Here is a 56,358-nt window from a genome sequence, read left to right on the forward strand (position 1 = left end):
CGGTCCGGCCTGCCCTTCGGGCCCGACGAGACCGGCTACGGGCAGGAGCCGGCCGAGGTGGCGGCGCTCGCCGCGGTGCCGGCCGCGCTGCTCGCGGAGTACGCCGACGCCGTGCACCGGCAGACGCTCGCCCTCCTCGACACGCTCGGCGACGAGGACCTCGAGCGCGTCGTCGACGAGCAGTGGGATCCGCCGGTGACCCTCGGGGTGCGGCTGGTCTCGGTGATCGACGACGACACGCAGCACGTCGGCCAGGCCGCGTACGCGAAGGGTCTCGCCGAGCGCTCGGCGCGCTGAGCCCGGCCTCTACGCTGGCGGGATGCGCGCGCTCCGGACCCTGCCCGCGAGCGCGGTCCTCGCCCTCGCCACCGCGCTGACCCTCGTCGGCTCCTGGATCCCCTCCTACTGGAACGACGAGGCCGCGACCCTCCGCCTGGCGCGGCTCCCGGTGGGGGAGCTCCTCGCCTTCGTGCAGGAGAAGGACGCGGTGCACCTGGTCTACGGCCTGCTGATGCACGGCTGGATCGCGATCGCCGGGGAGTCGGAGCTCTCGGTGCGCGCGCCGTCCGCTCTCGCCACGGGAGCGGCGGCGGCGGGCGTCGTCGTCCTGCTGCGATCGTTCGACCGGCCCCGGGCAGCACTCCTCGCCGCCGCGGTGCTCGTGCTGCTCCCGCGGTCCTCGTTCTCGGGGACCGAGGCGCGATCCTCCGCTCTGGCCACCGCGCTCGTGGTGGGAGCGGCGGTCCTCGTCGTGCGGGCGGCCCGCTCCGGAGGCGCCCTGCGCTGGACCGCGTTCGCGGCCGTCGCAGGTCTGGCGAACGCCGTGTTCCTCTACTCCGTGCTGGTGCTGCCGGCTCTCGTCGCTCTCGCCGCGGCCGCGGCGCCCCGGGGTGCCGTGCGGGCTCTCCCGGCGAGCGCCCTCTCGGCACTGGGCGCCGTGCCGGTGCTGCTCCTCGCCGCAGGGCAGAGCGGCCAGGTCGGCTGGCTCCGCTTGCAGCCCGTGACCGCGTTCACCGTCCTGGTCGAGCCGTTCTTCGGATCCGCGTGGTGGCTGGCCGGGATCGCCGTCGCGCTCCTCGCGGTCGCCGCGGTGCGGGGCGGCCTGCGCGGGCCGCTCCTGCCGGCCCTCGTCCTCTGGATCGTGCTGCCGACGGCGGTGCTGGTGCTCGGGACCCTCCTCGTCGAGCCGATGTTCACTCCGCGCTACCTCGCGTCGAGCACGCCCGCTCTCGCCGTCCTCCTCGGCCTCGCGCTCGACTCGTTCAGGGCCCGGACGGGCGTCGCCCTCCTCGCCCTGATCGCGGTGGCCGCCCTGCCGGTCCTGGTGCAGATGCGCACGGTCACCGGGAAGCCGGCCGGGCAGGATCTCCGCGGTCTGGCGGCCGCCGTCGAGGAGCGGGCCCGTCCGGGCGACGCCGTCCTCCTCGGCTCCTCCGGGACGGTCTCGCTCCGGCCCCGGCTGGCGCTCGCCGCCTACCCGGAGGCGTTCGCGGGCGTGGACGACGTCGCCCTCGCCGCTCCGTACGGGACGACGGGGACGTACTCCGACGTGCTCCTGGAGGGCGAGGCCCTGCTCGCCGCGCTCGCCGGGGAGGACCGGGTCTGGCAGGCGCTGCCGGAGGGCGAGGCGGACACGGTGCTCGCTGAGGCGGGGTTCGTCGCGCGCGAGCGGATCCGGGTGCCGACAACGGTGCTGACGCTGTGGGAGCGCCCGGAGGGCCGATGATCCGGAGCGCTCGGGGCGTCGCAGCCCCGGAGTGGAGAGACGCCGGAGTGCCCGGAGCCCCGCCGACGGTGAGCCGCTACCCTTGTCCCCGGCGCCGTCGCAGAGCGGTGGCGTCCGCGGAGCGAGGACCGCGCCACCGAGAGGACCCGAACGTGACGTTGCCCGAGACCACCACCACCGCCATCGCGAAGCGGAAGGGGCGCGACGTCGCCCCCGAGATCGCGCGCTCCTGGCTGCTGGTGAACGCCACCCGCACCGAGACGTTCGACGCCGCGCACGCGTCCCGCGCCGACCAGATCGTCCTCGACATCGAGGACGCGGTCGACCCCAAGGCGAAGCCCGACGCGCGGACCGACGTCGCGGAGTGGCTGACCGGCGAGAAGCGCGCCTGGGTCCGCATCAACGACCACTCCACCCCGTTCTGGTCCGACGACGTCGACGCGCTGAAGGGCCTGCCCGGCCTCGCCGGCGTCATGCTCGCCAAGACCGAGGCCGCTGAGCACGTCACCGAGACCTTCGATCGCCTCGGCGGCTCCACCCCGGTGCTCGCCCTGGTCGAGTCCGCCCTCGGCATCGAGGAGGCGGTCTCGATCGCCCGCGCCCGCGGCACCTTCCGCCTCGCGTTCGGCAGTGGCGACTACCGCCGCGACACGGGCACCAGCGCCGACGACCTCGCGATGGCCTACCCGCGCTCGCGCCTGGTCGTCGCCTCGCGCATCGGCGACCTGCCCGGCCCGATCGACGGCCCGACCGTCTCGAACAGCCACCCCGTGCTGCGCGAGCAGTCCGCGCTCACGGTCTCGCTCGGCCTCACCGGGAAGCTCTGCCTCGACACCGAGCAGCTCGCCGTGATCAACGAGGTCATCAGCCCGACGCCGTCCGACGTCGCCTGGGCCCGCGACTTCCTCGATGACTTCGAGGCCCGCGGCCGCGTCATCCGCGACGGCAGCGACCTGCCCCGGCTGGGCCGCGCAAAGAAGATCGACAAGCTGGCCACGGCGTTCGGCGTCAACCCGCTGTGATCCGTCGCGGGGAGGGCGCCACCGCGGCACACTGAGGGAGCCGCGGAGACCCTCCCGCGCAGGACGGAGACTCCGATGGGCGCGGTCAGCACCTTCCTCTGGTTCGACGACGGCGCGGGGGAGGCGGCGCGCTTCTACACGGAGCTGGTGCCGAACTCGCGGATCACCGGAAGCCAGGTGCTGCCGGAGGGCTCCCCGTCGCCCGGCGAGGTGCTGTCGGTGACGTTCGAGCTCGACGGGCAGCGGTTCCAGGCGATCAACGCCGGGCCGCGGTTCCCGTTCACCGAGGCCGTCTCGATCGTCGTGACCGTCGGCGACCAGTCCGAGCTCGACCGGCTGTGGGACGCCCTGATCGCGGACGGCGGCGAGGAGAGCCGGTGCGGCTGGCTCCGCGACCGCTGGGGGCTGTCCTGGCAGATCGTGCCGGAGGTCCTCCCGCGTCTGCTCGGAGGCGCCGACCCCGAGGCGTCCGCGCGCGCTCTGCAGGCGATGCTCGCGATGAGCCGCCTCGACATCGCGGAGCTGGAGCGGGCCCATGCCGGCGCGTGACTCCGCCCGCCCGCGCCGCTCGACCTCGCTGCGGCGCGCGTACCTCCGCGACTACCGCTACGCCTACGGCTCGCGCTTCGTGCACCTGCGGGAGGGCTGGGACGTGTCGCGGTATGCGTCCGGCGACGGCGCTCCGGTGCTGCTCATCCCCGGGATCTACGAGACGTGGCAGTTCCTCCGGCCCATCGCCGAGAGGCTGCACGCGGCGGGCCATCCGATCCACGTGCTGCCCGCGCTCGGCTACAACACGCGGCCGATCGTCGCGTCGGCCGGACTCGGCCAGGACTACCTGCGCGAGCACGATCTGCGCGGAGTCGTCGTCGTCGCGCACAGCAAGGGCGGCCTGATCGGCAAGCACATGATGGTCGTCGACGACCGCGAGGACGGGCGGATCGAGCGGATGATCGCCGTCTCGACCCCGTTCAACGGCTCGTCGCTCGCACGGATCGCCCCGGCGCGGGCGCTCCGGGAGTTCGCGCCCCACCGCCCGCTGATCCGCACCCTGCTGGCCGAGCGCGAGGCCGACGCGCGCATCACGTCGATCTACGGGATGCGCGACCAGTACATCCCCGGAGGGAGCCGCCTCGCCGGGGCGCGCGAGAACATCGCGGTCTCGGTGGTCGGCCACTTCGCGCTGCTCTCGAGCCCGAAGGTGCTCGACCTCATCGCGGCCCGGGTCTGAGGCCGGACGGGATCCGCTGGGCTCGCCGCCCACGTGAGGCGCCTGCCGTGCGGCGCGACCTCGACCGGAGGACGGCCGCCTCAGCGACGGGCCGAGCCGCCCGCCGCACTCAGGACCAGGGAGTGAGCAGCACGAGCGGGATCTGCCGCTCGGTCTTCGTCTGGTACTCGGCGTAGTCCGGCCACGCGGCGACCGCGCGCTCCCACCAGGCCGCGCGCAGATCGCCCTCGAGCACGCTCGCGGCGTAGTCCTTCTTCACGGGCCCGTCCTGCAGCTCGACGTGCGGCTCCTTGAGCATGTTGCCGTACCAGACGGGGTGCTCGGGCGCGCCGCCCTTGGACGCGACGACCACGTACTCGCCCTCGTGCTCGACGCGCATCAGCGCGGTCTTGCGGAGCTTCCCGCTCTTCGAGCCGACGGTGGTCAGGACGATGATGGGGCGGCCGCGGAGGAGGTTCCCCTCGGCTCCGCCGGTCCGCTCGTAGAGCTCCGCCTGCTCGCGGGCCCACTCGGACGTGCTGGGTTCGTACTCTCCGGTCAGCGGCATGCCTCCGATCGTACGGCCGCGGCGGCCCCGGTGGCCGACCCGCGTGCAGGAGGATGGAGCGGTGTTCTCCGCAGACCCGTTCGACCGAGCCCGCATCGCCCTCCTGCGCGACGATCTGATCCGCGCCCGCTACGGCGTGGACGCCGTGCGGGGGCTCTGGGGCGACGAAGCGGCCGAGGCGCTGCACCGCGGCGATCGGGTCCCCGCCCGCCGCGCCCTCGAGCGCAGCGGCGACCACGACGCGCTGGCCACCCTCGCCCGCCTGTTCCTCCTGGCCGATCCCGTCTCGGCCGACGACGCGGGCGAGGCGTTCGGCGCTCTCGCGCTGGAGGGGGCGGTGGAGCTCGGCCTGGTGCGCGTCGAGGCCGGAGCCGTCGTCACCGCGGCCCTCGACCTGCGCCCCTACGACGTGGTCGACCAGCGCGGCGCGGCCTCCTGGTGGATCGCCTCCGACCTCGGGGAGCTCGCCCTCGGCCGCGCGCTCGACGAGGACCACGTGCTCGGCGTCGGCGGCGCGAGCCTCACTCTGACCGGCCTGATGATCCAGCGGCCCGTCGGCCGCGTGCTCGACCTGGGGACCGGCTGCGGGATCCAGGCGCTGCACGCCTCCCGCCACGCCGAGCAGGTGGTCGCCACCGACATCTCCGAGCGCGCGCTCGCGCTCGCCTCCTTCACCGCGGCGCTCAACGGGATCGAGAACATCGAGTTCCGCCTCGGCAGCCTCTACGAGCCGGTCGCGGGGGAGCGCTTCGACCACATCGTCACGAACCCGCCGTTCGTCATCACGCCGCGAGTCGAGGGCGTCCCCTCCTACGAGTACCGCGACGGCGGGCTGGAGGGCGACGAGATCGTGCGCCGCGTGATCCTCGGAGCAGCCGAGCACCTGGTGCCCGGCGGTGCCGCGCAGCTCCTGGGGAACTGGGAGTACCGGGAGGGCGCGGACGCCTTCGACCGGATCGCGGACTGGCTCGCCGACGCCCGCAGCCCGCTGGAGCAGGCGCTCGAGGCGGGGCCCGAGGGGCTCGACGCCTGGATGGGCGGGACCGCCTCTCCTCTGGACGTCTGGGTCGTGGAGCGCGAGCGTCAGGATCCGGCGGTCTACGCCGAGACCTGGATCCGGGACGGCGGCACGACTCGCGGCCCCGCGTTCGACGCGCTGGTCGACGCCTGGCTGACCGACTTCGAGCGGCGCGGGGTGACCGGCGTCGGCTTCGGCTACGTCACCCTCCGCCTGCCCGAGCAGCCCCGCCCGCCGATCCGCCGCTTCGAGCGGATCACCACGCCGGTGGCGACCGCGGGCCTGGGCGGCCACCTCGCCGCCTGCCTCGACGCGGCCGAGGCCCTCGCGTCGATCGACGATCGCGCTCTGGCGGGTCTCGCCCTGGTCGTCGCCGGAGACGTCACGGAGGAGCGGCACTACTGGCCGGGCAACGACGATCCGACGGTGCTGCGGCTGCGCCAGGGCGGCGGCTTCGCCCGGGTCGAGGAGGTCGACACGGCGCTCGCCGCCGTGGTCGGCGCCTGCGACGGCGAGCTCTCGGTGGCGGCGATCGCGGCGGCGGTCGCCTCGCTCCTCCAGGTCGAGGAGGAGGCGGTGTCCGACTCGGTGCTGCCGCGGGTGCGCGAGCTGGTGGCGACGGGGCTGCTGCGGCTGCCCCAGGGGGAACGCGGCTAGAAGAGGGTGGCGGAGTCCTCGACGGGGGGCGCAGCGGCCGCGGCAGGCACGGCGGCGGCCGTCGGCCATCCGGGTCCGGCGTCGACGGGCTGCCGGCGCTGGTAGGCGGTCGCGGCGCTCCGGGCGCGGACGTCGGCGGCCTCGTTCATCCGGTGGTTGGCGTGCCCCTTCACCCACTCGAAGGTGACCGCCCGGCCCTGCAGCTCCTCGTCGAGCGCCTTGATGATCTCGACGTTCATCACCGGCTTGCCGTCGGCCTTGCGCCAGCCCTTCCGCTTCCAGCCCGGCAGCCACTCGGTGCAGGCCTTGATGGCGTACTGGCTGTCGCAGAGGATGTGCAGCGGCTCCTCCTCCTGCGCGGTCGCGCGCAGCAGCTCGAGCACCGCGGTGAGCTCGCCGATGTTGTTCGTGCCGTGCGACCAGCCGCCCGCGGCCCAGCGCTCGTCGTCGACGTACCAGGCCCAGCCGGCGGGGCCGGGGTTGCCCAGTGCGGACCCGTCTGCGGCGGCGATGATGCTCACGTGCGTCTCTCCTCGTGCTCTCGGTGCTCGCGCCGGTGCGGCGCCCTCCGAGGGTAGTCGGCGGGCGGGGCGGTCCGCGGCGCGCGGCGCGGAGTCAGGCGGAGGAGGAGCGGCGCGCGATCGTCACGCGCGTCGAGTACGGCATCGCGACGGTCCCGCTCCCGCCCGACTCCTCGTCCACCACGGCGTCGACCGCCGCGAGGACCGCGGCGCGCTCCTCGTCGGGCATCGCGATGACGGAGCTGCGGGACGCGAACATGTCCCGCACCCCGGCTCGGTCCAGCTCGAAGGACCACTCGAAGGCCGCGAACGCCACCCGCTCGAGAGCGGAGCCGAGCGGCGGCCGGAGTGTCTCGAAGCGCTCGGCGGTGGAGGCTCCGGCGACCTCGCCGAGCCGGCGCACCCAGGGGACCGACTCGTCGCGGATGTTCCACACCAGCGCGAGCACGCCCTCCGGCACCAGGACGCGGGCGACTTCGGCTCCCGCGCGCTCGGCGTCGACCCAGTGCCACGACTGCGCGGCGGTGACGAGCTCCGCGGAGGAGTCCGCGGCGGGGATCGCCTCGGCCGTCCCCTCCTCGGGGCGGACCCCCGGCAGATTCGAGGCGAGCCGCGCGAGCATCTCCGCGTCGGGCTCGACCGCGGTCACGGCGAGGCCGCGGGACGCGAGCGACGCGGTGAACTTGCCCGTTCCCGCGCCGAGGTCCACCGCGCGCAGCCGATCGGAGGCGTCGGCTCCCGCCGCGCGGGCCCGCTCCGGGATGAAGGCGCCCGCCACTGGCGCGGGGGCGTGCCCCACGATCCAGTCGACGGCGTCGTCGGGGTAGCCGGGCCGCCCGCGGTCGTAGGCGTCGACCGCGCTGCCGAAGGAGCGTCCGAGGCCGCTCATCGCTTCTCCGCCGCTCGCGCGAGCACGTCCACCGCGTAGCCGTAGCCGGCGATCCCCGCGCCGACGATCACGGCGATCGCGACGTCCGAGAGGTAGGAGTGCTGCCGGAACGGCTCGCGCCGGTGCACGTTGCTCACGTGGACCTCGACCATCGGCAGCTCGGTCGCGAGGACGGCGTCGCGGATCGCGATCGACGTGTGCGTGTACGCCCCGGCGTTGAGCACCACTCCCGAGACGGAGCCGCGAGCCGCGTGCAGCCGGTCGACGATCGCGCCCTCCGAGCTGCTCTGGAAGGTCTCGACCGTGAAGCCGTGCCGCTCGGCCGCCTCCGCCGCCAGCGCCTCGGCGTCGACGAGGGTGTCCGAGCCGTAGAGCTCGGGCTCGCGGGTGCCGAGCAGGTTCAGGTTCGGGCCGTTGAGGACGAGGATCGGCAGCTTCACGCTCCGACCCTAGCGCCGGCCGTCCCCGCGAGCGGGAGCGGCGGCAGCGCCGCGCGCAGGAGGATCAGCTCGCGCGCATGGGCGTCCAGACGCCGGTCCTCCTCGGTCCGCGGCTCGAGAGGCGGGACCGGCTCGGCCGCCCCGTCGGAGCCCCGCACCACGAAGACGCTCCGGCACTGCGTGGTCAGCTCCAGCTCGCCGGTCCGCGGGTCCCCGGAGCGCACGTGCACCGCCAGGTGCATGCTCCGGGCGCTCGTGTGGATGAGGCGCGCCTCCACCTCGACGAGATGCCCGATGCGCACCGGACGGTAGAAGTGGATCCCCCCGGAGTAGACGGCCACAGAGTCGCGGCCGGTCCAGCGCTGCGCGACCGCGTCGGCCGCCTCGTCGATCCAGCGCATCACGATCCCGCCGTGGGCGTTGCCGCCCCAGTTGACGTCTCCCGGTGCCGCGAGGAAGCGGAACACGATCCGCGGACCGGTGCCCTCCTCGGTGTACTCCTGGGCGCGCATCACGTCGTGCAGCCTCCGGCGGCCCTCGATGCGCGCGGCGGCGCCCTCGGCGAGGGACAGGTCCTCGATCGAGCGGGGCCGCCACTCCGGGACCGACCGCGGCCTCTTCTCGTCGTCGACGGCCACGAACACGAGGAGGCAGTGCGTGGCGTCCTCGTAGAGGCCGGTCCGCGGATCCGCCTGCGCGACCTGCACCAGCACGTGCATGCTCGTGCGCCCGGTGTGGATGACGCGGGCGGTCGCCTCGATCAGGTTGCCGACCGAGATGGGCCGGGTGAAGTGGACGTTGCCGACGTACGCCGTCACGCAGTAGCCGCCGCTCCAGCCCACGGCGCAGGCGTAGCCGGCCTTGTCGATCCACTCGAGGACGCGGCCGGCCTGGGCGCTGCGGCCGTCGGCGGTGGCGTCCTGCGGGGCGGCGAGGAAGCGGAGCGTGATGCGGTCGGTCATGGTGCCCGTCGACGTGGGAGCGGAAGGGGGGAGTGGACCCGCGGGGGTGCGAGGAAAGGGGGATGATCCGCCCGCGGGCCACAGGGGTGTCCGGCAGGAGCCGGCTCGGTCAGGGGGATCAGGCCGCCAGCGGCAGCTTCTCGGCGAGGAGCCGGAGCCGCAGGGCCTGGAGCTCGGCGGTCAGCTCGGGCGGCAGCCGGTCGCCGAACCGCGTGAAGAACTCCTCCGTGAGCGCGCACTCCTCCAGCCACGCCTCCACCGGGACGGAGAACAGCTCCTCCTTCTGGGCCGCGGAGAGCCGGAGCCCGTGCGTGTCGATCGCGACCGGCAGGTCGCCGAGGGGGCTCCGCCGCGCCTCCGCCAGCCCCTCCAAGCGGCGGACGAGCCACTGCAGCACCCGCGCGTTCTCGCCGAAGCCGGGCCAGAGGAACTCGCCGTCCGCGTCCTTCCGGAACCAGTTGACCTGGAACACCGCCGGCGCCGCATCGCCGAGCTCAGCGCCGATCGCGAGCCAGTGCGCGAAGTAGTCGGCCATGTTGTAGCCGCAGAAGGGGAGCATCGCGAACGGATCGCGGCGCAGCTCCCCGACCGTGCCCTCCGCGGCCGCGGTCTTCTCGGAGGCGACGGTCGCACCCAGGAAGACGCCGTGCTGCCACGAGGTGGCCTGCGTGACCAGCGGGACGTTGCTCGCCCGTCGGCCACCGAAGACGATCGCGTCCAGCGGCACGCCCTCGTGGGCGTCCCAGTCGGCGGAGAGCGACGGGCACTGCGCGGCCGGCGCGGTGAAGCGGGAGTTGGGGTGCGCGGCGGGCGTGCCGGACGCCGGCGTCCACGGCTGCCCGCGCCAGTCGGTCAGCCGCTCCGGGACCTCGTCGGTCAGGCCCTCCCACCACACGTCGCCGTCCTCGCGGAGCGCGACGTTGGTGAAGATCGTGTTGCCCCAGAGCGTCTGCACGGCGTTCGGGTTCGAGGTCTCCCCGGTGCCGGGAGCGACGCCGAAGAAGCCCGTCTCGGGGTTCATCGCCCAGAGGCGTCCATCCTCCCCGCGGCGCATCCAGGTGATGTCGTCGCCCAGCGTCTCGACCCGCCAGCCGGGGATCGCGGGCTGCATCATCGCGAGGTTGGTCTTGCCGCACGCGCTCGGGAAGGCGGCGGCGACGTGGTAGCGCCGTCCCTCGGGCGAGACGATGCGGATCAGCAGCATGTGCTCGGCGAGCCAGCCCTCCTCGCGCCCCATCGCCGAGGCGATGCGCAGGGCGAAGCACTTCTTCGCCAGCAGGGCGTTGCCGCCGTAGCCGGAGCCGTACGAGACGATCTCGCGCGTCTCCGGGAACTGGGTGATGTACTTCACGGGGCTGCACGGCCAGGCGACGTCCTCGCGGGTGACGCCGTCCGCGTCGCGGAGGGGCAGCCCCACGGTGTGCACGCCGCGGACGAACGGGGTCTCCTCGGTGAAGGCGGCCAGCGGCTCGGAGCCCACGCGCGCCATGATCCGCAGGTTCAGCACCGCGTAGGCCGAGTCGGTGACCTGGACGCCCAGCTGCGAGAGCGGACCGCCGACGGGCCCCATCGAGAACGGGACGACGTACATCGTCCGTCCGCGCATCGCTCCGTCGAGGAGGGGAGCGAGCTCGGCCCTCATCGCGGCGGGCTCGCGCCAGTTGTTGGTCGGTCCCGCGTCGGCCTCGTCGGTCGTGCAGATGAAGGTGCGGTCCTCGACCCGGGCGACGTCGTCCGGGTCGGTGCGGGCCAGGAACGAGCCGGGCCGCCACTCCGGATTGAGCGGGAGGAGCGTGCCGGAGGCGACGAGCCGCTCGGTGAGGCGGTACCACTCCGCGGGGGAGCCGTCGCTCCACTCGATCGCGTCGGGCTGGAGGATCGCGGCGGTCTCGCGCACCCAGCGGCGGAGGGCGAGGGGCGCCGGCGGCACGACGGGCGCGGGGACGGACGTCGGCGCGGTCATGGTGCTCGGCTCGAGTCGGACGGTGTTGCTGTAGATGCTCATGCTGGCTCCGCTTTCGGTGGTCGTCGTCGACGGGGGTGGGGAGTCGCCGGCCGCAGCCGGGAAGAGGCCGGCCGGGCCGGGAGGGGCGCTCAGTGGCGCCTGAAGCCAGGATGGAGGAGGATCGGGAGGTATTCCCGGCGCTCAGGCGGTCAAGAAACCGCCTTTTTGCGCTTCCGTCACAACCGATCGCTGGAGCTCGCCGTGACCGATCCCTCGACGCCCGCCCCGGGCTCCGACGCCGTGCTGCTCGGGCAGCGCCTGCGCCACTTCCGCACCCGGCGCGGACTGACCCTCGGGCAGCTCGCCGAGCGCGTCGACGTGTCGGGGAGCCAGCTCTCGCTGATCGAGACGGGGCGCCGCGAGCCGCGCCTCTCCCTCCTGCAGCGCCTCGCGGCCGCGCTCGGCGTCGAGCTGGCGGCGCTGCTCTCGGACGAGCCGCCGAGCGAGCGGGCCGCGCTCGAGATCGAGCTGGCGCGCGTGCAGAAGGGGTCGCTGTACCGCTCGCTCGGCCTGCCCGAGTTCAAGGTCAACAAGGGGCTGAGCACGCCCGTGCTGGAGGCGTTCCTCGGCGTCTACCGCGAGCTCGCCCGTCGCCGGAGCGAGGCGAGTGCCACACCGGAGGAGGCGCGCCGGGCCAACACCGCCCAGCGGCTCCAGCTGCGCGAGCGCAGCTCCTACCTGCCCGAGATCGAGGAGGTGGCGGGCGAGATGCTCCGGACCGTCGGGCACCGCGGAGGAGCACTGACCCACAGCTCCGTCTCGAAGATGGCCCGGCACCTCGGCTTCGAGATCATCCACGTCGGCGACCTGCCGCACTCCGCCCGCTCGGTGATCGACCTCGCGAACGGCAGGATCTACCTCCCGCCCGCCTCGATCCCCGGGGGGCACGGCCTGCGGGCGCTGGCGCTGCAGGCGATGGCGCACCGCCTCCTCGGGCACGAGCGGCCGGTGACCTACGCCGACTTCCTCCGCCAGCGCCTCGAGATCAACTACTTCGCCGCCGCGTGCCTGATGCCGCTGGAGCCGGCGGTCGCGTTCCTCCAGGAGGCGAAGCGCGAGCGGGACATCTCGGTGGAGGACTTCCGCGACGGCTTCGGCGTCACCCACGAGGCCGCCGCCCTGCGCTTCACGAACCTGCTCACCTCGCACCTCGACATCCGGATGCACTTCCTGCGGGTGCTGGGAGACGGCTCGATCCAGAAGGCCTACGAGAACGACGGGCTGCCGCTGCCGACCGACGTCACCGGGGCCGTCGAGGGCCAGGTGGTCTGCCGCTACTGGTCGGCGCGCTCCGCGTTCACCCGGACCAACCGGACGACGGAGTACTACCAGTACGTCGACACCCCGGCGGGGACCTTCTGGTCGGCGTCGCAGACCGGCACGACCGCCACCGAGGAGTTCTCGATCACCGTGGGCGTCCCGTTCGCCGAGGCCCGTTTCTTCCGAGGCCGCGACACCGACCGCCGCGAGCTCTCCCGCTGCCCCGACGAGTCCTGCTGCCGACGCGCCCCGTCGGAGCTCGCCGCGCGCTGGGACGGCAACGCCTGGCCGAGCGCGCGCCTGCACGCGCACGTGCTCGCGCCGCTCCCGTCGGGGACCTTCCCGGGCATCGACGACGCCGAGGTCTACGAGTTCCTCGACGCGCACGCCCGCGAGTCCTGACCGCTCCCGCGAGACGCCGCTCCGGTGCGCCTGTGTCGGCGTGCCGCGTACCCGAGTGGCGTCCCGCGGAGGGGGCGGGAGGCGTCAGTCCGAGATGAGGGCGCGGGCCGTTCCCTCGTCGAGGATGAGGTCGGTGATGAGGCCGGCCGCCAGGGCGCCGCGCAGGCCCGGCAGCTTCGAGGCGCCCGAGACAACGCAGATCCGGCGCGACGCGCGGCGCACGGTGGAGAGGTCCGGACCGCTTGCACGTTCGTTCATGGGGATGTCGTCCCAGCTGCCGTCGGACCGGTAGAACACCGTCGCGACGTCGCCGACGACCCCGGAGCCGCTGAGCGAGGTGAAGTCGCTCGGCTCCAGGTAGCCGCCGATGTAGACCTTCGAGGGGACCGCCGCGAACGGCGACCCGAGCCCGAACAGCGCCACGTCCATCCTCTGCTGCAGCTCCAGGACCCGTCGGGTGGAGCGCTCGCGCCACACCGCCTGCTTGGTGGTCGGGTCGTCGAAGAACGCCGGCACCGGGAACTGCTGGACCTTCGCCGCGTAGGCGTCACCGAAGCGGCGGAGGATCTCGCTCGAGTAGTTGATGCCCGTGGTCTCGGTGTTGCCGGCGCCGTTCAGCTGCACGATCTGCGTGTTGTGCGTCTCCTTGGCGATCAGGTGGCGGCTGATCGCGCTCATCGTGGAGCCCCAGGCGATGCCGACGATCATGTTCGAGTCGATGAACTGCCCGAGGATCCTCGCTGCGGACAGGGCGACCCGCTCGAGCCGGTCGATCTCGCTGGTGTGGTCCGGCACCGGCACGATGTGCGCCGTGATGTCGAAGTGGGACCGCACCTCGGCCGAGAGGGCGCTCGCCCGGTCGAGGGGGGAGCGGATCTGGATGTCGACCAGGCCTGTCGCGCGGGCGTGCGAGAGCAGGCGCGAGACGGAGGAGCGCGACGTGTGCAGCTCGTGCGCGATCGCGTCCATCGTCAGATCCTGCATGTAGTACAGCTGGGCCGCACGCAGCGCGTCCCGCGTCTTGTCGGGATGGGTCGCGTGGGTCGTCTCGTCGAGTTCGACGACCGGTCTCACCGGGGTCATAGCACTCCCTGCACGGATTTCCACCCGTCTTGACCGGATGTGTTGTCGGGTCAAGGATGGCTGTATTCCTCCGCGAAATCAATCGGTCATCTCCCCGGTGCACGCTGGTGCGGAGGCCTCGACGACACCCCTACGACACGAAGGCGAGTACGAAGTGGCACAGTCCGACGGAACTCCCGGAAACTCCGCTCTGCGCGAGAGCGTCGCTGCTCTCCGCGACAACCCCCGCGCCACGGTCCTGGTCATCGGCGGTGGCATCAACGGCATCGGGACCTTCCGCGAGCTCGCGCTCAACGGCGTCGACGTCGCCCTCGTCGAGCGCGGCGACTACGTCTCCGGTGCCTCGAGCGCCTCGAGCCACATGATCCACGGCGGCATCCGCTACCTCGAGAACGGCGAGTTCCGACTCGTCAACGAGGGCGTGCACGAGCGCAACGGCCTGCTGAAGATCGCTCCCCATTACGTGAAGCCGCTGCAGACGACGATCCCGATCTACTCGACGTTCTCGGGCATCCTCGCGGCTCCGCTGCGCTTCCTGACCCACAAGTCGGGCAAGCCGCAGGAGCGCGGTGCGCTGCTGATCAAGGTCGGCCTCACGATGTACGACTTCTTCTCCCGCGACGGCGGCACGGTCCCGCGCCACCAGTTCCACGGGCGCAAGCGCTCGCTGAACGAGCTCCCCAAGCTCGACCCGAAGATCAAGTACACCGCCACCTACTTCGACGCCTCCGTGCACGAGCCCGAGCGCCTCGCGCTCGACGTGCTCCACGACGCGCTGATCGGCGGCAGGAAGGCCCGCGCGGCCAACTACGTCGAGGCCGTCGGCGCCGACGAGAAGGGCGTCGTCCTCCGCGACCGCGAGTCCGGCGAGGAGTTCACCTTCGCGGCGGACGTCGTCGTCAACGTCTCCGGACCGTGGACCGACTTCACCAACACGGCCCTCGGCACGTCCACGAAATTCATGGGCGGCACCAAGGGCTCGCACATCGTGCTCGACAACCCCGAGCTGGTCGAGGCCTGCGAGGGTCGCGAGATGTTCTTCGAGCACAGCGACGGACGCATCGTCCTCATCTACCCGCTCAAGGGCCGCGTGATGGTCGGCACGACCGACATCGACGCCGACCCCACGAAGCCGGCGGTGTGCACGGAGGAGGAGATCGACTACTTCTTCGAGCTCGTCAACCACGTCTTCCCGGCCATCCGCGTGGACCGTTCGCAGATCGTCTTCAAGTTCTCCGGCATCCGCCCGCTGCCCCGCCACGACGACGAGGCCCCGGGCTTCGTCTCCCGCGACTACCGCATCGAGCCCTCGACGCTCCCCGGCAACGGCTCGCCCGTGCTCAGCCTGGTCGGCGGCAAGTGGACGACGTTCCGCGCCCTGTCGGAGCACCTCTCGAACGAGGTCTTCAAGCGGATCGGCGTGACCCGTCGCGTCTCCACCGTGAAGACCCCCATCGGAGGCGGCAAGGGCTTCCCGCGCACCGACGCGTCCCGCGCGCAGTGGATCAGCCAGCACCGCTCCGGGCTCTCCTCGGCCCGCACGGGCCAGCTGCTCGAGCGCTACGGCACCCGCGCGCAGGAGGTCATCGAGGCCCTGGCCGACGGACACGACGAGGCGCTCGACTTCGACAAGGACTTCACCACCGGTGAGATCCGCTACCTCGCCCAGCGCGAGAGCGTGGTGCACCTCATCGACCTGGTGATGCGCCGCACCAACCACGCCTTCACGGGCGGCCTGAGCCGCGAGCTCCTCGAGGAGCTCGCCGAGCACACGGGCGCCGTGCTGGGCTGGGACGACGCCGCCCGCGCGTCGGAGGTCGACGCGACCATCGCGCACCTCAAGGAGTACAACGGCGTCGACGTCGGGGGCACCTCGGTGCAGACCCCGACGGCCGTGCCCGCCTCCTGATCGGCGATCAGGCGCGGATCGACGGAAGCCCCGGACCGAGGACCACCTCGACCGGGGCTTCCGTCGTGACAACGCACAAACGTGCACGCGCCGTTCCTTGTCGCTAGGACAGGGCGCCGATAACTTCACACCGTCGGGCATCGAAGCCCGCCGCGGACGCATATGCGCGTCCGTCTTACGAAAAGGAAAAGGTCAACGTGGACAATCTCGGAGTGGTCTTCCTCGCCGAAGTCGTGGGAACGGCCATGCTCGTGCTCCTCGGCTGCGGTGTCGTCGCCAACGTCGCGCTCGTGAAGAGCAAGGGTCTCAACGGCGGAACCCTCATGGTCAACATCGGCTGGGGCTTCGCGGTCTTCGCCGGTGTGATCGTCTCGTACAACTCGGGGGCGCACCTCAACCCCGCGGTCACCCTGGGCCTCGTCGCGAGCGGAGCGACCGAGTTCGGATCCGGCGTGCCCGTCAACATCGTCTCGATCCTCGTCTACATCCTCGCCCAGATGATCGGTGCGATCCTCGGTGCCGTCTTCTGCTGGCTCGCCTACAAGCAGCACTTCGACGAGGAGCCCGACGCGGCGAACAAGCTCGGCGTCTTCTCGACCGGCCCGGCGATCCGCTCGTACGGCTGGAACTTCGTCACCGAGGTCATCGGCACCTTCGTCCTCGTCTTCGTCGTCATCGGCTTCGGCGGCGGACGTCAGGGCGACGGCGGTCTGGCCGCGCTCGGCGCGCTGCCCGTCGCCATCCTGGTGATCGCGATCGGCGCCTCCCTCGGCGGCCCGACCGGCTACGCCATCAACCCCGCCCGCGACCTCGGCCCCCGCATCGCGCACGCTCTCCTGCCGATCAAGGGCAAGGGCTCGAGCGACTGGAGCTACGCCTGGGTGCCCGTCGCCGGCCCGATCGTCGGTGGAGTGCTCGCGGGCCTCGCCTCGCTCGTGCTGCTCCCGGTCCTCTAGACCGCCGCGCTTCCTTTCACCCCCGTTACGAAGGAGTAATCATTCATGGCTGACTACGTCATCGCTATCGACCAGGGGACCACGTCGTCCCGCGCGATCATCTTCGACAAGAAGGGATCGATCGTCTCCACCGGCCAGAAGGAGCACGAGCAGATCTTCCCGCGCGCCGGCTGGGTCGAGCACGACCCGATCGAGATCTGGAACAACGTCCGCGAGGTGATCGGCCAGGCTCTCTCCCGCGCCGACCTGACCCGCCACGACATCGCCTCCGTCGGCATCACCAACCAGCGCGAGACCGCTGTCGTCTGGGACAGGACGACCGGCAAGCCCGTCTACAACGCCATCGTCTGGCAGGACACCCGCACCCAGTCGATCGTCGACCGCCTCGCCGGCGACGAGGGCGCGGACCGCTTCAAGTCGATCGTGGGCCTCCCGCTCGCGACCTACTTCTCCGGCACCAAGATCGTCTGGATCCTCGAGAACGTCGAGGGTGCTCGCGAGAAGGCCGAGGCGGGCGACCTGATCTTCGGCACGACGGACACCTGGGTCCTCTGGAACCTGACCGGCGGCATCGACGGCGGCGTCCACAAGACCGACGTCACCAACGCCTCCCGCACCCTGTTCCTCGACCTCGAGACCCTCGAGTGGCGCGACGACATCCTCGAGGCCTTCGGGGTCCCGAAGTCGATGCTCCCCGAGGTCTGCTCCTCCTCCGAGGTCTACGGCCACGTCGAGTCCTCGTCGCTGCTGCGCGAGGTCCCGATCGCCGGCATCCTCGGCGACCAGCAGGCCGCGACCTTCGGCCAGGCGGCGTTCGACCCGGGCGAGGCGAAGAACACCTACGGCACCGGCAACTTCCTGATCTTCAACACGGGCACCGAGATCGTCCACTCGAAGAACGGTCTGCTCACCACCATCGGCTACAAGCTCGGCGACGGCGAGGTGCACTACGCGCTCGAGGGCTCGATCGCGGTCTCCGGCTCGCTGATCCAGTGGCTGCGCGACAACCTGGGCCTCATCGGCTCGGCCCCCGAGGTCGAGGCGCTGGCCGCCACGGTCGAGGACAACGGAGGCGCGTACTTCGTCCCCGCCTTCTCTGGTCTGTTCGCCCCCTACTGGCGCTCCGACGCCCGCGGAGCCCTCGTCGGCCTCACCCGCTACGTCAACAAGGGCCACATCGCCCGCGCCGCGCTCGAGGCGACCGCCTTCCAGACCCGCGAGGTCCTGGACGCGGTCAACGCCGACTCCGGCGTCCCCCTGCAGGAGCTCAAGGTCGACGGCGGCATGATCGCCAACAACCTGCTCATGCAGTTCCAGGCCGACATCCTCGGCGTCCCGGTCGTCCGACCGGTCGTCGCGGAGACCACTGCGCTCGGAGCGGCCTACGCAGCCGGACTCGCGGTCGGCTTCTGGGAGAACCTCGACGACCTGCGCCAGAACTGGCAGGAGGACTCGCGCTGGACCCCGCAGATGGACCAGGACGAGGCCGCCCGCCAGTACCGCCTCTGGAAGAAGGCCGTCACCAAGACCTTCGACTGGATCGACGAGGACGTGCAGTAGCCTCCTCCGCGGCAGTCCCTGCCTGCCGCGGCGCGGTCGGCTCATCGAGGTGGTCGCGTCTCGGGGAGCGGGTCGCGTCCGGCTAGGGGACGACGCTGACACGCGTCCTCCCCGTTCGCCTTGCGCAACGAGCGGATGGCGTGAGTCCGTTCACGTGAAGCGCCCTGTCCGACCCTCGGGTCGGGTGGGGCGCTTCGTCGTTCCGACGACGGCGCAACGAGTATCGCAACGGGGTGGTTCGGGGACACCCATGCTGGTCGAGTCTTCGCCGCAGCCGGCTCATCGAGACCCGGCAATTCGGACCTGCATGCTGGTCGCGTAGTCGCTGCAGGCGGCTTATCGAGACCCGGACCGGGCGGGGCCTCAGTCCGCCGACAGCCCGAGCTGCGCGTCCAGCTCGTCCAGGGAGCCGATCCGGCGCACGCCCAGCTCGACCGCCTCGGGCGGCAGCTCGCGGCCGTGCTCGGGACCGCCGACGCGGTCGAGCCAGACGCCGCGCAGGCCCGCAGCGGCCGCTCCGACGGCGTCGGTGCCGAGCCGGTCGCCGACGTAGAGGGCCTCCTCCGGAGAGACCCCGAACCGCTCGCAGGCGATCGCGAAGATCCGCGCGTCCGGCTTGGCGACGCCGACGTCGCCGGAGGCGATCACGTGCTCGAAGCGACCGGAGAGGCCCGTGCCCTCGATCTTCCCCCGCTGGAAGTCGAGCACGCCGTTGGTGATGACGCCGAGGCGGACTCCGGCGGCGTCGAGCCGGTCGAGGACGGGCAGCGCGTCGTCGTGGAGGGTCCAGGCGGCGACGTAGTGCTCGAGGTACCCGCGGAACCAGGAGCTCGCCTCCTCGGGAGTCAGCCCGACTCCGGCCTCCGCGGCGAAGTCCGTGGCGCGCGCCCGGCGCTGGCCCTCGTAGTCGAGCTCGCCCGCGAGGTAGCGGTGGTAGTGCTCCTCCTCGAGCAGGTGCCAGCGGCGCTGCACGTCGGCCGGCTCGCCGGCGTAGGCGGCGCCGAGCGAGGCGGCGTACGCGACGATCCCCTCCCGCACAGCGCGGGCATGGGCGAAGAGGGTGTCGTCGAGGTCGAAGAGCGCGAGCCGCAGCACGGCCGCCTCAGCGGACGCGGCGGAGGAGGCCGACGGAGTCGTAGACGGCGGCGAGCGTGCGCTCCGCGGTCTCGGACGCGCGGTCGGCGGCGAGGGAGAGGACCCGGTCGAGCTCGGCCGGGTCGGCGAGCAGCTCCGCGGTCCGCGCTCGGATCGGGTCGAAGGTGGCGGCGACCACCTCGACGAGGCCCTTCTTGAGGTCCCCGTAGCCGCGGCCCGCGTACTCCTGCTCCAGCGACTCGACGGAGCGGTCGGCGAGGACCGAGTAGATCGTCAGCAGGTTCGAGACGCCGGGCTTCGCCGCCCGGTCGAAGCGCACCTCCGACTCGGTGTCCGTCACGGCGCGCATGATCTTCTTCGCGGTCGCCTTCGGCTCGTCGAGCACGCTGAGCAGGCCCGCATCCGACTCCGCCGACTTCGACATCTTGGCGCCCGGGTTCTGCAGGTCGAAGATCTTCGCGGTCTCGCGCACGATGTGGGGCTCCGGCACGGCGAAGGTCTCGCCGAAGCGCGAGTTGAAGCGCGCGGCGAGATCGCGGGTGAGCTCCAGGTGCTGGCGCTGGTCCTCGCCGACCGGCACCGCGTCCGTCTGGTACAGCAGGATGTCGGCCGCCATCAGGATCGGGTAGGTGAACAGGCCCACCGAGGCGGCCTCAGCGCCCTGCTTCGCCGACTTGTCCTTGAACTGCGTCATCCGGCTGGCCTCGCCGAAGCCGGTCAGGGTGTTGAGGACCCAGGCGAGCTCGGCGTGAGCGGGTACGTGGGACTGGATGAAGAGGGTCGAGCGCGTGGGGTCGATGCCCGCGGCGATGTACTGCGCGGCGGTCGCGCGGGTGCGCTCGCGGAGCTGCTGCGGGTCCTGCGGGACCGTGATCGCGTGCAGGTCGACGACGCAGAAGTAGGCGTCGAAGTCCTCCTGCATCGCGACCCACTGGGTCAGCGCGCCGATGTAGTTGCCGAGGTGCAGCGACCCGGAGGAGGGCTGCATGCCGGAGAAGATGACGGGCTTGGCGCCCGGGGTGCTGGGAGTCATGGGTGGCCTCGAGGGGTCGGTTCGCGGGGGAGAGGGTCAGAGCTCGTAGTCGACGACCACGGGGGAGTGGTCGGACCAGCGGGTGTCGTAGGAGGCGGCGCGGTCGACCTCGTAGCTGCGGGCGAGGTCGGCGAGCGCGGGCGTGGCGAGCTGGTAGTCGAGGCGCCAGCCGGTGTCGGTGTCGAAGGCCTGGCCGCGCTGCGACCACCACGTGTACGGTCCGGGCACCTCGCCCGCGAACCGGCGGCCGAGGTCGACCCAGCCCAGTCCGGCACCGGCGTTGTAGTCCGGGTCGCCCTCGGCGCCGACGAAGCGGTCGACGTAGGCGCGCTCCTCCGGGAGGAAGCCTGCCTTCTTGACGTTGCCCTTCCAGTTCTTGATGTCGAGCGTGCGGTGGCCGACGTTGAGGTCGCCCATCACCACGGCGAGCTCGCTGTGCGCCCGGATCTCGGGCAGGCGCGCTTCCATCGCGTCGAGGAAGCGGTACTTCTCGACCTGCTTGGGGGTGCCGACCTCGCCGGAGTGGACGTAGGTGGAGACGACGGTGAGCGAGCGGCCGCCGACCTCGTAGTCGGCCTCGAGCCAGCGTCCGGCCGAGTCGAGGTCGTCGGCGCCGAAGGTCACGCGGTGGATCGTGGCGCGCCTGCGCGAGGCGAGAGCGACTCCGGCGCGCCCCTTGGCGGTCGCCTCGTCGTGCAGCACGTCCCACTCGTCCCCGAGGAGCCCCGTGAGGTCGTCCGTGGAGGCGCGGACCTCCTGCAGGGCCAGGACGTCGACGTCGCGAGCGGCGAGCCAGTCGCCCATCCCCTTGCGGTAGGCGGCGCGGACGCCGTTCACGTTGACGGAGGCGATGCGGAGGGTGCTGCGAGTCACCGGAGCAGTCTATTCGGAGCCGCGGAGCGGGCCGCCCGGCCGCGCTCGCACCCCGGAACGCGGAAGCCGGCGGCCGCCTCGCGCCACTCCCTCGGAGAGGGGGAGGAGCGCGGAGGCGACCGCCGGCGGGACCGCTCAGGACGGTCGGTCGGAGGGGATCAGGCGGGGACGGCCTGCGCGGTGGCGGGCTCGGGCACCTCGGCGACCACCGGGGCGCGCTTGATGCTCTTCGCGATGATCACGCAGACGGCCGTGACGACCATGCCCACCAGGATGGCGACCAGGTAGAGGATCGGCTGCCCGACGAGACCAGTGACCCAGACGCCGCCGTGCGGGGCGCGGAGGGTGGAGCCGAAGAGCGCGACGAGCGCACCCGTGACGGCCGAGCCGACCATGGCGGACGGGATCACGCGCAGCGGGTCGACCGCGGCGAACGGGATGGCCCCCTCCGAGATGAAGGACGCGCCCAGCAGGTAGGCGGCCTTGCCGTTCTGGCGCTCGGCGTCGGTGAACAGGCGCTTGCGGAGCGTCGTGGCCAGGGCCAGACCCAGCGGCGGGGTCATGCCGGCGGCCATGACGATCGCCATCACCTTGAACTGCACGGAGTTCGGGTCGCCGTCGGCGGGGACGGAGGCGAGGCCGGTGGTCGCGAAGGCGTAGGCCACCTTGTTGACCGGACCGCCCATGTCGAACGCCATCATGAGGCCGAGGATGATCCCCAGGATGATCAGGTTGCCGCCCGAGAGGCCCGAGAGCCAGGACGACAGGCCCTCGCTCAGTGCGCGGAGCGGCGCTCCGAGCACCACGAACATCAGGAAGCCGGTGATGAAGGTGGCGATCAGGGGGATGATCACGACGGGCATCAGCGACTTGAACGCCGCGGGGAGCTTGATCCGCGAGATGTAGAGGGCCGCGTAGCCGGCGATGAAGCCGGAGGCGAGGCCGCCCAGGAAGCCCGCGCCGACGGTGACCGCGACCGCGCCGCCGAGGAAGCCCGGCGCGATGCCGGGACGATCGGCGATGCCGAAGGCGATGAAGCCCGAGAGCACCGGCACCAGGAAGGCGAAGGTCGCGCTTCCGATGAGGAACATCACTCCGGCCCAGTCGGTGATGTTCGCCACGTTGAAGCCGTCGTCGATGATCTGCTGGGCCGTGAAGTCGACGATCCGGTAGCCGCCGAACAGGAACGACAGCGCGATCAGCAGACCGCCCGCCGCGACGAACGGGATCATGTAGGAGACGCCGGTCATCAGGTTCTGGCGGATGCGTGTTCCGACGCCGACCTTCTTCGGCGCGGCGGGGGCCGCGGCCGGAGTCGAGCGGGCGGGGGCGGACGCGGCGGAGCCGGAGCCGCGGAGGGCCAGAGCGCGGTCGAGGACCTCGTCCGGCTTGGACAGGGCCTCGGCGACGCCCACCTGGAGGATCGGCTTGCCGGCGAAGCGGTCCTTGCCGCGGACCTCGAGGTCGGCGGCGAGGATGACGACGTCCGCGGCGGCGATGTCGGCCGCGGTCATCTCGTCCGAGCCGGCCGCGCCCTGGGTCTCGACGTGGATCGGGTAGCCGCGCTTCTTCGCGGCCTGCTCGAGCGCCTCCGCCGCCATGTACGTGTGGGCGATGCCCGCGATGCAGCTGGTCACGGCGACGAAGCGCGGGCCGGAGGCGGGGCTCGCGGCGGGCGCGTCCTGCACCTTCGCGACGGCGCGGTCGATGACGTCGGCCGCCTTCGCGAGCGCCTCCGACGTGCCCACCTCGAGGGTGGGCTTCCCGGCGAAGCGCTCCTTGCCGCGGACCTCGAGGTCGGCGGCGAGGATCACGACGTCGGCGTCGGCGATGGTCCGGTCCGACATGGGATCGGAGCCCGCGGCGCCCTGGGTCTCGACCTGGATCTCGTACCCCTTCTTCTTCGCGGCCTGCTCGAGGGCCTCGGCCGCCATGTAGGTGTGCGCGATGCCGGCGATGCAGCTCGTGACGGCGACGATCCTCATGAGACGACGACCTCTCGGGCGATGATGTCCGCGACCTCCTGGCCGCTGGCGGCGGCGCGGAGGGAACCGGTGAAGGACTCGTGGATCAGCTTGCGGGCGAGCTGGGCGAGGATCTTGAGGTGCGCCTGGTCGGCGCCGTCCGGAGCCGCGATCAGGAAGATCAGGTCGGCCGGGCCGTCGGGGGCGCCGAAGTCGACGCCCTGCTTCGCGATGCCGACCGCCACGCTGGGCGAGACGACGTGGGAGGAGCGGGCGTGGGGGATCCCGATGCCGCCGGGCATGCCGGTCGCCATCTGCGACTCGCGGTCGCGGACGTCGGCGAGGAAGCCGTCGAGGTCGGTGACGCGGCCGGCGTCGGCGAGCGTCTTCGCGAGCTGCGCGGTGGCCTCGTCCTTCGTGGCGGCGGTGAGGTCGACGATGACCGTCGACGCCTCGGTGAGAGCAGTCATGCGCTCAGTTCTCCAATCGGGAGGGTGGGGTCGGGGTTCTCGACGACGGAGACGTCGTCGAGGCGGAGGGAGTCGGGACCCGGGGCTTCGCTGCCCGGGAGCTGGACGGCGGCGGTACCCCACGCGACTGCTGTCGCGAGGCGCTCCGCCTCCGTGGCGTCGACGGCCGAGAGGTAGCCGGCGAGCGTGCTGTCGCCGGCGCCGACGGTGCTGAGAGGCACGACGGCGGGGGCGCCCGCCCACCACGACGCGTGCGCCGTGACGAGGAGGGCGCCGTGCTCTCCGAGGCTGACGAGCGCTCGCGCGTCGGGCAGCTGCAGGAGTTCACGGGCTCCGGCGACGACGTCTCCGACCGTCGTCAGGGAGCGGCCGAGGAGCTCTTCGAGCTCCTCGAGGTTGGGCTTCACCAGGGTGGCGGTGCCGGCCGCGATGATCGCGGTCAGGGGGGCTCCCGAGGTGTCGACGGCGAGGGGGACGCCGAAGTGCAGGGCGAGGCGGCCGAGCGCGGGGTAGAAGTCCGCTCCCAGTCCCGGGGGGACGCTGCCGCAGGCGACGAGCCAGCGGGGCGAGGCCGAGACGTGCTCGCCGATCAGCTCGGAGAGGGCGTGGGCCTCCTCCTCCGTGACGGCGGGGCCGGGCTCGTTGATCTTGGTGGTGCGGCCCGTCTTGTCGTCGACCACGGTGATGTTGGTGCGGATCGGGTGGGCGATCGCCGCACTGGCCGAGCGGACTCCGGCGACCCGGAGCATGGTGGACAGGTCGAGGCCGGTGGAGGCGTCGGCCGGGTAGACCGCGGTCGCCTCGACGCCGTTGCGGGCGAGGGCACGGGCGACGTTGACGCCCTTGCCGGCCGGGTCGCGCCGCACGTCGTGCGCGCGGTTGACCTCGCCGACGGCGAAGCCGCTCGTGGAGAGGGTGACGTCGATGCTCGGGTTGGCGGTGACGGTGACGATCATGCGCGGACGACCTCCGGGCCGGCCGACTCGATGTCGTCGGCGAGCTCGTCGTCGACATCGGCGTCGGTGATGACGGTGTCGACCGCGGACAGCGGAGCGACGTGCCCGAAGTCCTGCCGGCCGAACTTCGAGTGGTCGGCGAGGACCACGACCCGGCGCGCGGAGGCGATGATCGCGGACTTGACGACGGCCTCGTCGAGATCGGGGGTGGTGAGCCCGCGCTCGAGGCTGAGGCCGTTCGTGCCGATGAAGGCGACGTCCACCGAGACCGTGGAGAGGGCCTGGGCGGCCCACGGCCCGACGGCGGCCTGCGTGACTCCGCGCAGGTGCCCGCCGATGAGGTGGAGGTCGATGTTGGGCCGGCCGACGAGCGCCATCGCGACGGGGAGGGAGTGGGTGACGACCGTCAGCCGGCGGTCCAGGGGGAGCAGCTCCGCCAGCCGCACCGTGGTGGTGCCGGCGTCGATGGCGATCGAGCCGCCGTCGGGCACCTCGGCGAGGGCCGCGGTGGCGATGCGGTCCTTCTCGCCGGCGAGGTGTCCCTCGCGGGCGGCGACCTCGGGCTCGATGCCCAGCCGCTCGACGGGGATGGCGCCGCCGTGCGCACGGCGCAGCAGGCCCCGCTTCTCGAGGCTGGTGAGATCGCGGCGGATCGTCTCCGGCGTCACGGCGAGGGAGAGGGCGAGGTCGCGGACCTCGACGCGCCCGTCGGTGCGGGCGCGGTCCAGGATCGCCTGGTGCCGCTCCGGTGCGTACATGTGGACTCCGTCGTCTCGCCGTGGGTGGTGCGCCGGATCCGCGGTGTCGTTGCCGACCTCGGATCTGCGTTTACCTCTTTTTAGACCCGTTCGGGAGGGAAGTCAACAGAAACGGACAGACTCGGCAGGCGGAATCGGGCCCGGCGACGCCGGGAAGACCGGGAAGCGGACCGCCGGGTCAGGCGGCGAGCTGCTCGAGCTCCTCCTCGAGCTGCGCGAGCTGGCGCTCCAGGCGCCGTCGTTTCAGGAGGGACGCCTCCGGCAGCGCGGCGCGAAGCCGCTCGCGCTCGGCCTCGGCGAGGGTGCGGCGGGCGGTGCGCAGCTGCTCCTCCCGCTCCTTCTCGCGCTCCTCCGGCGTGAGCTTGCGCGCCGAGATCCCGGCGTCGCTCATCCCGACGGAGATCCACGACGCGGCGATCAGGATCACCTGGCAGACGAGGTTGAACCAGATCAGCAGACCGATGAGGACCGCGAACGAGGCGAGCAGCGGATTGCGGGAGGCACCGCCCAGCAGCTGCGTCCCGAGGACCTTGAGCGCGCCGAGAGCGATCCCGCCGAGCAGAGAGCCCGCCCAGAGGTTCTTCCAGGGGATCGAGATGCCCGAGAGGATGCGGAAGGAGCCGGCGAGCGTGCCCGTGTCCAGGGCGAGCATGATCAGCAGGCCGACCGCGCTGCCGGCGAGACGGGCCGGCATCGACTCGCTGCCGATCCCGAGGAAGCCGAACGCCACGTCCACCAGCGAGGTCGAGAACACGGAGAGACCCGCCGAGACCAGCAGCACAGCCCCGAAGACCAGGGCGAGCCCCGCGTCCTTGAGCTTGAGCACGACGAAGAGGGTCGTGGGTCCGGGGAGCGAGAAGAGCAGCCGGACCGCCTGGCGCAGGCTCCCCAGGAAGTTCAGCGCCGTCCAGAGCAGGCCGGCGGCCGCGATCGCACCCGTCCAGCCGAGGATCGACGAGTCGAGCAGGTCGTCGACCGACACGAGGGCGTTCTTCCCGCCGATCAGGCCGGGGACGGAGCGGGTCACCAGGTCGAGGAGGGAGTCGCGCAGCACCGAGTCGTCGCGCACCCAGAAGCCGAAGACGGCGAAGAAGACGAAGAGCGCCGCGAAGACCGCGAACAGGGCCTGGAAGGCGAGTCCGGAGGCGAAGAGGGGCCCGCCGGTCTCGGAGTAGTGGAGCATCACCCGCACCGGCCGCGTCCGCATGACCCGCTCGAACAGGCCCGGGATCCCGCGGGGAGTGTCGGGCGCCTCGGTCATTCCTCCAGCGTACTGAGGCCTCGCGGCGCTCCCGTGCACGCGCCCGCCTGCACGCAGGAACGCGTCCGGCCCGCGGGATCCGAGGATCCCGGCGGGCCGGACGCGTTCGCAAGGGGGAGGATCAGGCGCGGCCGCGGATGACGGCCTGCTTCACCTCGGCGATCGCCTGCGTGATCTGGATGCCGCGCGGGCACGCCTCCGTGCAGTTGAAGGTCGTGCGGCAGCGCCACACGCCCTCCTTGTCGTTGAGGATGTCCAGGCGCGCTCCACCGGCGTCGTCGCGCGAGTCGAAGATGAAGCGGTGGGCGTTCACGATCGCCGCGGGGCCGAAGTACTGCCCGTCGGTCCAGAACACGGGGCAGGACGACGTGCACGCGGCGCAGAGGATGCACTTCGTGGTGTCGTCGAAGCGGGCGCGGTCGGCGACCGACTGCACGCGCTCCTTGCCCTTGGGTGCCGGGGTGTTGGCGACCAGGAACGGCTGAACCTCGCGGTAGGAGGCGAAGAACGGCTCCATGTCGACGACGAGGTCCTTCTCGAGGGGCAGGCCCTTGATCGCCTCGATGTAGATCGGCTGCGAGATGTCGAGATCCTTGATCAGCGTCTTGCAGGCCAGGCGGTTGCGGCCGTTGATCCGCATCGCGTCGGATCCGCAGATGCCGTGCGCGCACGAGCGGCGGAAGGTCAGCGATCCGTCCTGGTCCCACTTGATGCGGTGCAGGGCGTCGAGGACGCGGTCGGTCGAGTACATCTCGACGTCGAAGTCCTGCCAGCGCGGCTCGGCGTCCACCTCGGGGTCGAAACGGCGGATGATGAACGTGACGGTGAACGCCTCCGGGGCCGCGGGGGCGGCGGGCGGCTGCTCGAGGGTAGCGGTCGACATGGCTAGTACTTCCTCTCCATCGGCTGGTACCGGGTGATCACGACGGGCTTCCAGTCGAGCCGGATGTGGTCACCGGCGTCGGAGGAGTGGGCGTCACCGGAGAGGTACGCCATCGTGTGCTGCATGTAGTTCTCGTCGTCGCGCTTCGGGAAGTCGTCGCGCATGTGGCCGCCGCGGCTCTCCTTGCGGTTGCGCGCCGAGTAGACGACGACCTCGGCGAGGTCGAGCAGGAAGCCCAGCTCGACGGCCTCGAGGAGGTCGGTGTTGAAGCGCTTGCCCTTGTCCTGCACCGAGATGTTGCGGAACCGGTCGCGCAGGCGCTGGATGGTCCCGGTGACGGCCTCGAGGGACTCGTCGGTGCGGAACACCTGAGCGTTCTTGTCCATCTCGTCCTGCAGCTCCTTGCGGATCGAGGCGATCCGCTCGGTGCCGGTCGCGGAGCGGAGCGAGGCGAGCATGTCGCGGATCGCTCCGGCCGGGTCGGCGGGCAGGGGGGTGAAGTCGACCGTCTTGGCGTAGTCGGCGGCGTTGTTGCCGCTGCGCTTGCCGAAGACGTTGATGTCGAGGAGGGAGTTGGTGCCGAGGCGGTTGGAGCCGTGCACCGAGACGCACGCGCACTCGCCGGCGGCGTAGAGGCCCGGGACGACGGTCGTGTTGTCCGAGAGCACCTCGGCCTTGACGTTGGTCGGGATGCCGCCCATCGCGTAGTGCGCGGTCGGCATGACGGGGACCGGCTCGACGACGGGGTCGACGCCCAGGTAGGTGCGGGCGAACTCGGTTATGTCGGGGAGCTTGGTCTCGAGGACCTCGGCGCCCAGGTGGGTGCAGTCCAGCAGCACGTAGTCCTTGTGCGGTCCGGCGCCGCGTCCCTCCGCCACCTCCTGGACCATGCAGCGGGCGACGATGTCGCGCGGCGCGAGGTCCTTGATGGTGGGGGCGTAGCGCTCCATGAAGCGCTCGCCCGAGGCGTTGCGGAGGATCGCACCCTCTCCTCGCGCTCCCTCGGTGAGGAGGATGCCGAGGCCGGCGAGGCCGGTCGGGTGGAACTGGAAGAACTCCATGTCCTCCAGGGGGAGGCCCTTGCGCCAGATGATGCCGACGCCGTCGCCGGTGAGGGTGTGCGCGTTGGAGGTGGTCTTGTAGATCTTGCCGAAGCCGCCGGTCGCGAAGATGATCGCCTTCGCCTGGAAGACGTGCAGCTCGCCCGTGGCCAGCTCGTAGGCGACGACGCCGGAGGGCTTGGCCACTCCGTCGACCTCGGTCATCACCAGGTCGAGGACGTAGAACTCGTTGTAGAAGTTGATGCCGAGCCGGACGCAGTTCTGGAACAGCGTCTGCAGGATCATGTGGCCGGTGCGGTCGGCCGCGTAGCAGGCCCGGCGGACGGGCGCCTTGCCGTGGTCGCGGGTGTGGCCGCCGAAGCGGCGCTGGTCGATCTTGCCCTCCTCGGTGCGGTTGAAGGGCAGGCCCATGTTCTCGAGGTCGATGACCGCGTCGATGGCCTCCTTCGCGAGGATCTCGGCCGCGTCCTGGTCGACGAGGTAGTCGCCGCCCTTGACGGTGTCGAAGGTGTGCCACTCCCAGCTGTCCTCCTCGACGTTCGCGAGGGCGGCGGCCATGCCGCCCTGCGCCGCTCCGGTGTGGGAGCGGGTCGGGTACAGCTTCGAGATCACGGCCGTCTTCGCCTTGGGGCCGGCCTCGATGGCCGCGCGCATCCCGGCACCGCCGGCGCCGACGATGACGACGTCGAACTGGTGGTAGTGGACGCCGTCGGGTCCGACGGTCTGCGCGAAGGCGCTCTGGTCGGCGCCGGTGTGGGAGTGGCCTGGTGTGCTCACGGGGTGGGTGCTCCGTCGTACGGGGATGGGAGGGGGAGGTGCCGGGACGCGGTGCCGCGGACCGGGAGGGGCGCGGGCCCCTCTCCGATCCGCGGCACCGTGGTCACGCTGCGCAGAAGGAGGGCAGCAGGTCCGCGGCGGTGCCGGCGGGGCACGGGTCGAACGCGAAGACGACCCAGGTGCCGAGCGCGATCAGCGCGACGACGGCGACGAGGATGCCGCCCTTGAAGGCCTTGGCCAGCAGGGGCGAGGTCGCGTAGTCGTTGACCAGCGTGCGCATGCCGTTGCCGCCGTGGATCAGCGCGAGCCACAGCATGAGGACGTCCCACCACTGCCAGAACGGGTTCGCCAGCTTGCCGCCGACGAAGCCGAAGTCGATGGCCTTGATGCCGTCGCCCAGCAGCAGGTTGTAGATGAGGTGCCCGAAGATCAGGACGATCAGCACGACGCCGGAGGCGCGCATGTAGATCCAGCCCCACTTCTCCCAGTTGGTGCCGGAGGAGCGGGTCGGGGTGTGCGGGGTCCGCGGTGCGGCGACGGTGCTCAATGCGCACCCCCCTCGCTGAAGACGTTGATCAGGTGGCGCGGCGCGAAGCCGAGCATCAGCACGACCCAGAGGCCCATGACGACCCAGAAGAGGACGCGCTGGTTGCGGGTCGCCCAGCTCCAGAAGTCGACCAGGATGATCCGCAGGCCGTTCAGCGCGTGGAACGCGATGGCGCCCACGAGCCCGGTCTCGCCGAGTCCCATGATCGGGTTCTTGTACGTGCCGATGACCGCGTTGTACGCCTCGGGGCTCACGGCGATGAGAGCGGAGTCGAGGACGTGGACGAGGAGGAAGAAGAAGATGGCGACACCGGTGATCCGGTGGAGCACCCACGACCACATGCCTTCGCGACCGCGGTACAGGGTGCCGGCCGGACGCCGGATCTTCCCCTGCTTCCGGGGTGCGAGGGTTTGAGCAGCTTGAACTGACACGAACAACCCTCCCTGGTTGTGCTCCGACGGCCTGACCTGTTCCCACGTCGCGTGGACGGGGACGGGGCGGGGAGCGACGAGAAACTCGCCCTCCGATTCTAAGCGCGCTCGCAGGCGGGCGCGGCTTAGGCGAGCCTTAGCTGCGGGGCAGGGCGAGGGCGGGCGCCCCCGCGGTCGCGTAGTGCGCGAGGAGCTCGTCGGTGAGCGCGCTCCAGGTGCGGTGGAGCACGCGGCGGCGGCCCGCCTCGCCGAGCCGGGCGCGCAGTGCGGGATCTCGGACCAGGCGCTCCACCTGCCGGCGGAGGTCGGAGTCGCTCTCGGGCGCGTAGAGCAGGCCGTCCACGCCGTGCTCGATGAGGTCGGTGGGGCCGCCCGCGTGCGGCGCGACCACCGCGGTGCCGGACGCCTGCGCCTCCTGCACCGTCTGGCCGAACGTCTCCTCCGTTCCGGTGTGCACGAAGACGTCGAGCGCGGCGAAGACCGCCGGCAGCCGGTCGCCGTCGAGCCGGCCGAGCATCCGCGCCGCCGGGCCGAGGGCGGCGGCGACCCGGGCGGAGGAGGGGCCGTAGCCGCCCACGACCAGCTCCGCGTGCGGGAGGGAGGCGAGTGCCGCCATCCGCTCCACCCTCTTCTCGGGGGAGAGGCGCCCGATGTAGCCGACGAGCGCGTCGTCGGCGCCGAGTCCGGCTCGGACGGCCTGCGCGTAGGGGGAGGAGCGGCGGCGCGGGTGGAAGCGCTCGCTCTGCACGCCGCGGCCCCACAGCGCGGTGCGCTCGATGCCGGCGGCGGCGAGGTCGTCGAGGGCGCTGGTGGAGGGGGCGAGGGTCAGGTCCGCCCCGGCGTGGATCTGGCGGATCACCCGCCAGGCGAGGGCGCGGGCGCCGCGGATGCCGTAGCGGGCCGCGAATCGCGCGACGTCCGTCTGGTAGATCGCGACACTCGGCACCCCGAGCCGACCGGCGGAGGCGATGGCGCGGGCGCCGAGGAGGAAGGGCGAGGCGACGTGCACCACGTCGGGCTCGAAGTCGGCCAGCTCCCGGGTGAGGGCGAGCGTGGGGATCCCGACCGGGAAGTCGCGGTAGGCGATCGCCGGGTGCTCCACGACGCGGTGGCCCGCGTAGTGGCCCGGCGCCCCCGCGGCCGGGCAGACGACGAGCGCCTCGATCCCGCGCTCCGCGAACTCGTCGAGCACCCGCAGGACGCTCGTGGTCACGCCGTTCAAGGACGGCAGGAAGCTCTCGGTGACGACCGCGACTCTCACGCCCCGGACGCTACGGCGGCGGGATGAACGGCGGCGCGCGCTCGGGTGAACGGACGGTCGCGCTCGGGCTCCCTTGTATCCTGCGGACATGACATCACCTGAGACCGATGGCCGCGCCCCGCTCGACCGCTTCTACAGCGTGATCCCCGCCGGCGGGATCGGCTCGAGGCTGTGGCCGCTCTCCCGGGCCGACGCCCCGAAGTTCCTGCACGATCTGACGGGGTCGGGACGGACCCTCCTCCGCGACACCTGGGACCGCCTCGCGCCCATCTCGGGCGCCGACCGGATCATGGTCGTGACCGGGCGCGCGCACCGCGCCGCCGTCGAGGAGCAGCTCGAGAGCCTCGAGGACCTCAACGTCGTCCTCGAGAGCGAGCCGCGCGACTCGTCCGCCGCGATCGGCCTGGCCGCGGCCATCCTCGAGCGCCGCCAGCCGGGCGTGATCATCGGCTCGTTCGCCGCCGACCACGTCATCAGCGGTCAGCAGCTGTTCCACGACGCGGTCGCCGAGGCCGTCGTCGCGGCGGACGCGGGCTACATCGCGACCATCGGCATCACGCCGACCGAGCCTGCCGTGGGCTTCGGCTACATCCGCACGGGGAAGCACCTCGGGATCGACGGGGCGACGCACACGCTCGCCGTCGACTCCTTCGTCGAGAAGCCCGACGCCGACACCGCGCGCGCCTACCTCTCCAGCGGTCAGTACCTCTGGAACGCGGGCATGTTCATCGCCCGCGCCGACCGCCTCCTCGAGGAGCTCGGCCGCGCGAAGCCGAAGCTGCTCGCCGGACTGCTCGAGCTCGCCGCCGCGTGGGACACCCCCGAGCGCGGCGCGGTCGTCGACCGCATCTGGCCGGGCCTGGAGAAGATCGCGATCGACTACTCCGTCGCCGAGCCGGCCGCGGCCGCGGGCAAGCTGGCCGTTGTGCCGGGCCACTTCTCCTGGGACGACGTGGGCGACTTCGCGTCCATCGCGAAGCTGCACTCGAGCGGACTCCGCTCGGACCTCGCCATCCTCGGCGAGGACGCGCGTGTGCTCGCCGACTCCGCGACGGGGATCGTCGTCAGCGGCGGCAACCGCACCATCGCCCTCATCGGAGTGAAGGACATCGTCGTCGTGGACACCCCCGATGCGCTCCTGGTGACCACGACCGAGAACGCCCAGAAGGTCAAGGGCGTCGTCGACGCCCTGCGCCTCTCCGGCCGCACCGACGTCCTCTAGCACTCCGTCCCACCCGTCGAAGCGCGGCCCTCCCCTCGGAGGCGCCGCGCTTCGCCGTTCCGCCCCTCGCCTCATGCGCGTGCGGCGGTCCCGATACGCCGTTCGCGCGGCCACTCGACCACCCTCGATGAGGGCCTCGGCCGTCGCCCTGGGTGCTGGTGGCTGGGTCTCGATCCGCCGCTTCCGCGGCAACTCGACCACCATGGAGGAGCATCGCGTCGAGCCCGACCGCGCGCAGCGCGGAGCTCCTCCGAACGCCTTCGACATCCGGCAGCAGGGGAGAGGGCCGCGAGCCGGAATCGCGTGCCAGCGATTCAGGCCAGCCCGACGCGACCCGCTCTGCGGAACGCACCCGTCGCGAAGCCGACCGCGCCGAGCCGCTCCGCGGCTCGGAATCGAGCCCAGCCGACCGCGCCGAGCCGCCCCGCGGCTCGGAATCGAGCCCAGCCGACCGCGCCCCGCGACACGCTCCGCGTGTCGCGAAGATCAACACTGTGTAACTCTTCCTGACCACCACCGTCCGGGCGGCTGAGCGGCTTGTCACATTGGGTAACGTGTGGGAATCGACGCCCTGTTGCGCTCGTCGCGCGGGGCCGCATTCCTGGAGGACGACATCTTGACTATCACCTCGCGTAAGGCCGCGTTCGGCGGTCTCGCCGCCCTCGGCGTCACCGCGCTTCTCGCCGGTTGCGCCTCCGCCCCCGAGGAGAGCGGCTCCAGCGCCGCCGCCGGTGGCGACTTCCTGCCCTGCATGGTCTCCGACGCGGGCGGGTTCGACGACAAGTCGTTCAACGAGCTCGGCTACAACGGCCTCGTGAAGGCCTCGGAGGACCTCGGTGTCACGCCGAAGACCGTCACCTCGGAGTCCGAGACGGACTACGCCCCGAACCTGACCAGCCTCGTCGACCAGGGCTGCAACCTGATCATCACCGTCGGCTTCGCGCTGGCGGAGGCCACGTCGGCCGCGGCCGAAGCGAACACGGACATCGACTTCGCGATCATCGACGACGCGTCGATCGACCTGCCGAACGTCAAGCCGATCACCTTCGACACCTCGCAGGCGGCGTTCCTCGCCGGCTACACGGCCGCGTCGTACTCCAAGACCGGCGTCGTCGGCACCTACGGCGGCCAGCAGTTCCCGACCGTCACGATCTTCATGGACGGCTACGCCGACGGCGTGAAGTACTACAACGAGCAGAAGGGGAAGGACGTCAAGGTCGTCGGCTGGGACGTCGACGCGCAGACCGGCTCCTTCACCGGCGGCTTCGCGGCGGGCGTCGAGGCCAAGTCGGCCGCGCAGTCGCTGATCGACCAGAACGCGGACGTCATCCTCCCCGTCGGCGGTCCGATCTTCCAGTCGGCGATCGAGGCGATCCGCGACTCCGGCAAGGACATCGCGATGGTCGGCGTGGACGCGGACCTGTACGAGACCTACCCCGACGGCGCCGACCTGTACCTGACCTCGATCCTCAAGGGCATCGAGGCCGGCACGACCGACGTCACCAGCTCCGCCGGAGCCGACGACTTCGACCCCACTCCCTTCGTGGGCACCCTCGAGAACGACGGAGTCGGCATCGCGCCGTTCCACGACTTCGAGTCGAAGGTCTCGGGCGACCTGCAGGGCGAGCTCGACACCATCAAGGCGGGCATCATCGACGGCTCCATCACCGTCACCTCCCCGTCCGCTCCCGCGGCGTCCTAGCCGCTTACTCGAAGAGGCCGGCGGGCCCGAGCACACCTCGGGACCGCCGGCCTCTTCGTCGGTCCGGCGGGCGGATCGGCTCCGCTGCGTCCCTCGATCCCGGCCGACGGCGCATCGTGGCGCGAACCGAAAGTTAGATTGGTCCCATGAAGCTCGAACTGCGTGGCATCACTAAGCGCTTCGGCGCGCTCGTGGCCAACGACCACATCGATCTCACCGTCGAACCCGGTGAGATCCACTGCCTCCTCGGCGAGAACGGCGCGGGCAAGTCGACGCTCATGAACGTGCTCTACGGCCTGTACCAGGCCGAGGAGGGGGAGATCCTGCTGGACGACGCGGTCCAGCACTTCTCCGGTCCGGGTGACGCCATGAAGGCGGGCATCGGGATGGTCCACCAGCACTTCATGCTCGTCCCCGTGTTCACCGTCGCCGAGAACGTCATGCTGGGCCACGAGGAGACGAAGGCCGGCGGGCGCCTGGACCTCGCCGCCGCGCGCGCCCGGGTGCGCGAGATCTCGGACCGCTTCGGCTTCGACGTGGATCCCGACGCCCTGGTCGAGGACCTCCCCGTCGGCGTGCAGCAGCGGGTCGAGATCATCAAGGCGCTCTCGCGCGACGCCCGGGTGCTCGTGTTCGACGAGCCGACCGCGGTGCTGACCCCGCAGGAGACCGACGAGCTGATCGCGATCATGCGCCAGCTGCGTGCGGCCGGGACCGCCATCGTCTTCATCACGCACAAGCTCCGCGAGGTGCGCGAGGTCGGAGACCGCATCACGGTCATCCGCCTCGGCAGAGTCGTGGGGGAGGCGTCGCCGACGGCGAGCAACGCCGAGCTCGCCTCGCTGATGGTGGGCCGCGCCGTCGAGCTGACGGTGCAGAAGGAGCAGGCGGTGCCGGGCGACGAGGCCCTCGTCGTCTCGAACCTCACCGTGCGCGACGCCAACGGTCAGGCCGTCGTCGACGACGTCTCCTTCGAGGTCCGCCGCGGCGAGATCCTCGCGATCGCGGGCGTGCAGGGCAACGGCCAGACGGAGCTCACCGAGGCGATCATGGGCCTGCAGGAGCGGGTCGAGGGCTCGGTGACCCTGGACGGGCGCCGCCTCGACGGGCTGTCCGTGCGCCGCGTCCTCGAGTCGGGGGTCGGCTTCGTCCCCGAGGACCGCACCGAGGACGGTCTGGTCGCCGAGTTCACGATCGCCGAGAACCTCATGCTCGACCGCAGCGACCGCGGTCCGTTCGTGAAGGGACTGGGCCTGCGGCTCAAGGAGCTCGAGCGCTTCGCCGAGGAGCGGGTGCGCGAGTTCGACGTGCGCGCCCAGGGGATCGGCACCCACGTCGGCCGCCTCTCCGGAGGCAACCAGCAGAAGGTGGTGCTCGCGCGCGAGCTCAGCCGGGAGCTGCGGCTGTTCATCGCGGCGCAGCCCACTCGCGGCATCGACGTCGGCTCCATCGAGTTCGTCCACAAGCGCATCGTCGAGACGCGCGACACCGGGGTACCCGTGATCGTGGTGTCGACCGAGCTCGACGAGGTCGCGGCGCTCGCCGACCGCATCGCGGTCATGTACAAGGGCGGGATCATCGGCATCGTCCCCGCCGACACGCCCCGCGAGGTCCTGGGGCTCATGATGGCCGGGCAGACGCCCGCCGAGAAGGGAGCGGCGGCGTGAGCGACGCGCAACTGCCCGCGGTCGATCCCGACGCGGAGACCGAGAAGGCGTCCGGGCTCGAGCCCGGCCAGAAGCCGGATCAGGAGGTGCGCCCCGGCCCGCTCGAGAGCGGCGCCTCCCGCGTCCTGCGCGAGATCCTCTCCGGCACCGCGCTGATGTCGGTGCTCGCCGTGCTGCTCTCCCTCATCGCGGGCGGCGTGCTGATCGCCGCGACCGACAAGGACGTCCAGGCGGCGTCGGGCTACTTCTTCGCCCGGCCGCTCGACACCCTGCAGGCGATCTGGCAGTCCGTCTCCGGTGCCTACTCCTCGCTCTTCCAGGGCTCGGTCTACAACTTCCGCCGCGAGGGCTTCGCCAACGGCATCAAGCCGCTGACGGACACCCTGGCCTTCGCGACTCCGCTGATCGCCGGCGGGCTCGGAGTGGCGCTGGCCTTCCGCGTCGGCCTGTTCAACATCGGCGGCCGCGGCCAGATGCTGATCGCCGCCGCCTGCGCGGGCTGGGTCGGCTTCTCCTTCGACCTCCCGTGGGGCGTGCACCTGATCGTCGCGCTTGCCGCCGGCATCCTGGGCGGCGCGCTCTGGGGCGGACTCGTGGGACTGCTCAAGGCCCGCACCGGCGCGCACGAGGTGATCCTCACGATCATGCTCAACTACGTCGCGTTCTACCTGATCTCCTACCTCCTGCGGACGCCCGGCGCCCTGCAGGCGCCCGGCTCGAACAACCCGAAGTCGCCCGGGATGAAAGAGACCGCGGTCTTCCCGGCGCTCCTCGGCCCCGGATACTCGCTCACGCTCGGCTTCGTCTTCGCGGTCCTCGCGACCGTGTTCGTCTGGTGGCTCCTGAACCGCTCGACGATCGGCTTCAAGTTCCGCGCGGTGGGGGAGAACCCGCACGCGGCACGGGTCGCGGGCATCGACGTGAAGAACAGCTACGTGTACGCGATGCTGCTCTCCGGCGGCCTGCTCGGCCTCGCCGGCAGCGCCCAGGTGATGGGGACGGTCACGACCGGCTTCACCTCCGGGATCGACGCGGGCATCGGCTTCGACGCGATCACGGTCGCGCTGCTGGGCCGCTCCCGACCCTGGGGCGTGTTCTTCGCCGGCATCCTCTTCGGCGCCTTCAAGGCGGGCGGCTACTCGATGCAGGCCGCCGAGGGCGTGCCGATCGACGTGGTCCTCGTCGTCCAGTCGCTGATCGTCCTCTTCATCGCCGCACCGCCGCTGGTGCGCGCGATCTTCCGCCTCCCGACGCCCGGGGCAGCCCCGAAGCGCCGCACCCGCCGCACCTCGGAGGTGTCCGCATGAGCACCGCCGTCGCCACCGCCCCCGACCGCGTCGTGATCCGCAGCTGGAAGGCGCCGATCGCGTTCGGCGTCTTCGCGCTGCTCGCCGTCGTCCTCTTCGTGGCCCTCGGCCGCGACGGGACGAGCTCGTTCCGCCTCGCCGCGGGGACCGACTTCTTCGCGCTGCCGGACATCCCGTTCCCGACGCGGGGGACGGGCGTGGTCGTCGCGATCCTCCTGGTCGCCCTGGCCGTCGCGTCGGCCGGGCTCACCCGCGCCGGCCGCCGGATCCCGCTCTGGCTCTCGGCGGTCTTCGCCCTGGTCTTCCTGATCGGGTTCCTCGTCTGGGCGTCGGCCGGTGCCGCGCTGCCCGTCTCGGGACTGCTGCTCGGGACCGTCGGGCTCGCCACTCCGCTGATCTTCGGCTCGCTCGGCGGCGTCATCTCGGAGCGTGTCGGAGTCGTCAACGTCGCGATCGAGGGGCAGCTGCTCGCCGGCGCCTTCACCGCGGCGATGGTCGGCTCCCTCACCCGCCAGCCGGTGCTCGGCCTGCTCGCGGCGATGGTCGCGAGCGTCCTGGTGTCGTTCGTGCTGGCCGCCTTCGCGATCAAGTACCTGGTCGACCAGGTGATCGTCGGAGTCGTGCTGAACGTGCTGGTGACCGGCCTGACGAGCTTCCTCTACTCCCAGGTCCTCTCCGCCGATGCGTCGACGTTCAACTCGCCGGTGAAGTTCGACCGCCTCCCGATCCCGGTGCTCAGCCAGGTGCCGATCGTGGGCGCCGTCCTGTTCAACCAGACGGTGATCGTATACCTGATGTACTTCGCGATCTTCGCGGTGTGGTGGGGCCTGTTCAAGACCAAGTGGGGCCTCCGCCTGCGCGCCGTGGGCGAGCACCCGCAGGCCGCGGACACCGTGGGCATCGATGTCGCCCGCACGCGCTTCTGGAACGTCTCCCTCGCCGGGGCGATCGCCGGAGTCGGCGGCGCGTACTACACGCTCGACGCGGTCGGCGCGTTCGGCAAGGAGATGACCGCGGGTGCGGGCTTCATCGCCCTGGCCGCCGTCATCTTCGGCCGCTGGGACCCGATCAAGGCGACGCTCGCGTCGCTCCTGTTCGGCTTCGCGACCAACCTGCAGAACGTGCTCGGCGTCATCGGCTCGCCCGTGCCCAGCGAGTTCATGCTGATGCTGCCGTACGTCGTGACGATCTTCGCGGTGGCCGGTCTCGTCGGCCAGTCCCGCGGACCGGCCGCCGCCGGCAAGCCGTACCTGAAGTCCTGAGAGGAGCCGTCGTGACCGACATCGACTGGGAGGCGCTGCGCGAGGCCGCGCTCGAGGCCATGAGCCACGCGTACGTCCCGTACTCGAAGTTCCCCGTCGGGGTCGCCGCGCTCGTGGACGACGGCCGGACGATCTCGGGCTGCAACGTCGAGAACGCCTCCTACGGGCTCACGCTCTGCGCCGAGTGCGCGCTGGTGTCCTCTCTGCACATGACGGGCGGCGGCCGGCTCGTCGCCTTCACCTGCGTCGACGGGAAGGGCGGCGTCCTGATGCCCTGCGGGCGCTGCCGCCAGCTGCTCTTCGAGCACTCGGCCGAGGGCATGCTCCTCCAGACCGTGTCGGGCGTGAAGACGATCGACGAGGTCATCCCCGACGCCTTCGGCCCGCGCACGCTCGAGGCCTACGCCGCCTCCTAGGGCCGCCGTCACCGCTCCCACTCCCGAACCGAGGACCCCGCATGACCCGCACCACCCCCGTCGAGGACTTCGACGCCGTCGACATCATCCGCACCAAGCGCGACCGCGGCACGCTCTCGACCGCGCAGATCGACTGGCTGATCGACGCCTACACCCGCGGCTACGTCGCTGACGAGCAGATGGCGGCCTTCGCGATGGCGGTCCTGCTGAACGGGATGGAGCGCGACGAGATCCGCGACCTCACCCTGGCGATGATCGCCAGCGGCGAGCGCATGCGGTTCGACGGACTCGGCAAGCGCACGGTCGACAAGCACTCCACGGGCGGGGTCGGCGACAAGATCACGCTGCCGCTGATGCCGCTGGTCGCCTCCTTCGGCGTGGCGGTGCCCCAGCTCTCGGGACGCGGGCTCGGCCACACGGGCGGAACGCTCGACAAGCTGGAGTCGATCCCGGGCTGGCGGGCCGACCTCGGCAACGAGGAGATGCTGGAGCAGCTGCGGACGGTCGGCGGCGTGATCTGCGCCGCGGGCTCGGGCCTCGCCCCCGCCGACAAGAAGCTCTACGCGCTCCGGGACATCACCGGGACCGTCGAGGCGATCCCGCTGATCGCGTCCTCGATCATGTCGAAGAAGATCGCCGAGGGGACCGACGCCCTGGTGCTCGACGTGAAGTTCGGCTCCGGCGCGTTCATGGTCGACATCGAGCGCTCGCGGGAGCTGGCGCGGGCGATGGTCGACCTCGGCAACGACGCGGGGGTGCGGACCACCGCGCTGCTGACCAACATGAACGTGCCGCTCGGTCTGGCCATCGGCAACGCGAACGAGGTGCGGGAGTCGGTCGAGGTGCTCGCCGGCGGCGGCCCCTCGGACGTCCGGGAGCTGACGCTGGCCCTGGCCCGCGAGATGCTGGCCCTCGCCGGGCAGCCGGACGCGGACGTCGAGCGCGCCCTCGACGGCGGCGCGGCGATGGACACCTGGCGCGCGGTCATCCGCGCTCAGGGAGGGGATCCGGATGCGGCGCTCCCCGAGGCCCGCGAGACCCACGTCGTGGTCGCCGAGCGCGACGGCGTCCTGGTGGAGCAGCAGGCGCTGCCGTTCGGCATCGCCGCCTGGCGCCTGGGCGCCGGACGCGCCCGCCAGGCCGACGCGGTGCAGCACGCGGCGGGGATCGACCTGCACGCGAAGCCGGGCGACCGCGTCCGCGCGGGCCGGCCCCTGCTCACGCTGTCGGCCGACGAGCCGGAGCGCTTCGCCCGGGCGCTCGAGGCGCTCGACGGTGCCTACCGGATCGGCGACGACGGCGACGAGGTGCTCGACGGCGGCCCCCTCGTGGCGGAGCGCGTCTCCTAGCCCCGCGCCGCCCGGCACGGAGGAGGCGCCGCCCGGCGAGCCGCTCCCGCCGACCCTCTAGGGTGGTCGGCGAACCACCGCCGACCTGCGAGGAGCACCGTGACCGATCAGACCGAGGAGTACCTCCTCCCGGGCGAGCGCGTCCTCATCGACGAGCTCCCCAAGGTGTCGCTGCACGACCACCTCGACGGGGGGCTGCGGGCCGGGACGGTCCTCGAGATCGCCCGCGAGACGGGCGTGCCGCTCCCGGCCGAGGAGCCGGACGCGCTCGCCGAGTGGTTCCGCGCCACGGCCGACTCCGGCTCCCTCACCGACTACATCGCCACCTTCGAGACGACGGTCGCCGTGATGCAGACCGCGCCGGCGCTCGAGCGCGTGGCCCGCGAGTTCGTGCTCGACCTCGCCGCCGACGGAGTCGTCCACGGCGAGGTGCGCTGGGCGCCGGAGCAGCACCAGCGCGCCGGGCTCTCGCTCGACGCGGCTGTCGAGGCGGTCCAGGAGGGGCTGCAGCAGGGCGTGCAGGAGGCGGCGGCGGAGGGACACCGCATCCGCGTCGGCCAGCTGATCACCGCGATGCGGCACGCCGACCGCTCGCTCGAGGTCGCCGAGCTGGCGCTGCGCCACCGCGAGCGCGGTGCGATCGGCTTCGACATCGCCGGAGCCGAGGCGGGCTTCCCCGCCTCGCGGCACCGTCCCGCCTTCGAGCTGCTCGCGGCGGCGCACTTCCCGACCACGGTCCACGCGGGGGAGGCGGACGGCCTCGACAGCATCCGCTCCGCCCTGCTCGACGGCCGCGCCCTGCGCCTGGGTCACGGCGTCCGGATCGCGGAGGACATCCGTATCGAGCGCCAGGACGACGACGCGAGCTACGTGACCCTCGGCGAGCTCTCGGAGTGGGTGAAGGACCGCGAGATCGCCCTCGAGCTCAGCCCCTCCTCCAACCTGCAGACCGGCGCCGTCGCCGCGTGGGGTGCCGAGCTCGCCGACCACCCCTTCGACCTGCTCTACCAGTTGGGCTTCCGCGTCACGGTGAACACCGACAACCGCCTGATGAGCGCGACGACACTCAGCCGCGAGCTCGCCCTCCTGTCCGACGCGTTCGGGTACGACCTCGACGACTTCGAGGCCTTCCAGCTGAACGCGGCTCACGCCGCCTTCCTGCCGCTCGACGAGCGCCGCGAGCTCGTCGAGACGATCAGCGCCGGCTTCGAGGCGGCCTGACGGTGCCGCTCGACGCGCTCCCCGAGGAGGCGGTGGCCCTCCGCCACTCCGCCGGATCGTGGCGGGAGGCCGTCCTCGAGGCGGGCCGTGCGCTCGAGCGGACCGGCGCGGTGGACGCCGCCTACTCCCGGCGCATGGTCGAGCAGGTCGACGTGCTCGGGCCGTACATCGTCATCGCGCCCGGGCTCGCCCTCGCGCACGCCCGGCCCGGCAACGACGTCCTCGCGGACGGCCTCTCCGTCGTCACGCTGGCCGAGCCCGTCGCCTTCGGGCACAGCACCAACGATCCGGTCTCGGTCGTCATCGGGATCGCCGCCACCCAGGCGCACGGGCACGTCGGCTTCGTCTCCGGGCTCGCCGACGTGCTCAGCCGTCCGGACGCGGTCGGTGCACTCGCCGCCGCCCGCACCCTCCGCAGCATCAACGCCGTCCTCACCGACAGCACCCCGCACCACCCGCACCACGGAAGAAGCGCATGAAGATCGTCACCCTCTGCGGCGCCGGAATCGGCACCTCCGCCATCCTCAAGCTCGGCGCCGAGCGCGCCCTCGAGACCCTCGACCTCGAGGCCGAGGTGATCGCCTCCGACCTGGCCTCCGTCGACGCGCTCGCCGCCGACGCGCAGGTCATCCTCACCTCCGGCGAGCTCGTCGACCGCATCGGCCGCACCTTCGCCGAGGTCGTCGTCATCGACAACTACCTCGACCAGAACGAGATTACGGAGAAGATCGAGCGGGCGCTGGGCTGAGTCCGTTTCTGAGCCGCTCCCTGCGCGGCTCAGCGCGGTCGGCCTCCCGACGGGGTGCGTTCCGCAGAGCGTATTCCGTCGGGCTGCCTCGAATCGCTGCCACGCGATTCTCGGACGCGCCCTCCACCTTGCGGGGAGAGGGCGCCCCTGCCCCTGCTGGTCGAGTGGCCGCGGAGCGGCGTGCCGAGAGCCGGGTTCCCGCGCGGACGGCTGCTCGGGTCTTGGGGGGTCAGCGGGCGGCGAGCTGCTCGAGGACGGTGCCGATCAGGCGGCGGGCGCGGGCGGGGGAGAGGCGGGCGGGCCGCTCGGCCGCGCGGGAGACCGCGATGCCGTCGAGGACTGCGAGGAGAAGCGCCGCGTCGTCGGCGCCGAACGACGCCGCGGGATGCGCGGCGCGCAGCAGCTCCAGGACGACGTCCTCCGTGCGCGACCAGCCGGCGGTGTGGATCGCGCGGATCTCCGGATCGGTGCCGGCGCGGGAGGCGAAGGCGGTCCACACGATCGCGTCGGGGACGTCCTCGTCCGCGACGCACGCGATCTCGTCGCAGAAGACGCGCAGCCGCACCTCGGCCGAGGGTTCGGCCTCCAGGCGGCTCCGCATCCGCTCGCGGAAGCGCTCCTCGACCCGGGCCATCGCGCCGGCCAGCAGCGCCTGCTTCGTCGGGAAGTGGTGCTGGACGGCCCCCACTGAGACGCCGGCCTCGGCCGCGACGGTACGGATGCTGAGGTGCTCCGCCCCGCGGGTCGAGAGGACGGCGACGACCGCCGAGAGGATGTCGCTCCTGCTCTCGCGCCGATCCGGCATGGCGTCCCTCTCGTTCGACTGCTCGAGCAGGCTACGCTCTCGGACATGACCAATACGACCGTATTGCCGCCCCGTGCCGGAGCCGGCCGCCGCATCGCGACCCTGGACGTCGTCCGCGGTGTCGCGATCATCGGGACCCTCGGCACGAACATCTGGATCTTCTCCCACCCCTGGGGGATGCTCGGACTGCTCTCCGTCCCGGTGACGCCGGAGACCTCCTCCTCCGCCGGGACTGCGCAGCTCCTGCTGATGGCGCTGGCGCAGGGCAAGTTCCTCGCCCTCCTCTCCCTCGCCTTCGGGGTGGGCCTCGCGATCCAGCACGCGTCCGCGGTCCGGCGCGGGACGCGCTGGCCGGGCCGCTACCTCTGGCGCGCGACGCTCCTCCTCCTGGACGGCGCGGTCAACTACGTGCTGATCGCGGAGTTCGACGTCCTCATGGGATACGCCGTCACCGGAGCGGTCGTCGCTTGGCTGTTGCTCACCCGGCCGACGACGCAGCGCCGCGTGATCCTCGTCTGCGGCGCTCTGCACGTCGTCCTGATCTCGGCGCTCGTGGCGCTCGTGGCGGCGAGCCCGGACGGTGCCGGACAGGGGCCGACCGGCCGGAGCCCCTACGCGGACGCGTCGTTCCTCGGCCTCGCCCTCTTCCGGCTGCAGAACGCGGGCGTCTTCCGTGCGGAGCCGGTGCTCATCGGGCTCCTCAGCCTCGCGATGTTCCTCCTCGGCGCGCGCCTCCATCGGGCGGGGGTCCTCGCCGCCGAGGGCGCGTCACTCCGCCGCCGCCTGATGGTCCTCGGCGCCCTCGCCCTCCCCGTCGACCTCGCGCTGGGCATCGGGGGGAGCGCCGCCGGTCTGCTCGCCGAGCGCTACCTCGTCGCGCCCCTGGTCGGGCTCGGCCTGCTCGCGGCCCTCGCCGAGGCCTGCCTCCGCCGGGGCGCCGAGGGCTGGGCGGCACGCCGGGCGCGGGAGGTCGGCCGGGTCGCCCTGAGCGCCTACCTCCTGCAGAACCTGCTCGGCGGCGCCCTCTTCTACGGCTGGGGACTCGGGCTGGCGGTGACCGCCGCGCAGTGGCGCGTCCCGGCGACCGTCGGAGCGTTCCTGCTCATCGCGGCGGTCGTCGTTCTCGCGGCGCACCTGTGGCTGCGCCGGTTCGAGCTCGGTCCGGTGGAGTGGCTCTGGAAGCGGGGCGAGCGGATCGGTGTCCGCGCGCCCCGCTGACCGGAGGGGGACCTACGCGAGGAGCTCCGCGGCGCCGGTGCGCAGGGCGGCGAGGCGGGACGAGACAGCCGACCGGCGGGCGTCGGCGTCGGAGTCGTGCGACCAGGCGTCGAGGTAGAGCTTGACCTTCGGCTCCGTGCCGCTCGGGCGCGCGATGAGACGGGCACCGTTCAGGGAGAAGCGGAGCGCGTCGGTCGGGGGCAGCGCGCCGCCCTCGGCGAGCAGGTCCTCGCTCCGCTCGACGGCGAGCCCGCCGATCGCGGTCGGAGGCGTCGCGCGCAGTCCGGCCATGATCCGGCCGATCTCGGAGAGGTCGGTGACGCGGAGCGAGATCTGCTCCGATCCGAAGAGCCCGAACCGCTCGGCGAACGACTCCAGCTCGTCGTCGATCGTGCGCTCCTCGGCGGCGAGCGCGCTCGCGAGGGAGAGGAAGGCGAGCGCGGCCGAGACGCCGTCCTTGTCGCGGACCGTCCCGGGGTTCACCAGGTAGCCGAGCGCCTCCTCGTAGCCGAAGACGAGGTCGGGGACGCGCGAGATCCACTTGAAGCCCGTGAGCGTCTCGGCGAAGTCGAGGCCGTAGTCGGCCGCCAGGGCACCGAGGGCGGGGGAGGACACGATCGAGCAGGCGAGCGCTCCTCCGGTGCGGCCCTCGCGGCGGGCCTGCTCGGCGGCGCGCCAGCCGAGGAGCGCTCCCACCTCGTTGCCGGTGAGGCGCCGGAAGCCCTCCGGCGCGGAGGCGTCGGGCACGGCGGCGGCGAAGCGGTCGGCGTCCGGGTCGTTCGCCACGATCAGCTGCGCGCGACCGGAGCGCGCGGTCGAGAAAGCGAGGTCGAGGGCGCCCGCCTCCTCCGGGTTGGGGAACGCGACCGTGGGGAACGCCGCGTCGGGCTCGATCTGCTCGACCACGACGGCCGGCTCGTCGAATCCCGCCGCGGAGAGCACCCGGTGCGCCGTCTCCCAGCCGACCCCGTGCATCGCCGTGTAGACGATGCGCAGCGGAGCGGACTGGCGGCCGACGGCGGCCGTCGCCTCGATGTAGGCGGCGACCACGGACTCGTCCGCGAGCCGGTACTCGCCGCGCGGCAGCTCCGGAACGCGCCGGTCCCGCGCGACCGCGAGGATCCGCTCGGCGATCTCGGAGTCGACCGGCGGCACGATCTGCGAGCCCTCGTCGGCGCCGCCGAGGTACACCTTGTAGCCGTTGTCCTGCGGCGGGTTGTGGCTCGCCGTGACCATCACTCCGGCGTCGGCGCCGAGGTGGCGCACGGCGAAGGCCAGCACGGGGGTGGGCAGGAGCCGGGGCAGCAGCACCGCGTCCACGCCGGCGCCCGCCATCAGCGCGGCGGAGTCCTCGGCGAAGACGCGCGAGTTCCTCCGGCCGTCGTAGCCGATCACGACCACGGGCCGCTGGACGCCCTGCGCCAGCAGGAAGTCGGCGAGGCCGACGGCGGCCTGCGAGACCAGCACGCGGTTCATCCGGTTGGATCCCGCCGCGATGGCGCCGCGCAGGCCCGCGGTGCCGAACGCCAGGCGGGCGCCGAAGCGGTCCTCGAGCTCGGCGCGGGCGGAGGCGTCCCCCGAGTCGGAGGCGGTCAGCAGGCCGACCAGCTCCTCCCGCGTCTCCGGGTCGGGGTCCTGGGCGAGCCAGGCCTCGGCGAGCTCCCGGACGTCGGCGCTCACAGGGCGCCCGTGATCCCGGCGAGCAGGCGGGCGAGGTCGTCCTCGGCGTCGCGGCCGGCCTCGAGCACCTCCTCGTGGCTGAGGGGGGTCTTCTGGATGCCGGCGGCGAGGTTCGTGATGAGCGACATGCCCAGCACCTCCATGCCCGCCTCGCGCGCGGCGATGGCCTCGAGGGCGGTCGACATGCCGACGATGTGGCCGCCGATGATCCTCGCCATCTGCACCTCGGCCGGGCTCTCGTAGTGCGGCCCGCGGAACTGCACGTACACGCCCTCGTCCAGCTCAGGACGCGTCCCCCGGGCGAGGTCGCGCAGGCGCGAGGAGTAGAGGTCGGTGAGGTCGACGAACGTCGCGCCCTCGAGCGGCGAGTCGGCGGTGAGGTTGATGTGGTCGCTGATCAGCACGGGGGTCCCGGGCGTCCAGTGCTCCTTGATGCCGCCCGCGCCGTTGGTGAGGATCATCACCGTCGCGCCCGTCGCGGCGGCGGTGCGGACGCTGTGCGCGACGCGGCGCACGCCGTAGCCCTCGTAGTAGTGGGTGCGGGCGCCGATGATCAGCGCGCGCCTGCCGGTGGGGAGCAGGACGGAGCGCAGGGTGCCGCCGTGCCCGTGCACGGCCGGCTTGGAGAAGCCGAGGATCTCGGTGGCCTCCACCGTCGCGGTCGTCTCGCCGATCGCGTCGGCGGCCTTGCCCCAGCCGCTGCCGAGGGTGAGGGCGATGTCGTGCTTCTCGACCCCTGTCGCCTCGGCGATCTGAGCGGCCGCGCGGGCCGCGATCTCGAAGGGATCGGCGTCGGGGGCGTCGAGGGGGTGCAGGGTCTGGTCGGACATCCTCCCACCCTACCGACGGGCTGCGCGGCGGCGGAGGGCGACTCCCGCGGCCGATCCGACACCCCGCGATTGGGCGAACACTCAGTGAGAGAGGACAATGGGAAGCATGGCTTACGAGTTCGAGCGCGCGCAGAGGATCGCTGTACTCGGAGGGGGGCCGGGCGGCTACGAAGCCGCCATCGCGGGAGCGCAGCTCGGCGCTGAGGTCACCCTGGTCGAGCGGGTCGGAGTGGGCGGCTCGGCCGTCATCACCGACGTCGTCCCGTCGAAGTCGCTCATCGCGACGGCGGAGGCCACCAACGCCATCGGCGAGGCCGCCGACCTGGGCGTGCAGTTCTTCACCCGCTCGGAGCAGAACAAGCCGGTGCGCCCGGACGTGGCGGTCAACCTGGCGACGGTGAACAAGCGCCTGCTTGGGCTCGCGCGCCAGCAGTCCGAGGACATGCGCGCGAACCTGGTGCACCACGGCGTGCGCATCGTCCAGGGGGACGGGCGCCTGGACGGCTCGAACGCCTTGATCGTCTCCACGGCGGCCGGCGGCGAGGGCATGGACTTCGACCGCATCGAGGCGGACACGATCGTGGTCTCGGTGGGCGCCAGCCCCCGTGTGCTCCCGACCGCGGCTCCCGACGGCGAGCGCATCCTCAGCTGGACCCAGCTCTACAACCTCAAGTCCGTCCCCGAGCACCTGATCGTGGTGGGCTCCGGCGTGACCGGCGCGGAGTTCGCCTCCGCCTACCGTGCGCTCGGCGCCCGCGTGACCCTCATCTCCTCCCGCGACCAGGTGCTGCCCGGCGAGGACGCCGACGCGGCCGCCGTGATCGAGAACGTCTTCAAGCGCAACGGCATGGTCGTGCTCTCGAAGTCGCGCGCCGACCGCGTCGAGCGGACCGAGAAGGGCGTGCAGGCCGTGCTCTCGGACGGACGTGTCGTCGAGGGCTCGCACTGCCTGATGGCCGTCGGCTCCGTGCCGAACACGGCGGGCATCGGCCTCGAGGACGCGGGGGTGCAGCTGACGGAGTCGGGGCACATCCGCGTCAACCGCGTCGCCCGCACCAGCGTCCCCTCGATCTACGCGGCCGGGGACTGCACCACGTTCCTCCCGCTCGCCTCCGTCGCCGCCATGCAGGGCCGCACCGGCGTGTTCCACGCGATGGGCGACGCCGTGAACCCGACCGAGGTGCGCAACGTCGCGGCGAACATCTTCACGCAGCCCGAGATCGCGACCGTCGGGTGGAGCCAGCGCGAGATCGAGGAGGGCATCGCGCAGGGCGAGATCTACAAGCTCCCGCTCGCCGCGAACCCGCGGGCGAAGATGATGGGCATCCGCGACGGCTTCGTGAAGCTGTTCGCGCGCACCGGCTCCGGCACCGTCATCGGAGGCGTCATCGTCGCTCCGAAGGCGAGCGAGCTGATCTTCCCGCTCGCCCTCGCCGTGGAGCACCGCCTGACCGTCGACCAGGTCGCGCGGGCCTTCACCGTCTACCCGAGCCTCACCGGCTCGATCTCGGACGCCGCGCGCGCCATGCACATCGTCACCTGACGCGCCACTCCGCCGGGCCGCGCGGGGTGCGGCCCTTCATCGGCAGAGCGCACGACCGGGAATCGCGTGCGAAGCGATTGACGGCAGCGCGACGCGACCCGCTCGGCGGTACCCCTCACGTCGAGGAGCCGACCGCGCCGGGCCGCGCGGGGAGCGGCCCGGGAACGGGCTCAGACGATCTGGAGGAGCACGTGTCCCGCGGGGACGGTCGCTCCGGCCGTCGCGTCGAGGCCCTTCACGACGCCGTCCTTGTGGGCGGTGAGCGGCTGCTCCATCTTCATCGCCTCGAGGACGACGACCAGGTCGCCGGTGACGACCGTGTCGCCCTCGGCGACGGCGACCTTGACGACGGTGGCCTGCATGGGCGAGGCGACGGAGTCGCCCGTGACGGTGCTGACGGAGGAGGAGCCGCGGCGCTTCGGGGAGGCGGCAGCGGCCCCGCGGGCGGGTCCCGAGCCGACCAGGTCGCCGGGGAGCGTGACCTCGACGCGGCGCCCGTCGACCTCGACGACCACGTTCCGGCGGGCCGCCGGCTCGTCGGTCGCTCCGGGCTCGCCGCTCCAGGCCGGGATCGTGTTCTCGAACTCGGTCTCGATCCAGCGGGTGTAGATCGTGAAGGGCGCGCCGCCCTCGGGGGCGAAGGCCGGGTCCTCGACGATCGCGCGGTGGAAGGGGAGGACGGTCGGCAGTCCGGTGACCTCGAACTCGGCGAGGGCGCGGCGCGAGCGCTCCAGCGCCTGCTCGCGGCTGTCGCCGGTGACGATCAGCTTCGCGAGGAGCGAGTCGAAGGAGCCGGAGATCACGTCGCCGGCGACGACACCGGAGTCGACGCGGACGCCGGGTCCGCCGGGGGCCTTGAAGACGTGCACCGGGCCCGGAGCGGGGAGGAAGCCGCGGCCCGCGTCCTCGCCGTTGATGCGGAACTCGAAGGAGTGGCCGCGGGGCGCCGGGTCGTCGTAGTCGAGCACGCCGCCCTCGGCGAGGCGGAACTGCTCGCGCACGAGGTCGATGCCGGTGATCTCCTCCGACACGGGGTGCTCGACCTGGAGGCGGGTGTTCACCTCGAGGAAGGACACCGTGCCGTCCTTGCCGATCAGGAACTCGCAGGTTCCGGCGCCGAGGTAGCCGACCTCCTGCAGGATCGCCTTCGAGGCGCGGTAGAGCTCGGTGTTCTGCGCGTCCGTCAGGAACGGCGCGGGCGCCTCCTCGACGAGCTTCTGGTGGCGGCGCTGGAGGGAGCAGTCGCGGGTGGAGACCACGACGACGTTGCCGTGCGCGTCAGCCAGGCACTGGGTCTCGACGTGGCGCGGCTGGTCGAGGTACTTCTCGACGAAGCACTCGCCGCGGCCGAAGGCGGCGACGGCCTCGCGCGTGGCGGAGGCGAACAGCTCCTCGACCTCGTCGCGCTCGCGGGCGACCTTGAGGCCGCGACCGCCGCCGCCGAAGGCCGCCTTGATCGCGACGGGGAGGCCGTACTGGTCCACGAACTCGAGCACCTCGGCGGCGCCGGAGACGGGGTTGAGGGTTCCCGGGGCCAGCGGCGCGCCGACCTTCTCGGCGACGTGGCGGGCCGAGACCTTGTCGCCGAGGCGCTCGATGGCCTCGGGGCCGGGGCCGATCCAGATCAGGCCGGCGTCGATGACGGCGCGGGCGAAGTCGGCGTTCTCGGCGAGGAAGCCGTAGCCGGGGTGCACGGCGTCGGCACCGGAGCGGCGGGCCACCGAGAGCAGCTTGTCGATGACGAGGTAGGTCTCGGCGCTGGTCGTCCCGCCGAGGGCGTAGGCCTCGTCGGCGAGGCGGCTGTGCACGGCGTCGCGGTCCTGGTCGGCGTAGACGGCCACGGAGGCGATCCCGCTGTCGCGGGCGGCGCGGATGACTCGGACGGCGATCTCGCCCCGGTTGGCGACGAGCACCTTCGTAATCTTCGGCATGGTCCCCAACCCTAGGGGGCGGCTCCGCCCGGCCCGGCGCGGCTCACCACAAAGAAGCGGAGGGCCTTCGTCGGTTCCTCACAAGGGCGGGACGGGCCTCAGCGGTTCCAGAGCGCGGTCCAGTCGACGCCGAGGCTCCGCACCAGAGTGCGGAGGGTCGGCACCGACATCCCGATCACCGTCGAGGGGTCGCCCTCGATCGCGGTGATGAAGCCGGCGCCGCGGCCGTCGATGGTGAAGGCGCCGGCCACCTCGAGGGGCTCGCCGGTGGCGACGTAGGCGTCGATCTCGGCGTCGTCGATGTCGTCGGCGAACGTGACGGCGGCGGAGGTGACCGCTCCGGCCTCGGCGACGATCCTCCCGCCGCGGTGGTCGACGAGCCAGTGGCCGGAGTGGAGGCGGCCGGTGCGTCCGCGCTGGGCGCGCCAGCGCTCCCGGGCCCGCTCGGGCTCGTGCGGCTTGCCGTGGACGACGCCGTCGAGGACGAACGCGGAGTCGCCGCCGAGCACCAGACCGTCGATGTCCGGGCGCAGGACGGCGTGCGCCTTGGCGCGGGCGAGCAGCGAGACGGTGGCGTCCGCGTCCAGCGCCGCGCCCCGCTCCTGCTCGGCCCGGGCGACGGCCGCGGGCTCGTCCACCTCGGAGGGGACGACGACGGGCTCGATCCCGGAGGCCCGCAGCAGCGCGAGGCGCGCGGGGGAGGTGGAGGCGAGGTAGAGGCGCACGAGGGCTCCCTGCGGCCGGGCCCACGCTGTGGGATGCTCGACGGATGGCACAGACCCCGTCCCGAGCATCCGCCCGCCCCGACGGGGCCGACGACGCACTCGGGACCGAGATCGAGCTCGACATTAGCAACGTCGCCCACGGCGGCGTGTTCGTCGCCCGGCACGAGGGCCGCGTCGTCTTCGTCCCGGACGTCCTCCCCGGCGAGCGCGTGCGGGCGCGGATCAGCGAGGTCCGGCACGACAGCTTCTGGCGTGCCGAGGCGCTCGAGGTGCTCGAGGCGTCCGAGCACCGGGTGGAGCACGTCTGGCCCGAGGCCGCCCTCGACCGCCGCCCGGAGGAGCGCGTCGGCGGCGCCGAGCTCGGCCACGCCGACCTGGCCTACCAGCGCGAGCTGAAGCGCCTCGTGCTCGTCGACTCCTTCTCCCGCTTCGCCCGTCGCGAGATCGAGGTGGAGGTCGCGCCGATCGGCGGGGACGACGCGTCCGGCGGCCTCGGCTGGCGCACGCGGAACCGCCTCCACGTCGACGACGACGGACGGGTCGGCCCCTACGCGGCACGCAGCCACCACGTCGTCACCGTGGAGTCGCTGCCCCTCGCGACCGCCGACTCCTCCCTGGCCGCACCGCTCGGCGAGCGCCTCGCTCCCGGCTCGGTGGTCGACCTCGTCGACGCGGCCGGGTCCGAGGGGGCCGCGGTGCTCGTGCACGACCCCTCCGACAAGCGCGCCCGCCGCGACCGCACGGTGGTGAGCGAGTTCGTCGCCGACCGCACCTTCCGGGTCGACCGCACCGGCTTCTGGCAGGTGCACCGCGGAGCCGCCGCCGCGCTCTTCGAGGCCGTGCAGGCCGCCGTCGACGCGGATGCGGCGGACCCGTCGGCCGCCAACCACGACCTCTACGGAGGGGTCGGCCTGCTCGCCGCGGCGCTGGCCGACCGCCTCGGCGCCGGAGTGCGCGTGACCAGCGTCGAGAGCGACTCCCGCGCCACCGAGCACGCGCTCGAGAACCTGGCCGACCAGGTCGGCGCCCGCGCGGTGACCGCCCGCGTCGACCGCTACCTCCGCGACGTCGTCGCCCAGGCCGATGCGCGCGAGCGGGCGCGGTGGCGCGCGGCGACCGTGGTCCTCGACCCGCCGCGCTCGGGCGCCGGCCGAGCGGTCACCGACGCTCTGGCGGAGCTGCGGCCGGCGCAGCTCGTCTACGTCGCCTGCGACCCGGTCGCGCTCGCCCGCGACGTGGGCGCCCTGACCGGGGCGGGCTACGAGCTGGAGCGCCTCGAGGGCTTCGACCTCTTCCCGCACACCTCCCACGTGGAGGCCGTTGCGCGACTGGTCCGCCGAGAGGACTGACCGCGGGCCCGCGTCTGCGTACCATGGGCGGGATGGAGCCCCACGTCGACGCAGCCGAGGCCCCGCGCGTGCGCGTGGCGATCGTGGACGACCACGAGTCGGTGCGCCTGGGCGTGGCCGCCGCCGTCGAGAGCGCGGGAATGCAGGTGGTCGCCGCCGCCGAGACCGTCCAGGCCCTCGAGAGCACGATCGGCGGCGCCGAGATCGAGGTGCTCGTCCTCGACCTGTCCCTGAACGACGGCTCGAGCATCACCAGCAACGTCAAGTGGGGGCAGGTGCGCGGCTCCGCCGTCCTCGTCCACAGCATCGCGGACCGCGTCGTGGCCGTGCGGGAGGCGCTCGCCGCGGGAGCGGCCGGCGTCATCCCGAAGTCCTCGCCCATGTCGACGGTCGTCGCCGCCATCCGCACGGTCGCCCGCGGCGAGGTCCTCAACAATCTGGAGTGGGCCTCGGCCATCGACGCCGACGACGACTTCGCGCGGGCCGTGCTCGGCCGTCGCGAGCGCGACGTCCTGCACCTCTACGCCTCGGGGCTGCCACTGAAGCTGGTGGCCGAGCGGCTGCAGATCTCGGTGTCGACGGCGAAGGAGTACCTCGACCGGATCCGCGACAAGTACGTCGAGATCGGCCGTCCCGCCCCGACGAAGGTCGATCTGCTGCGGCGCGCGGTGGAGGACGGCATCCTGCCGGGCATCGACCCGGACGACGGCGATGGCGGGCGCTGAGGCGCCGATCGCCCGCCGCAACGCCGGGCGCGAGCGCATCGACCGGATCATCAGCACGGTCGTGTCGTTCTTCGGCTTCGGCTTCGGCGTGCAGACCGTCCCGCCGATCCTCGCGCAGTTGCCCCTCCTGCGCCCCGAGGTGGCCTGGCCGGTGCTGGTGCTGGTCTTCGGATCGCTCACCGCCGCCGTGGTCACCGCCGTGCTGCGGCGGGGCACGCGGATCACGGCGGTCCTGGTCGCCGTCGGTGTACTCATCGCCCTCCTGACCTGGCCGGCCGCCGTCTCCACCGGGGGCGCGGACCGCGAGACCCCGTGGATCTGGTACCTGCTGACCATCGGCACCGCCTTCTGCACGATCGCGGCTCCCCTCCGGATCGCGATCGCGTACGTGTCGGTGACGACCGTGCTGTTCGGGCTGCTGCGCGTCCTCCCCTCTGGCGGCGGGGCGGAGCCGACCCGCGCGATCCTCGACGCCGCCTACGTGGGCATCGTCGGCTTCGTGATGCTGGTGCTGATCACCGTGCTCCGGCAGTCGGCCGACGAGATCGACCGTGCGCAGACGACGGCCATGGAGCAGTACGAGGCGGCGATGCGCCAGCACGCCGGCGAGGTGGAGCGGGTCGAGGTCGACGCCCTGGTGCACGACAACGTGCTCGCGACGCTGCTCTCCGCCGCCTCAGCCGAGTCGCCGGCCGAGCGCGCGCTGGTCTCCTCGATGGCGCAGCGCACCCTCGCCGTGCTGCTGCCCGACCACGAGCCGGAGCCGCCCGAGGGGCTGGTCCCGCTCGAGCTCCTGCAGCGCCAGCTCGCCCACGCGGCGTCCACCTTCGGGACCGAGATCGCGGTCGCGACGGCCGACGGAGTGGATCCGCGCGCGACGACGCTGCCGCGCCCGGTGGCCGAGGCGCTGCTCGGGGCGGTCTGGCAGGCGCTCGCCAACAGCGTCCAGCACGCGGGTCCGAGCGGCAGCGTCCACCGCGCCGTGCACGGGCTGCTGGGCGACGGCGCGGTGGAGGTCGTGGTGGAGGACGACGGCCGCGGCTTCCGGCTCGCCGACGTCCCGCGCGAGCGGCTGGGCATCCGGCTCTCCATCCTCGAGCGGGTGCACAACGCGCGGGGTTCGGCGCGGGTCGACTCGACTCCGGGCGAGGGCACCCGAGTCGTCCTCTCCTGGCGGGCGGACGCGGGAGGAGGGCCGTGATCGCCTACCCGCGCCCCCTGCTCCAGGCGCTCGGCGCCGGCTTCTCGCTCTACCACGTGGTGCTCGCCTTCTTCTCCTTCCGCATCTCCCCGGCCACGCCGGCCGACCTCGTCGCGGTCGCGCTGTACCTCGCGGCGACCGTCGTCGCCCTCTGGCCCGGAGCGACGACCCGGCTCGCCCTGCCCGTCGCGGTCGGGATGACCGCGGTCGCCGTCGCTCTGCCGCTGCTGGTCGCGCCGTCGCTCGATCCGGGCGCCTCCAACGGCTACTCCACCTGGTACATCGCCGCGGTCGGCACCCTCATGACGATCGTGTGCGCCCGCCGGCGCCCGGCCTGCGCCTGGGTCGGCGTCGGCTTCCTGATCGTGCACACCGTGTTCTGGGCCGGCCCGGCCGCGCTGGCCACTCTCGGCGTCGTCGGGGGGATCGCCTGGGTCGCGATCGCGCAGCTGCTCATCGTCGAGCTCGGGCGCGCGGGCTCCGAGGCGCGCGTGCTCGAGGCGGCCGAGCGCGCGGCCGCGTCGTGGCGGGCCGCGGAGGAGGCGCACCTCACGGAGCGCGAGGTCCGGCTGGAGCAGACGCGCGCCCTCGCCGCCGACATGCTGCTGCGCATCGCCGAGCCGGGACCGGGCCTCACCGACGAGGAGCGGCGCGAGTGCCGGCTGCTCGAGGCGGCCGTGCGCGACGAGATCCGCGGCCGGCGGCTGCTGGACGACGAGGTGCGGCGTCTCGTGCTCGACGCGCGGCGGCGGGGCGTGACCGTGTCGGTGCTCGACGACGGCGGCCTCGACCGCACCTCCGAGGGCGAGAGCCGACGGGTGCTGGGGGAGCTCGCCCAGGCTCTGAGCGGGATCCGCGAGGAGGTCGACCGCGTGGTGGTGCGCACCGCGTCGGCCGACTCGGCCTCGGCGGTCACAGTGGTGGGCCTGCGGACGGCCGGCGACGGCAGCGCGGGCGCCCTCGGCTCCGACGACGCGGGGGACGAGGTCGACGCCTGGGTCGAGATCCGGCGCGACGGCGTCGGCGGACGGGACGTCTGAGCGGCGGAGAGCGCGCGGGACGGCGCGGCCGTCCGCATGCGCAGCGACCGGCGGCGACCCGCCCCGGAGGGCGTGCGTATCTCGGATCGGTGCCGCGGGCGGTACGCTCCGGCTCTCAGCACAGCTCAGGTCTCGGCGCGCCCGGTCTCTCGGAGCGGACCGATCGTCGGCGCGGCGCGGCACGGCGCGGCACGAGCGTGAGCAGAGCCGTCATGGGCAGAGCCCGTTGAGCGCAGAGCGCGTCAGGACGAAAGCCCGTTAACGGAGTGCGGCGGGCCGTCCACTCCTCCGTAGAGGGGGCCCGGCCCGCCGTCAAACCCCGAGTGAGGGTAACAACCCGAATATTACCCTCACTCGCCCCCAACACACCCGCCTGCTTACCCTGGTCGGCGAGTGATTGGCGGTGCCCCTTCCGAAGGAGGAGCACCGTACGTCCACTAGTGTGCTCGCTCCGCCAGGAGGCGCATAGTCAGCACTTTAGGGGACTAATCGGGGGACAAATTTCACGTTCCGCGTCGCGGATCGCTCGTTCCCCGACGGACTGCGTCTGCGAGTCCGCTCAGCCCGAGAAGGAGCGCCACGCTCCGGGTGCCGGCCGGAGCGGCCCGCGGACCGCCGCGGCGCGGTCGTTCCAGCCGCCGCTGAGCTCCTGCGGGGTCTCCGGCTCGGCCTCGGTGCGCGAGGTCAGTGCGGTGACGACGGCCGTGACGGCGGCGATCTCGGCGGCGTCGAGGCCGGGGGTGGAGATGACGACGGCGGGTGCGGAGTCGGAGGCGGTCATCCCGTGACGCTATCGCATGCCGTTCACGGCGCCGGTCGGCGGGGCATGGCTATGCTGACGCCGGATGCCGCCGGAGCG

Annotated in this window: 52 protein-coding genes (1 of these 52 cut by a window edge); 26 read left to right on the forward strand and 26 right to left on the reverse strand. The window is 72.5% G+C overall.

Translation table 11 applies throughout. From position 1 onward, the window contains the following. The 5 genes from C5C56_RS02230 to C5C56_RS02250 form a co-directional block, all read left to right on the forward strand. On the forward strand, positions 1–297 hold the 3' portion of the coding sequence (locus C5C56_RS02230) for a DinB family protein (protein WP_104223209.1). The gene continues 222 nt to the left of window position 1, outside the view; the window shows 297 of its 519 coding nt (coding positions 223–519); its start codon lies off the left edge, out of view; it ends in the stop codon at positions 295–297. Between the two features lie 22 nt (positions 298–319). After that, positions 320–1,726, forward strand: a complete 1,407-nt coding sequence (locus C5C56_RS02235) for a glycosyltransferase family 39 protein (RefSeq protein WP_104319048.1) — start codon at positions 320–322, stop codon at positions 1,724–1,726. 158 nt (positions 1,727–1,884) lie between these two features. Next, on the forward strand, positions 1,885–2,748 hold the full coding sequence (locus C5C56_RS02240) for a CoA ester lyase (RefSeq protein WP_208543400.1): 864 nt from the start codon (positions 1,885–1,887) through the stop codon (positions 2,746–2,748). Between the two features lie 75 nt (positions 2,749–2,823). Further along, positions 2,824–3,297, forward strand: coding sequence for a VOC family protein (locus C5C56_RS02245; RefSeq protein ID WP_104263191.1), 474 nt, complete (start codon positions 2,824–2,826; stop codon positions 3,295–3,297). Continuing rightward, positions 3,284–3,979 (forward strand): triacylglycerol lipase, encoded by a 696-nt coding sequence (locus tag C5C56_RS02250; RefSeq protein WP_104223206.1) that lies wholly within the window; start codon positions 3,284–3,286, stop codon positions 3,977–3,979. Before C5C56_RS02245 ends, C5C56_RS02250 begins: the two co-directional genes overlap by 14 nt. A 109-nt stretch (positions 3,980–4,088) precedes the next feature. Here C5C56_RS02250 and C5C56_RS02255 read toward each other — a convergent pair whose 3' ends face one another. Beyond that, positions 4,089–4,526 carry a nitroreductase family deazaflavin-dependent oxidoreductase gene (locus C5C56_RS02255; protein ID WP_104223205.1) on the reverse strand — a complete coding sequence of 146 codons (438 nt, stop codon included), beginning with the start codon at positions 4,524–4,526 and terminating at the stop codon, positions 4,089–4,091. Between the two features lie 61 nt (positions 4,527–4,587). Between C5C56_RS02255 and C5C56_RS02260 the strand changes: the two genes are divergently transcribed. Then, positions 4,588–6,201: a methyltransferase gene (locus tag C5C56_RS02260; RefSeq protein WP_258065542.1), complete on the forward strand. Its 1,614-nt coding sequence runs from the start codon at positions 4,588–4,590 to the stop codon at positions 6,199–6,201. Here the strand turns inward: C5C56_RS02260 and C5C56_RS02265 are convergent. From C5C56_RS02265 to C5C56_RS02285, 5 genes are all read right to left on the reverse strand, one after another. Beyond that, complete coding sequence (locus C5C56_RS02265) at positions 6,198–6,722, reverse strand: ribonuclease H (RefSeq protein WP_104232847.1); 525 nt, start codon at positions 6,720–6,722, stop codon at positions 6,198–6,200. The two genes, C5C56_RS02260 and C5C56_RS02265, sit on opposite strands and share 4 nt — an antisense overlap. A 94-nt stretch (positions 6,723–6,816) precedes the next feature. Continuing rightward, entirely contained in the window at positions 6,817–7,611 is a 795-nt protein-coding gene (locus C5C56_RS02270; RefSeq protein ID WP_104246701.1) for a class I SAM-dependent methyltransferase, read from the reverse strand. Beyond that, entirely contained in the window at positions 7,608–8,051 is a 444-nt protein-coding gene (aroQ, locus tag C5C56_RS02275; RefSeq protein WP_104226430.1) for a type II 3-dehydroquinate dehydratase, read from the reverse strand. Before aroQ ends, C5C56_RS02270 begins: the two co-directional genes overlap by 4 nt. Beyond that, a complete protein-coding gene (locus C5C56_RS02280) occupies positions 8,048–9,013 on the reverse strand; it encodes an acyl-CoA thioesterase (protein WP_104246700.1) in 966 nt (321 codons plus the stop codon). The genes aroQ and C5C56_RS02280 overlap by 4 nt, the downstream gene beginning before the upstream one ends. A 118-nt stretch (positions 9,014–9,131) precedes the next feature. Next, the gene (locus C5C56_RS02285; protein WP_104319086.1) at positions 9,132–10,976 is read right to left on the reverse strand and encodes a phosphoenolpyruvate carboxykinase (GTP); all 1,845 of its coding nucleotides are present in this window, start codon (positions 10,974–10,976) and stop codon (positions 9,132–9,134) included. 243 nt (positions 10,977–11,219) lie between these two features. On the opposite strand from C5C56_RS02285, the gene C5C56_RS02290 reads away from it, so the two are divergent. Then, positions 11,220–12,680, forward strand: a complete 1,461-nt coding sequence (locus tag C5C56_RS02290) for a helix-turn-helix domain-containing protein (protein WP_104223199.1) — start codon at positions 11,220–11,222, stop codon at positions 12,678–12,680. Between the two features lie 84 nt (positions 12,681–12,764). On the opposite strand, the gene C5C56_RS02295 is transcribed toward C5C56_RS02290, so the two are convergent. Next, a complete protein-coding gene (locus C5C56_RS02295; RefSeq protein ID WP_104223198.1) occupies positions 12,765–13,763 on the reverse strand; it encodes a sugar-binding transcriptional regulator in 999 nt (332 codons plus the stop codon). Between the two features lie 154 nt (positions 13,764–13,917). Here C5C56_RS02295 and C5C56_RS02300 point away from each other — a divergent pair, with 154 nt between their 5' ends. From C5C56_RS02300 to glpK, 3 genes are all read left to right on the forward strand, one after another. Next, positions 13,918–15,672, forward strand: coding sequence for a glycerol-3-phosphate dehydrogenase/oxidase (locus tag C5C56_RS02300; RefSeq protein ID WP_258061232.1), 1,755 nt, complete (start codon positions 13,918–13,920; stop codon positions 15,670–15,672). Between the two features lie 245 nt (positions 15,673–15,917). Further along, on the forward strand, positions 15,918–16,628 hold the full coding sequence (locus C5C56_RS02305) for an MIP/aquaporin family protein (protein WP_374952909.1): 711 nt from the start codon (positions 15,918–15,920) through the stop codon (positions 16,626–16,628). Positions 16,629–16,673: 45 nt separating this feature from the next. Continuing rightward, on the forward strand, positions 16,674–18,188 hold the full coding sequence (glpK, locus tag C5C56_RS02310; RefSeq protein WP_104226427.1) for a glycerol kinase GlpK: 1,515 nt from the start codon (positions 16,674–16,676) through the stop codon (positions 18,186–18,188). Positions 18,189–18,551: 363 nt separating this feature from the next. On the opposite strand, the gene C5C56_RS02315 is transcribed toward glpK, so the two are convergent. From C5C56_RS02315 to C5C56_RS02380, 13 genes are all read right to left on the reverse strand, one after another. Then, entirely contained in the window at positions 18,552–19,283 is a 732-nt protein-coding gene (locus C5C56_RS02315) for an HAD family hydrolase (protein ID WP_104261093.1), read from the reverse strand. 7 nt (positions 19,284–19,290) lie between these two features. Then, positions 19,291–20,316 carry a tryptophan--tRNA ligase gene (gene trpS / locus C5C56_RS02320; RefSeq protein WP_104246695.1) on the reverse strand — a complete coding sequence of 342 codons (1,026 nt, stop codon included), beginning with the start codon at positions 20,314–20,316 and terminating at the stop codon, positions 19,291–19,293. Between the two features lie 36 nt (positions 20,317–20,352). Further along, a complete protein-coding gene (locus tag C5C56_RS02325; RefSeq protein WP_104319050.1) occupies positions 20,353–21,189 on the reverse strand; it encodes an exodeoxyribonuclease III in 837 nt (278 codons plus the stop codon). Positions 21,190–21,347: 158 nt separating this feature from the next. Continuing rightward, a complete protein-coding gene (locus C5C56_RS02330) occupies positions 21,348–23,174 on the reverse strand; it encodes a PTS fructose-like transporter subunit IIB (RefSeq protein ID WP_104232839.1) in 1,827 nt (608 codons plus the stop codon). Beyond that, positions 23,171–23,623, reverse strand: a complete 453-nt coding sequence (locus C5C56_RS02340) for a PTS sugar transporter subunit IIA (RefSeq protein ID WP_097166616.1) — start codon at positions 23,621–23,623, stop codon at positions 23,171–23,173. The genes C5C56_RS02330 and C5C56_RS02340 overlap by 4 nt, the downstream gene beginning before the upstream one ends. Further along, positions 23,620–24,579 carry a 1-phosphofructokinase family hexose kinase gene (locus C5C56_RS02345; protein ID WP_104246693.1) on the reverse strand — a complete coding sequence of 320 codons (960 nt, stop codon included), beginning with the start codon at positions 24,577–24,579 and terminating at the stop codon, positions 23,620–23,622. Before C5C56_RS02345 ends, C5C56_RS02340 begins: the two co-directional genes overlap by 4 nt. Further along, positions 24,576–25,337 carry a DeoR/GlpR family DNA-binding transcription regulator gene (locus C5C56_RS02350; protein WP_104226423.1) on the reverse strand — a complete coding sequence of 254 codons (762 nt, stop codon included), beginning with the start codon at positions 25,335–25,337 and terminating at the stop codon, positions 24,576–24,578. The genes C5C56_RS02345 and C5C56_RS02350 overlap by 4 nt, the downstream gene beginning before the upstream one ends. Before the next feature lie 178 nt (positions 25,338–25,515). Then, positions 25,516–26,598 (reverse strand): YhjD/YihY/BrkB family envelope integrity protein, encoded by a 1,083-nt coding sequence (locus C5C56_RS02355; RefSeq protein WP_104319051.1) that lies wholly within the window; start codon positions 26,596–26,598, stop codon positions 25,516–25,518. 121 nt (positions 26,599–26,719) lie between these two features. Beyond that, positions 26,720–27,481, reverse strand: coding sequence for a succinate dehydrogenase iron-sulfur subunit (locus C5C56_RS02360; RefSeq protein ID WP_068254543.1), 762 nt, complete (start codon positions 27,479–27,481; stop codon positions 26,720–26,722). Between the two features lie 2 nt (positions 27,482–27,483). Then, positions 27,484–29,220 carry a succinate dehydrogenase flavoprotein subunit gene (sdhA, locus tag C5C56_RS02365; RefSeq protein WP_104232891.1) on the reverse strand — a complete coding sequence of 579 codons (1,737 nt, stop codon included), beginning with the start codon at positions 29,218–29,220 and terminating at the stop codon, positions 27,484–27,486. Positions 29,221–29,422: 202 nt separating this feature from the next. Next, positions 29,423–29,866: a succinate dehydrogenase hydrophobic membrane anchor subunit gene (locus C5C56_RS02370; protein ID WP_104223187.1), complete on the reverse strand. Its 444-nt coding sequence runs from the start codon at positions 29,864–29,866 to the stop codon at positions 29,423–29,425. Beyond that, positions 29,863–30,249: a succinate dehydrogenase, cytochrome b556 subunit gene (sdhC, locus tag C5C56_RS02375; protein ID WP_258059417.1), complete on the reverse strand. Its 387-nt coding sequence runs from the start codon at positions 30,247–30,249 to the stop codon at positions 29,863–29,865. Before sdhC ends, C5C56_RS02370 begins: the two co-directional genes overlap by 4 nt. A 184-nt stretch (positions 30,250–30,433) precedes the next feature. After that, positions 30,434–31,558 carry a glycosyltransferase family 1 protein gene (locus C5C56_RS02380; protein ID WP_181065415.1) on the reverse strand — a complete coding sequence of 375 codons (1,125 nt, stop codon included), beginning with the start codon at positions 31,556–31,558 and terminating at the stop codon, positions 30,434–30,436. 88 nt (positions 31,559–31,646) lie between these two features. Here C5C56_RS02380 and C5C56_RS02385 point away from each other — a divergent pair, with 88 nt between their 5' ends. The 10 genes from C5C56_RS02385 (at position 31,647) to C5C56_RS02430 (ending at position 42,452) form a co-directional block, all read left to right on the forward strand. After that, complete coding sequence (locus tag C5C56_RS02385; RefSeq protein WP_104226420.1) at positions 31,647–32,780, forward strand: mannose-1-phosphate guanylyltransferase; 1,134 nt, start codon at positions 31,647–31,649, stop codon at positions 32,778–32,780. A gap of 616 nt (positions 32,781–33,396) precedes the next feature. Then, positions 33,397–34,482, forward strand: a complete 1,086-nt coding sequence (locus C5C56_RS02390; protein ID WP_104232890.1) for a BMP family protein — start codon at positions 33,397–33,399, stop codon at positions 34,480–34,482. A 146-nt stretch (positions 34,483–34,628) separates the two neighbouring features. Continuing rightward, complete coding sequence (locus tag C5C56_RS02395; RefSeq protein ID WP_104223182.1) at positions 34,629–36,149, forward strand: ABC transporter ATP-binding protein; 1,521 nt, start codon at positions 34,629–34,631, stop codon at positions 36,147–36,149. After that, entirely contained in the window at positions 36,146–37,456 is a 1,311-nt protein-coding gene (locus C5C56_RS02400; RefSeq protein WP_219812597.1) for an ABC transporter permease, read from the forward strand. The genes C5C56_RS02395 and C5C56_RS02400 overlap by 4 nt, the downstream gene beginning before the upstream one ends. Further along, positions 37,453–38,718 carry an ABC transporter permease gene (locus C5C56_RS02405; RefSeq protein ID WP_104223181.1) on the forward strand — a complete coding sequence of 422 codons (1,266 nt, stop codon included), beginning with the start codon at positions 37,453–37,455 and terminating at the stop codon, positions 38,716–38,718. The genes C5C56_RS02400 and C5C56_RS02405 overlap by 4 nt, the downstream gene beginning before the upstream one ends. 11 nt (positions 38,719–38,729) lie before the next feature. After that, complete coding sequence (locus C5C56_RS02410) at positions 38,730–39,134, forward strand: cytidine deaminase (RefSeq protein WP_104223180.1); 405 nt, start codon at positions 38,730–38,732, stop codon at positions 39,132–39,134. Positions 39,135–39,175: 41 nt separating this feature from the next. Next, positions 39,176–40,483 carry a thymidine phosphorylase gene (locus C5C56_RS02415; protein ID WP_104226418.1) on the forward strand — a complete coding sequence of 436 codons (1,308 nt, stop codon included), beginning with the start codon at positions 39,176–39,178 and terminating at the stop codon, positions 40,481–40,483. Positions 40,484–40,582: 99 nt separating this feature from the next. Further along, positions 40,583–41,704 carry an adenosine deaminase gene (locus tag C5C56_RS02420; protein WP_104319052.1) on the forward strand — a complete coding sequence of 374 codons (1,122 nt, stop codon included), beginning with the start codon at positions 40,583–40,585 and terminating at the stop codon, positions 41,702–41,704. A gap of 2 nt (positions 41,705–41,706) precedes the next feature. Next, a complete protein-coding gene (locus C5C56_RS02425) occupies positions 41,707–42,183 on the forward strand; it encodes a PTS sugar transporter subunit IIA (RefSeq protein ID WP_104223177.1) in 477 nt (158 codons plus the stop codon). Continuing rightward, positions 42,180–42,452, forward strand: a complete 273-nt coding sequence (locus C5C56_RS02430; RefSeq protein WP_104226416.1) for a PTS sugar transporter subunit IIB — start codon at positions 42,180–42,182, stop codon at positions 42,450–42,452. The genes C5C56_RS02425 and C5C56_RS02430 overlap by 4 nt, the downstream gene beginning before the upstream one ends. 229 nt (positions 42,453–42,681) lie before the next feature. Here C5C56_RS02430 and C5C56_RS02435 read toward each other — a convergent pair whose 3' ends face one another. Next, positions 42,682–43,257, reverse strand: a complete 576-nt coding sequence (locus C5C56_RS02435; protein WP_104249480.1) for a TetR/AcrR family transcriptional regulator — start codon at positions 43,255–43,257, stop codon at positions 42,682–42,684. 45 nt (positions 43,258–43,302) lie between these two features. On the opposite strand from C5C56_RS02435, the gene C5C56_RS02440 reads away from it, so the two are divergent. Further along, complete coding sequence (locus C5C56_RS02440) at positions 43,303–44,475, forward strand: DUF418 domain-containing protein (protein WP_104319053.1); 1,173 nt, start codon at positions 43,303–43,305, stop codon at positions 44,473–44,475. 12 nt (positions 44,476–44,487) lie between these two features. Here C5C56_RS02440 and C5C56_RS02445 read toward each other — a convergent pair whose 3' ends face one another. Further along, a complete protein-coding gene (locus C5C56_RS02445; protein WP_104319054.1) occupies positions 44,488–46,155 on the reverse strand; it encodes a phospho-sugar mutase in 1,668 nt (555 codons plus the stop codon). Beyond that, a complete protein-coding gene (locus tag C5C56_RS02450; protein ID WP_104232831.1) occupies positions 46,152–46,985 on the reverse strand; it encodes a purine-nucleoside phosphorylase in 834 nt (277 codons plus the stop codon). The genes C5C56_RS02445 and C5C56_RS02450 overlap by 4 nt, the downstream gene beginning before the upstream one ends. A gap of 106 nt (positions 46,986–47,091) precedes the next feature. Here C5C56_RS02450 and C5C56_RS02455 point away from each other — a divergent pair, with 106 nt between their 5' ends. Continuing rightward, on the forward strand, positions 47,092–48,528 hold the full coding sequence (locus C5C56_RS02455) for an NAD(P)H-quinone dehydrogenase (protein ID WP_104223171.1): 1,437 nt from the start codon (positions 47,092–47,094) through the stop codon (positions 48,526–48,528). A 170-nt stretch (positions 48,529–48,698) separates the two neighbouring features. Here the strand turns inward: C5C56_RS02455 and C5C56_RS02460 are convergent, their stop codons facing one another. Next, positions 48,699–50,459, reverse strand: a complete 1,761-nt coding sequence (locus tag C5C56_RS02460) for a biotin carboxylase N-terminal domain-containing protein (protein WP_104319055.1) — start codon at positions 50,457–50,459, stop codon at positions 48,699–48,701. A gap of 98 nt (positions 50,460–50,557) precedes the next feature. Next, complete coding sequence (locus C5C56_RS02465) at positions 50,558–51,184, reverse strand: nucleoside triphosphate pyrophosphatase (RefSeq protein WP_181027094.1); 627 nt, start codon at positions 51,182–51,184, stop codon at positions 50,558–50,560. Positions 51,185–51,228: 44 nt separating this feature from the next. Between C5C56_RS02465 and C5C56_RS02470 the strand changes: the two genes are divergently transcribed. Genes C5C56_RS02470 through C5C56_RS02485 form a run of 4 tightly spaced genes read left to right on the forward strand, consistent with a single transcriptional unit; the run spans position 51,229 to position 55,499 of the window. Then, positions 51,229–52,533: a class I SAM-dependent RNA methyltransferase gene (locus C5C56_RS02470; RefSeq protein ID WP_146083669.1), complete on the forward strand. Its 1,305-nt coding sequence runs from the start codon at positions 51,229–51,231 to the stop codon at positions 52,531–52,533. Positions 52,534–52,556: 23 nt separating this feature from the next. Next, complete coding sequence (locus C5C56_RS02475) at positions 52,557–53,258, forward strand: response regulator transcription factor (RefSeq protein WP_104223169.1); 702 nt, start codon at positions 52,557–52,559, stop codon at positions 53,256–53,258. Next, positions 53,245–54,459, forward strand: a complete 1,215-nt coding sequence (locus tag C5C56_RS02480; RefSeq protein WP_104249486.1) for a sensor histidine kinase — start codon at positions 53,245–53,247, stop codon at positions 54,457–54,459. The genes C5C56_RS02475 and C5C56_RS02480 overlap by 14 nt, the downstream gene beginning before the upstream one ends. After that, complete coding sequence (locus C5C56_RS02485; protein ID WP_104319056.1) at positions 54,456–55,499, forward strand: hypothetical protein; 1,044 nt, start codon at positions 54,456–54,458, stop codon at positions 55,497–55,499. Before C5C56_RS02480 ends, C5C56_RS02485 begins: the two co-directional genes overlap by 4 nt. A gap of 559 nt (positions 55,500–56,058) precedes the next feature. Here the strand turns inward: C5C56_RS02485 and C5C56_RS02490 are convergent. Further along, a complete protein-coding gene (locus C5C56_RS02490; protein ID WP_104223166.1) occupies positions 56,059–56,280 on the reverse strand; it encodes an acyl-CoA carboxylase subunit epsilon in 222 nt (73 codons plus the stop codon). Positions 56,281–56,358: the final 78 nt, after the last annotated feature.

It is taken from the genome of Rathayibacter sp. AY1D1, from assembly GCF_002932635.1.
GTDB lineage: Bacteria > Actinomycetota > Actinomycetes > Actinomycetales > Microbacteriaceae > Rathayibacter.

Excerpts from the sequence above, each read along its gene's own strand:
- C5C56_RS02235 (WP_104319048.1), top strand. The coding sequence starts at position 320 with ATGCGCGCGCTCCGGACCCTGCCCGCGAGCGCGGTCCTCGCCCTCGCC.
- C5C56_RS02245 (WP_104263191.1), top strand. The coding sequence starts at position 2,824 with ATGGGCGCGGTCAGCACCTTCCTCTGGTTCGACGACGGCGCGGGGGAG.
- C5C56_RS02250 (WP_104223206.1), top strand. The coding sequence starts at position 3,284 with ATGCCGGCGCGTGACTCCGCCCGCCCGCGCCGCTCGACCTCGCTGCGG.
- C5C56_RS02255 (WP_104223205.1), bottom strand. The coding sequence starts at position 4,526 with ATGCCGCTGACCGGAGAGTACGAACCCAGCACGTCCGAGTGGGCCCGC.
- C5C56_RS02270 (WP_104246701.1), bottom strand. The coding sequence starts at position 7,611 with ATGAGCGGCCTCGGACGCTCCTTCGGCAGCGCGGTCGACGCCTACGAC.
- C5C56_RS02280 (WP_104246700.1), bottom strand. The coding sequence starts at position 9,013 with ATGACCGACCGCATCACGCTCCGCTTCCTCGCCGCCCCGCAGGACGCC.
- C5C56_RS02285 (WP_104319086.1), bottom strand. The coding sequence starts at position 10,976 with ATGACCGCGCCGACGTCCGTCCCCGCGCCCGTCGTGCCGCCGGCGCCC.
- C5C56_RS02295 (WP_104223198.1), bottom strand. The coding sequence starts at position 13,763 with ATGACCCCGGTGAGACCGGTCGTCGAACTCGACGAGACGACCCACGCG.
- C5C56_RS02305 (WP_374952909.1), top strand. The coding sequence starts at position 15,918 with ATGCTCGTGCTCCTCGGCTGCGGTGTCGTCGCCAACGTCGCGCTCGTG.
- glpK (WP_104226427.1), top strand. The coding sequence starts at position 16,674 with ATGGCTGACTACGTCATCGCTATCGACCAGGGGACCACGTCGTCCCGC.
- trpS (WP_104246695.1), bottom strand. The coding sequence starts at position 20,316 with ATGACTCCCAGCACCCCGGGCGCCAAGCCCGTCATCTTCTCCGGCATG.
- C5C56_RS02330 (WP_104232839.1), bottom strand. The coding sequence starts at position 23,174 with ATGAGGATCGTCGCCGTCACGAGCTGCATCGCCGGCATCGCGCACACC.
- C5C56_RS02340 (WP_097166616.1), bottom strand. The coding sequence starts at position 23,623 with ATGACTGCTCTCACCGAGGCGTCGACGGTCATCGTCGACCTCACCGCC.
- C5C56_RS02345 (WP_104246693.1), bottom strand. The coding sequence starts at position 24,579 with ATGATCGTCACCGTCACCGCCAACCCGAGCATCGACGTCACCCTCTCC.
- C5C56_RS02350 (WP_104226423.1), bottom strand. The coding sequence starts at position 25,337 with ATGTACGCACCGGAGCGGCACCAGGCGATCCTGGACCGCGCCCGCACC.
- C5C56_RS02355 (WP_104319051.1), bottom strand. The coding sequence starts at position 26,598 with ATGACCGAGGCGCCCGACACTCCCCGCGGGATCCCGGGCCTGTTCGAG.
- C5C56_RS02360 (WP_068254543.1), bottom strand. The coding sequence starts at position 27,481 with ATGTCGACCGCTACCCTCGAGCAGCCGCCCGCCGCCCCCGCGGCCCCG.
- C5C56_RS02385 (WP_104226420.1), top strand. The coding sequence starts at position 31,647 with ATGACATCACCTGAGACCGATGGCCGCGCCCCGCTCGACCGCTTCTAC.
- C5C56_RS02395 (WP_104223182.1), top strand. The coding sequence starts at position 34,629 with ATGAAGCTCGAACTGCGTGGCATCACTAAGCGCTTCGGCGCGCTCGTG.
- C5C56_RS02405 (WP_104223181.1), top strand. The coding sequence starts at position 37,453 with ATGAGCACCGCCGTCGCCACCGCCCCCGACCGCGTCGTGATCCGCAGC.
- C5C56_RS02415 (WP_104226418.1), top strand. The coding sequence starts at position 39,176 with ATGACCCGCACCACCCCCGTCGAGGACTTCGACGCCGTCGACATCATC.
- C5C56_RS02430 (WP_104226416.1), top strand. The coding sequence starts at position 42,180 with ATGAAGATCGTCACCCTCTGCGGCGCCGGAATCGGCACCTCCGCCATC.
- C5C56_RS02435 (WP_104249480.1), bottom strand. The coding sequence starts at position 43,257 with ATGCCGGATCGGCGCGAGAGCAGGAGCGACATCCTCTCGGCGGTCGTC.
- C5C56_RS02440 (WP_104319053.1), top strand. The coding sequence starts at position 43,303 with ATGACCAATACGACCGTATTGCCGCCCCGTGCCGGAGCCGGCCGCCGC.
- C5C56_RS02450 (WP_104232831.1), bottom strand. The coding sequence starts at position 46,985 with ATGTCCGACCAGACCCTGCACCCCCTCGACGCCCCCGACGCCGATCCC.
- C5C56_RS02455 (WP_104223171.1), top strand. The coding sequence starts at position 47,092 with ATGGCTTACGAGTTCGAGCGCGCGCAGAGGATCGCTGTACTCGGAGGG.
- C5C56_RS02460 (WP_104319055.1), bottom strand. The coding sequence starts at position 50,459 with ATGCCGAAGATTACGAAGGTGCTCGTCGCCAACCGGGGCGAGATCGCC.
- C5C56_RS02470 (WP_146083669.1), top strand. The coding sequence starts at position 51,229 with ATGGCACAGACCCCGTCCCGAGCATCCGCCCGCCCCGACGGGGCCGAC.
- C5C56_RS02475 (WP_104223169.1), top strand. The coding sequence starts at position 52,557 with ATGGGCGGGATGGAGCCCCACGTCGACGCAGCCGAGGCCCCGCGCGTG.
- C5C56_RS02480 (WP_104249486.1), top strand. The coding sequence starts at position 53,245 with ATGGCGGGCGCTGAGGCGCCGATCGCCCGCCGCAACGCCGGGCGCGAG.
- C5C56_RS02490 (WP_104223166.1), bottom strand. The coding sequence starts at position 56,280 with ATGACCGCCTCCGACTCCGCACCCGCCGTCGTCATCTCCACCCCCGGC.